Annotated in this window: 55 protein-coding genes and 1 other RNA gene (1 of these 56 cut by a window edge); 26 read left to right on the top strand and 30 right to left on the bottom strand. The window is 65.1% G+C overall.

Going from position 1 to position 56169, the window contains the following annotated elements:
• A protein-coding gene (locus tag KMZ68_RS23090; RefSeq protein WP_215613431.1) for a sensor domain-containing diguanylate cyclase crosses the window boundary here: on the bottom strand, positions 1-789 show its 5' portion. It extends 699 nt beyond the left edge of the window; the window shows 789 of its 1488 coding nt (coding positions 1-789); its start codon is at positions 787-789; the stop codon falls past the left edge of the window.
• 160 nt (positions 790-949) lie between these two features.
• Here KMZ68_RS23090 and KMZ68_RS23085 point away from each other — a divergent pair, with 160 nt between their 5' ends.
• A complete protein-coding gene (locus tag KMZ68_RS23085) occupies positions 950-1219 on the top strand; it encodes a DUF7662 domain-containing protein (protein WP_215613430.1) in 270 nt (89 codons plus the stop codon).
• Positions 1220-2943: 1724 nt separating this feature from the next.
• Here the strand turns inward: KMZ68_RS23085 and KMZ68_RS23080 are convergent.
• Together KMZ68_RS23080 and KMZ68_RS23075 are read right to left on the bottom strand one after the other, a co-directional pair.
• Positions 2944-5820: an EAL domain-containing protein gene (locus KMZ68_RS23080; protein ID WP_215613429.1), complete on the bottom strand. Its 2877-nt coding sequence runs from the start codon at positions 5818-5820 to the stop codon at positions 2944-2946.
• 119 nt (positions 5821-5939) lie between these two features.
• Complete coding sequence (locus tag KMZ68_RS23075; RefSeq protein ID WP_215613428.1) at positions 5940-6941, bottom strand: NAD(P)H-quinone oxidoreductase; 1002 nt, start codon at positions 6939-6941, stop codon at positions 5940-5942.
• 105 nt (positions 6942-7046) lie between these two features.
• Here KMZ68_RS23075 and KMZ68_RS23070 point away from each other — a divergent pair, with 105 nt between their 5' ends.
• Both KMZ68_RS23070 and rcdA read left to right on the top strand, forming a co-directional pair.
• Positions 7047-7238 carry a DUF1192 domain-containing protein gene (locus KMZ68_RS23070; RefSeq protein ID WP_215613427.1) on the top strand — a complete coding sequence of 64 codons (192 nt, stop codon included), beginning with the start codon at positions 7047-7049 and terminating at the stop codon, positions 7236-7238.
• Between the two features lie 409 nt (positions 7239-7647).
• A complete protein-coding gene (gene rcdA, locus KMZ68_RS23065; protein ID WP_215613426.1) occupies positions 7648-8166 on the top strand; it encodes a protease adaptor protein RcdA in 519 nt (172 codons plus the stop codon).
• Positions 8167-8280: 114 nt separating this feature from the next.
• Here rcdA and rpmE read toward each other — a convergent pair whose 3' ends face one another.
• Positions 8281-8508 carry a 50S ribosomal protein L31 gene (gene rpmE, locus KMZ68_RS23060; protein WP_215603641.1) on the bottom strand — a complete coding sequence of 76 codons (228 nt, stop codon included), beginning with the start codon at positions 8506-8508 and terminating at the stop codon, positions 8281-8283.
• 201 nt (positions 8509-8709) lie between these two features.
• Between rpmE and KMZ68_RS23055 the strand changes: the two genes are divergently transcribed.
• Positions 8710-10569 (top strand): ABC transporter transmembrane domain-containing protein, encoded by a 1860-nt coding sequence (locus KMZ68_RS23055; protein ID WP_215613425.1) that lies wholly within the window; start codon positions 8710-8712, stop codon positions 10567-10569.
• 41 nt (positions 10570-10610) lie between these two features.
• On the opposite strand, the gene KMZ68_RS23050 is transcribed toward KMZ68_RS23055, so the two are convergent.
• The 3 genes from KMZ68_RS23050 to KMZ68_RS23040 all read right to left on the bottom strand — a co-directional run bounded on the left by KMZ68_RS23050 (position 10611) and on the right by KMZ68_RS23040 (position 13221).
• Positions 10611-11060 carry a GNAT family N-acetyltransferase gene (locus tag KMZ68_RS23050; protein ID WP_215616441.1) on the bottom strand — a complete coding sequence of 150 codons (450 nt, stop codon included), beginning with the start codon at positions 11058-11060 and terminating at the stop codon, positions 10611-10613.
• Positions 11061-11182: 122 nt separating this feature from the next.
• A complete protein-coding gene (locus KMZ68_RS23045; protein WP_215613424.1) occupies positions 11183-12214 on the bottom strand; it encodes a peptidoglycan -binding protein in 1032 nt (343 codons plus the stop codon).
• Between the two features lie 14 nt (positions 12215-12228).
• Positions 12229-13221 carry a flagellar motor protein MotA gene (locus KMZ68_RS23040; RefSeq protein WP_215613423.1) on the bottom strand — a complete coding sequence of 331 codons (993 nt, stop codon included), beginning with the start codon at positions 13219-13221 and terminating at the stop codon, positions 12229-12231.
• 411 nt (positions 13222-13632) lie between these two features.
• Here KMZ68_RS23040 and KMZ68_RS23035 point away from each other — a divergent pair, with 411 nt between their 5' ends.
• Both KMZ68_RS23035 and KMZ68_RS23030 read left to right on the top strand, forming a co-directional pair.
• Positions 13633-14826, top strand: a complete 1194-nt coding sequence (locus KMZ68_RS23035; protein WP_215613422.1) for an efflux RND transporter periplasmic adaptor subunit — start codon at positions 13633-13635, stop codon at positions 14824-14826.
• Between the two features lie 6 nt (positions 14827-14832).
• Complete coding sequence (locus KMZ68_RS23030) at positions 14833-17988, top strand: efflux RND transporter permease subunit (RefSeq protein ID WP_215613421.1); 3156 nt, start codon at positions 14833-14835, stop codon at positions 17986-17988.
• A gap of 96 nt (positions 17989-18084) precedes the next feature.
• On the opposite strand, the gene KMZ68_RS23025 is transcribed toward KMZ68_RS23030, so the two are convergent.
• The 8 genes from KMZ68_RS23025 to tkt form a co-directional block, all read right to left on the bottom strand.
• Positions 18085-18879, bottom strand: a complete 795-nt coding sequence (locus KMZ68_RS23025) for an inositol monophosphatase family protein (protein WP_215606835.1) — start codon at positions 18877-18879, stop codon at positions 18085-18087.
• 90 nt (positions 18880-18969) lie between these two features.
• Positions 18970-20055, bottom strand: a complete 1086-nt coding sequence (locus KMZ68_RS23020; protein WP_215613420.1) for a tetratricopeptide repeat protein — start codon at positions 20053-20055, stop codon at positions 18970-18972.
• Between the two features lie 8 nt (positions 20056-20063).
• On the bottom strand, positions 20064-20744 hold the full coding sequence (locus KMZ68_RS23015) for a thiamine phosphate synthase (protein ID WP_215613419.1): 681 nt from the start codon (positions 20742-20744) through the stop codon (positions 20064-20066).
• Positions 20745-20746: 2 nt separating this feature from the next.
• A complete protein-coding gene (locus KMZ68_RS23010; protein WP_215613418.1) occupies positions 20747-21802 on the bottom strand; it encodes a class I fructose-bisphosphate aldolase in 1056 nt (351 codons plus the stop codon).
• Between the two features lie 117 nt (positions 21803-21919).
• Positions 21920-22987, bottom strand: a complete 1068-nt coding sequence (gene fba / locus KMZ68_RS23005; protein ID WP_215603631.1) for a class II fructose-bisphosphate aldolase — start codon at positions 22985-22987, stop codon at positions 21920-21922.
• 43 nt (positions 22988-23030) lie between these two features.
• Positions 23031-24227, bottom strand: a complete 1197-nt coding sequence (locus KMZ68_RS23000; RefSeq protein WP_215613417.1) for a phosphoglycerate kinase — start codon at positions 24225-24227, stop codon at positions 23031-23033.
• A 122-nt stretch (positions 24228-24349) separates the two neighbouring features.
• The gene (gap, locus tag KMZ68_RS22995; RefSeq protein ID WP_215613416.1) at positions 24350-25357 is read right to left on the bottom strand and encodes a type I glyceraldehyde-3-phosphate dehydrogenase; all 1008 of its coding nucleotides are present in this window, start codon (positions 25355-25357) and stop codon (positions 24350-24352) included.
• A gap of 149 nt (positions 25358-25506) precedes the next feature.
• Positions 25507-27489, bottom strand: a complete 1983-nt coding sequence (gene tkt / locus KMZ68_RS22990; protein ID WP_215613415.1) for a transketolase — start codon at positions 27487-27489, stop codon at positions 25507-25509.
• A 286-nt stretch (positions 27490-27775) separates the two neighbouring features.
• On the opposite strand from tkt, the gene KMZ68_RS22985 reads away from it, so the two are divergent.
• The 5 genes from KMZ68_RS22985 to KMZ68_RS22965 all read left to right on the top strand — a co-directional run bounded on the left by KMZ68_RS22985 (position 27776) and on the right by KMZ68_RS22965 (position 30373).
• Positions 27776-28096 (top strand): DUF4164 domain-containing protein, encoded by a 321-nt coding sequence (locus KMZ68_RS22985; RefSeq protein WP_215603627.1) that lies wholly within the window; start codon positions 27776-27778, stop codon positions 28094-28096.
• Entirely contained in the window at positions 28093-28476 is a 384-nt protein-coding gene (locus tag KMZ68_RS22980) for a cell division protein ZapA (RefSeq protein ID WP_215603626.1), read from the top strand. The genes KMZ68_RS22985 and KMZ68_RS22980 overlap by 4 nt, the downstream gene beginning before the upstream one ends.
• Positions 28477-28618: 142 nt before the next feature.
• A non-coding RNA gene (gene ssrS, locus KMZ68_RS22975) (6S RNA) lies at positions 28619-28779 on the top strand.
• Between the two features lie 186 nt (positions 28780-28965).
• Positions 28966-29550 (top strand): 5-formyltetrahydrofolate cyclo-ligase, encoded by a 585-nt coding sequence (locus KMZ68_RS22970; protein WP_215613414.1) that lies wholly within the window; start codon positions 28966-28968, stop codon positions 29548-29550.
• 4 nt (positions 29551-29554) lie between these two features.
• A complete protein-coding gene (locus KMZ68_RS22965; RefSeq protein WP_215613413.1) occupies positions 29555-30373 on the top strand; it encodes a TIGR00282 family metallophosphoesterase in 819 nt (272 codons plus the stop codon).
• A gap of 1 nt (position 30374) precedes the next feature.
• Here KMZ68_RS22965 and KMZ68_RS22960 read toward each other — a convergent pair whose 3' ends face one another.
• On the bottom strand, positions 30375-32132 hold the full coding sequence (locus KMZ68_RS22960; protein WP_215613412.1) for a methyl-accepting chemotaxis protein: 1758 nt from the start codon (positions 32130-32132) through the stop codon (positions 30375-30377).
• Between the two features lie 201 nt (positions 32133-32333).
• Here KMZ68_RS22960 and KMZ68_RS22955 point away from each other — a divergent pair, with 201 nt between their 5' ends.
• From KMZ68_RS22955 to KMZ68_RS22910, 10 genes are all read left to right on the top strand, one after another.
• Positions 32334-33080 (top strand): YebC/PmpR family DNA-binding transcriptional regulator, encoded by a 747-nt coding sequence (locus tag KMZ68_RS22955; protein WP_215613411.1) that lies wholly within the window; start codon positions 32334-32336, stop codon positions 33078-33080.
• Positions 33081-33223: 143 nt separating this feature from the next.
• Positions 33224-33751, top strand: coding sequence for a crossover junction endodeoxyribonuclease RuvC (gene ruvC, locus KMZ68_RS22950; RefSeq protein ID WP_215613410.1), 528 nt, complete (start codon positions 33224-33226; stop codon positions 33749-33751).
• A complete protein-coding gene (ruvA, locus tag KMZ68_RS22945; protein ID WP_215613409.1) occupies positions 33748-34365 on the top strand; it encodes a Holliday junction branch migration protein RuvA in 618 nt (205 codons plus the stop codon). Before ruvC ends, ruvA begins: the two co-directional genes overlap by 4 nt.
• A 184-nt stretch (positions 34366-34549) precedes the next feature.
• Entirely contained in the window at positions 34550-35599 is a 1050-nt protein-coding gene (gene ruvB, locus KMZ68_RS22940; RefSeq protein WP_215613408.1) for a Holliday junction branch migration DNA helicase RuvB, read from the top strand.
• Between the two features lie 96 nt (positions 35600-35695).
• On the top strand, positions 35696-36613 hold the full coding sequence (locus tag KMZ68_RS22935) for a metallophosphoesterase (RefSeq protein ID WP_215613407.1): 918 nt from the start codon (positions 35696-35698) through the stop codon (positions 36611-36613).
• An 84-nt stretch (positions 36614-36697) separates the two neighbouring features.
• Positions 36698-36889, top strand: a complete 192-nt coding sequence (locus tag KMZ68_RS22930) for a type II toxin-antitoxin system VapB family antitoxin (RefSeq protein WP_215603616.1) — start codon at positions 36698-36700, stop codon at positions 36887-36889.
• Complete coding sequence (locus KMZ68_RS22925) at positions 36889-37260, top strand: type II toxin-antitoxin system VapC family toxin (protein WP_215613406.1); 372 nt, start codon at positions 36889-36891, stop codon at positions 37258-37260. Before KMZ68_RS22930 ends, KMZ68_RS22925 begins: the two co-directional genes overlap by 1 nt.
• A gap of 5 nt (positions 37261-37265) precedes the next feature.
• A complete protein-coding gene (gene ybgC, locus KMZ68_RS22920; RefSeq protein ID WP_215613405.1) occupies positions 37266-37715 on the top strand; it encodes a tol-pal system-associated acyl-CoA thioesterase in 450 nt (149 codons plus the stop codon).
• Between the two features lie 73 nt (positions 37716-37788).
• Positions 37789-38256 carry a nuclear transport factor 2 family protein gene (locus KMZ68_RS22915; protein ID WP_215613404.1) on the top strand — a complete coding sequence of 156 codons (468 nt, stop codon included), beginning with the start codon at positions 37789-37791 and terminating at the stop codon, positions 38254-38256.
• A gap of 8 nt (positions 38257-38264) precedes the next feature.
• A complete protein-coding gene (locus KMZ68_RS22910) occupies positions 38265-38831 on the top strand; it encodes a TetR/AcrR family transcriptional regulator (RefSeq protein WP_215613403.1) in 567 nt (188 codons plus the stop codon).
• 38 nt (positions 38832-38869) lie between these two features.
• Here the strand turns inward: KMZ68_RS22910 and KMZ68_RS22905 are convergent, their stop codons facing one another.
• Positions 38870-39514, bottom strand: coding sequence for a glutathione binding-like protein (locus tag KMZ68_RS22905; RefSeq protein WP_215613402.1), 645 nt, complete (start codon positions 39512-39514; stop codon positions 38870-38872).
• A 96-nt stretch (positions 39515-39610) separates the two neighbouring features.
• Between KMZ68_RS22905 and KMZ68_RS22900 the strand changes: the two genes are divergently transcribed.
• Complete coding sequence (locus KMZ68_RS22900; RefSeq protein WP_215613401.1) at positions 39611-40273, top strand: TetR/AcrR family transcriptional regulator; 663 nt, start codon at positions 39611-39613, stop codon at positions 40271-40273.
• 10 nt (positions 40274-40283) lie between these two features.
• Here the strand turns inward: KMZ68_RS22900 and KMZ68_RS22895 are convergent, their stop codons facing one another.
• The 13 genes from KMZ68_RS22895 to KMZ68_RS22835 form a co-directional block, all read right to left on the bottom strand.
• On the bottom strand, positions 40284-41597 hold the full coding sequence (locus tag KMZ68_RS22895; RefSeq protein WP_215613400.1) for a c-type cytochrome: 1314 nt from the start codon (positions 41595-41597) through the stop codon (positions 40284-40286).
• A gap of 81 nt (positions 41598-41678) precedes the next feature.
• A complete protein-coding gene (locus KMZ68_RS22890; protein ID WP_215613399.1) occupies positions 41679-42065 on the bottom strand; it encodes a gamma-butyrobetaine hydroxylase-like domain-containing protein in 387 nt (128 codons plus the stop codon).
• 9 nt (positions 42066-42074) lie between these two features.
• Positions 42075-42230: a hypothetical protein gene (locus tag KMZ68_RS22885; protein WP_215613398.1), complete on the bottom strand. Its 156-nt coding sequence runs from the start codon at positions 42228-42230 to the stop codon at positions 42075-42077.
• Between the two features lie 49 nt (positions 42231-42279).
• Positions 42280-43287 (bottom strand): formate dehydrogenase subunit gamma, encoded by a 1008-nt coding sequence (locus KMZ68_RS22880; RefSeq protein ID WP_215613397.1) that lies wholly within the window; start codon positions 43285-43287, stop codon positions 42280-42282.
• A 70-nt stretch (positions 43288-43357) separates the two neighbouring features.
• Positions 43358-43954 carry a formate dehydrogenase FDH3 subunit beta gene (fdh3B, locus tag KMZ68_RS22875; RefSeq protein WP_215613396.1) on the bottom strand — a complete coding sequence of 199 codons (597 nt, stop codon included), beginning with the start codon at positions 43952-43954 and terminating at the stop codon, positions 43358-43360.
• A gap of 14 nt (positions 43955-43968) precedes the next feature.
• Positions 43969-46935, bottom strand: coding sequence for a formate dehydrogenase subunit alpha (locus KMZ68_RS22870; protein WP_215613395.1), 2967 nt, complete (start codon positions 46933-46935; stop codon positions 43969-43971).
• 13 nt (positions 46936-46948) lie between these two features.
• Entirely contained in the window at positions 46949-47173 is a 225-nt protein-coding gene (locus KMZ68_RS22865) for a hypothetical protein (RefSeq protein WP_215613394.1), read from the bottom strand.
• A gap of 31 nt (positions 47174-47204) precedes the next feature.
• Positions 47205-48005, bottom strand: a complete 801-nt coding sequence (locus KMZ68_RS22860) for a molecular chaperone TorD family protein (protein ID WP_215613393.1) — start codon at positions 48003-48005, stop codon at positions 47205-47207.
• A 122-nt stretch (positions 48006-48127) separates the two neighbouring features.
• On the bottom strand, positions 48128-48817 hold the full coding sequence (locus tag KMZ68_RS22855; protein ID WP_215613392.1) for a DUF3306 domain-containing protein: 690 nt from the start codon (positions 48815-48817) through the stop codon (positions 48128-48130).
• A complete protein-coding gene (locus KMZ68_RS22850) occupies positions 48814-49332 on the bottom strand; it encodes a DUF3305 domain-containing protein (protein WP_249779456.1) in 519 nt (172 codons plus the stop codon). Before KMZ68_RS22850 ends, KMZ68_RS22855 begins: the two co-directional genes overlap by 4 nt.
• A gap of 25 nt (positions 49333-49357) precedes the next feature.
• The gene (locus KMZ68_RS22845) at positions 49358-50380 is read right to left on the bottom strand and encodes a DUF6352 family protein (RefSeq protein ID WP_215613391.1); all 1023 of its coding nucleotides are present in this window, start codon (positions 50378-50380) and stop codon (positions 49358-49360) included.
• Positions 50377-50952, bottom strand: a complete 576-nt coding sequence (locus KMZ68_RS22840) for a DUF6505 family protein (RefSeq protein WP_215613390.1) — start codon at positions 50950-50952, stop codon at positions 50377-50379. Before KMZ68_RS22840 ends, KMZ68_RS22845 begins: the two co-directional genes overlap by 4 nt.
• A 7-nt stretch (positions 50953-50959) precedes the next feature.
• Positions 50960-51715, bottom strand: a complete 756-nt coding sequence (locus KMZ68_RS22835) for a biotin/lipoate--protein ligase family protein (RefSeq protein WP_215613389.1) — start codon at positions 51713-51715, stop codon at positions 50960-50962.
• Positions 51716-51877: 162 nt separating this feature from the next.
• On the opposite strand from KMZ68_RS22835, the gene KMZ68_RS22830 reads away from it, so the two are divergent.
• The 4 genes from KMZ68_RS22830 (at position 51878) to KMZ68_RS22815 (ending at position 56082) form a co-directional block, all read left to right on the top strand.
• Positions 51878-53914 (top strand): 4Fe-4S binding protein, encoded by a 2037-nt coding sequence (locus KMZ68_RS22830; protein ID WP_215613388.1) that lies wholly within the window; start codon positions 51878-51880, stop codon positions 53912-53914.
• A gap of 10 nt (positions 53915-53924) precedes the next feature.
• A complete protein-coding gene (locus tag KMZ68_RS22825; RefSeq protein WP_249779455.1) occupies positions 53925-54776 on the top strand; it encodes an Mrp/NBP35 family ATP-binding protein in 852 nt (283 codons plus the stop codon).
• A gap of 115 nt (positions 54777-54891) precedes the next feature.
• Positions 54892-55365, top strand: a complete 474-nt coding sequence (locus KMZ68_RS22820) for a hypothetical protein (protein ID WP_249779454.1) — start codon at positions 54892-54894, stop codon at positions 55363-55365.
• A gap of 63 nt (positions 55366-55428) precedes the next feature.
• Positions 55429-56082, top strand: a complete 654-nt coding sequence (locus KMZ68_RS22815; RefSeq protein WP_215613387.1) for a glutathione S-transferase family protein — start codon at positions 55429-55431, stop codon at positions 56080-56082.
• Positions 56083-56169 lie beyond the last annotated feature (87 nt).

The following is a 56169-nucleotide window of genomic DNA, read 5'->3' as shown; positions in this document are numbered from 1 at the left end:
GTACAGCCGCGGTATGGAATCCACCGGTCCGGATCCCGAATACGATCCACCGGCCTGCAGGTTCGCCGGGTTCCATTTCGGCCGGTCTGCCAAATTCTTGCCGATGATGTCGAGGTCGAACGGCCTGCGCATGATGACGGTGCGGTCGCGGCGCAGCACGGTGATGGTGTCATCCGGGCCGAGGCGCAGCCGGTCGAACAGGTCGTGGAAGTAGCTGAAGCGGATCGAGCCTGCGACCACGCCGAGAAAGCCTCCATCGGCGTCGGTGATACGCCGGCTCAGCACGATCGAGTAGGCGCTGCGATGCAGCATCGGCCGGCTGATGAACAGGCCGGCGTCGGGGCGATCGCGATGAATCCGGAAGTACTCTTCGTCGCTGCGATCTTCCGGTAACGGATCCATCGTCGAGGCGTCGACGGTCAGCCGCCCTCCGGCATCGAATACCTGGATCGCGCCGAAATGCCTGGCGGTCGCGGCATGATCGAACAGGATCAAGTGCCGGATCGGCTTGCTGACCTGTTCGATCTCCGGGGCCACCATGTTGCTCGCAACGGCGCGCAGCGACAGGTCGTAAAGCTCGATGTTGCGGCTGATGTCGGCCTCGATACCGGAAGCCAGGTTATCGAGCGACTGGCGCGCCAGTTCTTCCTCGCCGCGGCGCATGTCGAGCATGACGCTGGCGCAGATCGCGGAGAAGCCGATCACCGTCACCACGGTTGACAGGATCAGCAACTTCGCCGAAGGCCGCCAGGGCCGGCTGGCCATGTCCTTGCGCCGTCCGAATGGCATTGGTTCGCTCCCGGAAACTGAGGGATGCGCCTAAAGTCGTTGCTGCCGGCTTAAGTGGCGACAACGATACATTAATGAGTTAACGATTCGTTGCCCCGGACCGCGCGAACGCGTTGCAAATGCAGCAAGGTCGCGGGCGACCGGACCACCGAGGACCCAAGTGAACGATTACGACGCCCTGCGCGATTACCTGAAGAAGCAGACCCTGCCCGAATTCGTGCTCAGCTTCGAGCAGATCGAGGAGATCATCGACGCCGCATTGCCGCGCGCGGCGCACCGCGCGTCGTGGTGGGAAACCCTGCGCAGCCCGCAGGAAAAGATGCCGCAGCGCGAGGCCTGCCTCGCCGGCGGCTACATCGCGACCCGGCAGGCGGACGGCAAGAGCGTGAAGTTCAGGAAGATGAAGGCTCCGGACAAGCCCGTCCGGTAATTGAAGGTCATTCCAGCGAAAGGTGGCGGCATCAGACATGGCCGTCACACGCGGGCTTGACCCGCGTGTCCATCGATCTTCGCAAGGAACTTTCCCGAAGCGGATGGATTGCCGGGTCAAGCCCGGCAATGACGGTGATGACGAAAATGATAGCGAGAAATAGCTCGCCGGTTCGAGCCGCACTTCCTTCAGAAACCGCATCGCGGGCGTCCGCGATCCGCAGGTTTATTGGACGGCCGCTTTGGTGCGCATGACGGACCCAAGCCGGAAATTGAGCGAGGTCCGAAAAGTGCCGAAGAGCGACGTCACTACTCATTGTACGCCACGCCAGATTAGCCCCGGAGCACGGTCCCAATGGCAAGTGAATTTGAGACAGCCTCATTGCCCGATCTGCTCATTCGCGCGAATCACATTTTGTCGTCACCGTTGAACCTTCGCGAACGTCTCGGGACCCATACCAGTGGGCTTGGGTGGATAGTGAGGACTTCACAGCGCCATCGAGTTTCGAGCTTGAAATGGCGATCCAACATAGGAGCGGAGGATGCCAAGAGTCATTCGCCCTGATGGTCATCAGCTTGTACATAGCGCTTGGGCATTGTCGGCCCTGATCGGAATAATGGTTGCGTGCCTGCTCGGCTTCATCGCCAGTTACCCGAGGGCGGCGTCATGGGTATCCAATGCGGCACCGGCTGAATTTGCAGGTGCGGTGTCCCCGGGATCCGAACCGATTCTTCTGACAAGGAAACCTGTCAGATACGAAGCCGTGATCAACAATTGGAAGCGCTACCGGTCGTCTGCAACTAGACCTGATGAAATCGCAGCATCAATCACGACCGAGGCGCCGATGAGCGGAAGTCGCTGAAGGCCGCTACCAGGTCCGCTCCGGGTCATTTTCGCACTTCGGTGCGATCCGAAACGATGTCCGCTTGACGACCACGAACGGACGTGCCGCAGGTCAGAAACAACTCCCGAAAAGTGCCCGAGGCGGCCGCGGCGCGCCGTGAAATTCCCGGTATTCTGACCCGACGGGCAAATCACCGGTTTTGCTGTCCAGCCCGCTTTGCAAAAATATTTCGCTGGTCCCGTCGGGCAAATCAGTGATTTGAATCCGCCCGTCTCACCCGGCAAGAGGGGCGTATCGCGATCGTCACGAACGCGGGATGGGATGCGGTGGACGTGACAGCGTCAGGCGTGAAACGTGATTGCAGGGCGGGCTTTGCCTGTGAGCGGTCAACGATACGCAGGCGGCGGCGCTGAAGCGTACGGCAAAACCATGTGGTCCCGACACCCGTTGCTGGTGCCAAGTTGGGCGGAGGCGAAGTCAACTCAACCGAGCTTGACCAGCCTTAATCCGCCAACGACGGTGGCAAGACGAATTCGTCGCCGGGGAGAGCGTGGCATAAGCCGTAAAGCCATTGCGCAGGGAAGGCCGGATTGCCTCCGCTGAACCTGTATGCTCGTGTGCGTTCTTCTATGTGCATCTTTGCACACGAGACCGCGGGTGCAGCGCGCACCCGGCTTTCCCTGCACCCTCCTTTTTGAGGGTACGGAAGGAACCAACCGCAAACCTCGGTCGCTTCGCGGCGCGAGATCGCGAATTCATACTCAGTCGTCATCGTCCGCGAATGCGGACGATCCAGTATTCCAGAGGCGTCAGTAATAGAATCGAAAGGCTGCGGCGTACTGGATACCCCGCTTTCGCGGGGTATGACGGGCAGGAGGGATCAACTCGCCGCTTCGAGCCGCTCTTCCGTCAACAGCCGCATTGCGGCGTCGGCGTCCATCGGCTCGCCGAAGGCGAAGCCCTGCGCGTATTCGCAGCCCAATTGATAGAGTTCGACCGCATCGGAATCGGTCTCGGCGCCTTCGGCGACCACGTCCATGCCGAGGTCGTGGGCGAGCGCGATGATTGATTTCAGGATCACCGGGCGGGTGCCGCGGCTGGTGGTGCGGACGAAGGACTGGTCGATCTTGATGGTGTCGAACGGAAAGCGCTGCAGATAGGCCAGCGACGAATGGCCGGTGCCGAAATCGTCGAGCGACAGTCCGGTGCCGAGCTCGCGGATCCGCGTCAGCATTTGCGCGGCGTGTTCCGGGTTTTCCATGACCAGCGATTCCGTCAATTCCAGCTTCAGCGTGCCGCGCGCCACCGAGGAGCGCGACAGCACGGTGCGGATGTCGTGGATCAAATCGTGTCGCAGCAATTGCCGCGAGGAGACGTTGACAGAGGCAAAGATCGGCTCGCGCGAACGCATCGCGCGCTGCCAGATCGCGAGCTGCTTCGCGGTCTGGTCGAGCACGAACATGCCGAGATCGACGATCAGGCCGATCTCTTCGGCGATCGAGATGAATTCCACCGGCGACATCCGGCCGAGCTTGGGATGGTCCCAGCGCGCCAGCGCCTCGAAGCCGGCGATCGAGCGATCTTCCAGCCGCACGATCGGCTGGTAGAGAATGGTGATTTCCTCGCGCTCGATGGCGCGGCGCAATTCGCTTTCCAGCGTCAGCCGGTCGGTCTTGCGGGCGCGCATCGCCGGCTTGTAGACGTCGATGCGGTCGCCGCCGATCCGCTTGGAGTGATACATCGCCAGCTCGGCGTCCTTGATGATCTCGTCGGACAGCTGGGTCTGCGGATCGGACAGCGCGAGCCCGATCGAGGCGGTGAGGAAGATCTCGCGGTCGTTGAAGGCGATCGGCGCCCGGATGGTCTTGCGGATGGTCTCGGCGAACGCGGTGATGCGCGCCGGGTCCTGCTCCGACATCAGGATCAGGCCGAACTGGTCGCCGGCGAGCCGCGCCAGCGTGTCCTGCGGTTTCAGGATACGGGTCAGCCGCCGCGCCAGCGTCAGCAGGATGGAATCGCCGACCGCGATGCCGACGGAATCGTTGACCTGCTTGAAGCGATCGAGGTCGATCACCATTAGCGTCGGCCGCAGGTTCGGCATGGTCTTGGCGAAATTGGCCACCGCGCCGAGGCGGTCCATGAAGAGCTGGCGGTTCGGCAGGCCGGTGAGGTTATCGTGCACGGAATCGTGCAGCAGGCGTTCCTCGGCGTTCTTGCTCTCGGTGACGTCGGTCAGGGTGCCGACCACCCGCGAGACTTCGCCGTCGGAGCCGACCACCGGGCGCGCCTTCAGCGCGAACCACATGAAATGGCCGTCCGGCGTGCGCAGCCGGAAATCCTGCACCAGCCGGCCGCGGCGCTGGTCGAGCACGCTGTCGAGCGCGGCGCGGAAGCGATCCTGGTCGAGCGGATGCAGCACCTCGAGCCATTTCGCGGCGGGGCCTTCCAGCGTGCCGCGTTTCAGGCCCAGCAGGGCTTCGGTCTCCGGGCTGGTGAACACCTTGTCGGCCGAGACGTCCCAGTCCCAGATCAGGTCGCCCGATCCGGTCAGCGCCAGCGCCCGGCGCTCGACGTCGGAGACCACGCCGGTGGTAGCACCCCCGCCGGCGAAGGCGTGCTGCATGACAGTAAATCCGATCAGCATCACGATCAGCACGAGGCCGCCGAGCAGCGCGGGCCCGACGATGTCGTTGGTGACGGAGCCCGCCACCGTCATGCCGGCCGCGATCACCCACACCACCAGCAGAAACCAGGTCGGAATCAGCAGCACCGCGCGGTCGAAGCCGTGGGTCGAGAGATAAACGATCAGCGCGAAGCCTGCGAAGGCGATCAAGACCAGCGACATCCGCGCGATGCCGGAGGCGACCGCGGGATCGAACAGCGCCAGCGCGACGAGGGAGCCGAGAAAGACCAGCCAGCCGACGGTGATGTGGGAGTAGCGCACATGCCAGCGGCTGAGGTTGAGGTAGGCGAACAGGAACACCAAGAGCGTCGCCGCCAGGATCGCTTCGCCCGCCGCGCGCCATACCCGCTCGGCGTTGTTCGACATGTCGAGCACCTTGCCCCAGAAGCCGAAGTCGACGCCGATATAGACCAGCACCGCCCATGCCAGCGCCGCGGCGGCGGGGAACATGATGCTGCCCTTGACCACGAACAGGATGGTCAGCACCAGCGCCAGCAGGCCGGAAATGCCGATCACGATGCCCTGGTACAGCGTGAACGAATTGACCTTGTCCTTGTAGGCCTCGGGCTCCCACAGATAGAGCTGCGGCAGCTTGTCGGTGCGCAACTCCGCGACGAAGGTGATGACGGCGCCGGGATCGAGCGTGATGCGGAAGATATCGGCGGTCGCGCTCTCCTGGCGCTCGGGGCGGTCGCCGGTCGACGGCGTGATGGTGGCGATGCGCGACAGTCCGAGATCGGGCCACAGCAGGCCCGACGACACGATGCGATAATGCGGTGCGACGATCAGGCGGTCGAGCTGGTCGTCGGTGTTGTTGGCGAGCGCGAACACCACCCAGTTCTGGCCGCCTTCGCGGGCGCGGACCTCGACGCGGCGGATGATGCCGTCGGTGCCCGGAGCGGTGGAAACCTGGATGCGGTCGGTGTCGCTGCGCTGATGATCGAGCACCGCGGTGAGATCGATCGCGGGCGCGTCACTGCGGACGCCGACGGCGTCGATGGCGCGCGCCGGCGGCGCGGCGGCAACAATCATGAGGCCCAGCGCGAGGGGCGCAAGGCACCTGATCAGACGCAATGTCAGTTCTCCGCGGTCAACTGGCTTTCCGGGCCAAGCGAAAGCACCGGCGTTGCGGGATAAATGACATGAAAGCGAGGGAAATCAAAGGGTTTCCGGCCGCGTATCGCTCGCGAGCGTTAAACCGCCAACACAATTTTGCCAATATGTGCGCTGGTCTCCATGCGCCGGTGTGCGTCGGCGGCCTTTTCAAGCGGGAAAGTGCTGTCCATCAGGGGTTTGACGCGCCCCTCGCGCAGCAGCGGCATCACCTTGGCCTCGATAGCGGCCACCATCGCCGCCTTGTCCGCATTACTACGGGGACGCAGCGTCGATCCGGTGTGATGCAGGCGCTTCACCATCAGCTTGGAAAAATTAACGTTTGCCTTGGGCTGTCCGCTCAGGAACGCAATCTGGACGATGCGGCCGTCGACCGCGGCGGCGTCGTAATTGCGGTCGATGTAGTCGCCGCCGACCATGTCGAGGATGACATTGGCGCCGGCGCCTGATGTCGCGGCCTTCACCACGGCGACGAAGTCCTCGGTCTTGTAGTTGATCGCCTTGTCGGCGCCGAGCTTGAGGCAGGCGTCGGCCTTGTCCTTCGATCCGACGGTGACGATCACTTTGGATCCGAACGCCTTGGCGAGCTGGATCGCCAGGGTGCCGATGCCGGAGGAGCCGCCATGGATCAACAGCGTCTCGCCCGGCTGCAATCCGCCGCGTTCGAACACATTGTGCCAGACAGTCATGAGGGTTTCGGGGAGGGCGCCGGCTTCCTGCATCGACAGCGCCGGCGGCACCGTCATCGCCTGGCCGTCTTGCGCGATGCAATATTGCGCGTAGCCGCCGCCGGCCACCAGCGACATCACCTTGTCGCCGATCTTGTGCCGGCTCGCGCCGGCGCCGAGCGCCACCACTTCGCCCGCGATTTCGAGACCCGGCAGATCGCTGGCGCCGGGCGGCGGCGGATAGGCCCCCGAACGCTGCGCGACGTCGGGCCGGTTGACGCCGGCGGCCAGAACCTTGACCAGGATTTCGCCCGGACCGGGCACCGGAACGCTGCGGGTCTCGGGCAACAGCACCTCGGGGCCGCCGGGCTTGCTGATGCCGATCACGGTCATTTGCGCGGGCAGCTTTTCCATGGTTTTTCCTTGCGAAATGCGGGAAATTTGAAAGAGGCACCTGATTAGCCAGCCGCGCTCCGGCTGGCAACCGCCTCCCTGAATGTTGAGCACCGGGTAGAACGCATGGCCATCGAGGACGACGACAGACCGAGAAAGAAAGTCAGCCACGAGATCGGGCAGGAGCTGTCGCTGCTGTCGGTCGAGGAACTCACCGAGCGTATCGCGCTGATGACTTCCGAGATCGAGCGGCTGCAGGCGGCGATGACCAAGAAGCGCGCGTCGAAGGATGCGGCCAACAGCTTCTTCAAGTCGTAGAGAGTGGACGCGGTGCAGCTTCCCTCGTCCGCTTGCGGGTCGCTCGCGGGGGGAGGAGGCACCATGCATCCGTCCCCGCCACTCGGCCAATGGCCGACATGGCAAAGGAACCCTGAACAAAATCGTTCGTTTACGATCGATTAAGCTTTCTCAGATATGACTCGCACTGTCCTTGTTTGGACACCGAGTGGCTCCTGTCCACTCTGTTTGACGCCTCCCTGTTATCAACTTCAAAAGCCGCCGGAAACGGCGGCTCTTTTTTGGCGTCTCGGTACCTCACTGGAAACCATAAAAGCGCTTGCGGCTGGACTCTCGCCCGGCGGGGCGTAATGATTTGTTCATCATAAGCCGGCGGCTGGTTCCAAGCGTTCCAGCGCGGCAGAGTAATCAGTTGCGTGAGGCGTTAACCATGTCAGACCGTTCGCAAGGCGAATCCGCGCTCGTTCAGTTCAGCGAGAGACTGACCAATTCTGCGGCGTTCGGCACCCTGTTCCGCGAAGGCATGGACCTGGTCGAGGAGACCGCCGCCTATCTCGACGGCGCCGGCCGTGCCGAGGCCAAGGCGCTCGATCGTGCCGTCAGCCTCATCTATGCCACCGAAAGCATGCGGCTGACCACCCGCCTGATGCAGCTGGCGTCGTGGCTGTTGCTGCACCGCGCGGTCAAGGAAGGCGAGATGACGCTGTCCCAGGCCAACCGCGAAAAGACCAAGGTCAAGCTCTCTGCCGCCGATCCCGGCCCGGACGACATGATCGAAAAACTGCCGGTGGCATTGCAGGATCTGATCACCCGCTCGATGACGCTGCAGAGCAAGGTCCGCCGCCTCGATATCACCATCCATACGCCGGCCGTGGAACGCGCCGCGATCGGCAATCCGCTGGTGCCGCAGCTCAACCGCCTGAAGGCGGCGTTCGAGCAAACGCGTTAATTTCCCTTTCTCGGGTCCTGCGTCCTCTCGCAAGAGTGGGAGCGCAACGAAAAACGCCCCGGCGCGAGCCGGGGCGTTTTCGTGTCTGCTTCAAGCCGGAAGGCCCGAGAGCCCTCAATCCTTCTTGAGGAAGCCCGAAAATTTCTTCTGGAACCGGGATACGCGGCCGCCGCGGTCGAGCATCTGCTGGGCGCCGCCGATCCAGGCCGGGTGCGACTTGGAGTCGATATCGAGGTTCAGCTTGTCGCCTTCCTTGCCCCAGGTGGAACGCGTCTGGTACTCGGTACCGTCGGTCATGACGACCGTAATCATATGATAATCCGGATGAATTTCGGCTTTCATGGCAATTCCTTCGGCGCGCCGGCGCCTGTCTTTCGAATGGCTGTGGGACGGATTTGGGCCGCTCTATAACGCAGCAAAGCCCCTAAAACAAGCCAAGTACCGCCCCAAAAAAGCAGGATCCTGCATTAGTATCTTCCCGGATTTGCCAGCGTCGGCGGGCGGGCCTATCTGGGGGCTGGCAAAGCGATTGGTCCGGATCTCATGAGCGCAGTGGAACGGCTTGAACAGCGGCGTGGCGAGACGCCGCCACCGCGCGATTTGGCGGCCGGTGAGGTCCCCTCCATCGAGGCAGAGCTGACGGAGCTGCCGGCCAAGAGCCGGGCGCGGCTGCGCCCGCTGTTGGCGCTGGCGCCCTATGTGGCGCGCTACCGCGGCCGCGCCACTCTCGCCTTCATCGCGCTGACCATTGCGGCGATCACCACCCTGCTGGTGCCGATTGCGGTGCGGCGGATGATCGACTTCGGCTTCACGCCCGAAGGCATCGCCATGATCAACTCCTATTTCAGCGTGATGATCGCGGTGGTCGCGGTGCTGGCCGGCGCCAGCGCGGCGCGGTTCTACCTGGTTATGACCATCGGCGAGCGCATCGTCGCCGATCTCAGGCGCGACGTGTTCGCCCATCTGATTTCGCTGTCGCCGGCCTTCTTCGATTCCTCGCGCAGCGGCGAACTGATCTCGCGGCTGACCGCCGACACCACCCAGATCAAGTCCGCCGTCGGCGCATCGGTATCGATCGCGCTGCGCAACCTGATGCTGTTCATCGGCGCCACCACGATGATGGTGATCACGAGTCCCCGGCTGTCGGGCCTGGTGCTGCTGGCGATCCCGGTGATCGTGATTCCGCTGGTGGCGTTCGGGCGCTGGGTGCGGCGGTTGTCGCGCAACGCCCAGGATACGCTGGCGGATGCGACGGCGTACGCCTCCGAACTGGTTGGCGCGATCAGGACCGTGCAGGCCTATACCAGCGAGCGGCTGGCCAATGCGCGGTTCGGCGGCGAGGTCGAACAGGCCTATGAAGCGGCGCGCAGTTCGACGCGGGCCCGCGCGGTGCTCACCGCCGTCATCATCTTCATCGTGTTTTCCAGCGTGGTGGCGATCCTCTGGATCGGATCGCATGACGTGCTGACCGGCTCGATCAGCCCCGGCCGGCTCGGCCAGTTCGTGCTGTATGCGGCGTTCGCCGCCGCCGGCCTCGGCCAGCTCAGCGAAGTCTGGGGCGAGTTGTCGGCAGCGTCGGGCGCCTCGGAACGCCTGTTCGAAATCCTCCGCGTCAAATCGGCGATCGCAGCACCGGCATTGCCGCTGGCTCTCCCGGCGCCGGCGCGCGGCGACGTCGGTTTCGAGAATGTCCGCTTCGCCTATCCGACCCGGCCGGATGCGCTCGCCGTCGACGGCGTCTCGCTCACCGTGCGCGCCGGCGAGAAGGTTGCGATCGTCGGCCCCTCGGGGGCGGGCAAGAGCACGTTGTTCCACCTGCTGCTGCGGTTCTACGATCCGGCGACCGGAACCATCTCGTTCGACGGCGTGCCGGTCAACGCGGCCGATCCGCAGCGATTGCGGGAGCGCATCGCACTGGTGCCGCAGGAGTCCGTGGTGTTCGCCGCCAGCGCGCGCGAAAACATCCGCTTCGGCCGGCCCGACGCGTCAGATGCGGAAGTCGAGCACGCCGCCGGGCTCGCTCACGCCACCGAATTCATCCGCCGGCTGCCCGGCGGCTTCGAGGCGCAGCTCGGCGAACGCGGCGTGACGCTGTCGGGCGGCCAGCGCCAGCGCATCGCGATCGCGCGCGCCATCCTGCGCGATGCGCCGCTGTTGCTGCTCGATGAAGCGACCTCCTCGCTCGATGCGGAATCCGAAACCCTGGTGCAGACCGCGCTGGAAGAGTTGATGCGCCACCGCACCACGCTGGTGATCGCCCATCGCCTCGCCACCGTGTTGTCCTGCGACCGGATCATGGTGATGGACCAGGGCAAGATCGTCGAGCAGGGCACCCACGCCGAACTGGTCGCCGCGGGCGGGCTCTACGCCCGGCTGGCGCGGCTGCAGTTCGAGGGCGTGTAGACTCTTTCCCTCTCCCACAAGGGGAGAAGGGAAGAAGGGCACTACGGCTTCCACGCCATCTTCAGCACCAATCGCTTCGACGCCGGATTGACGTCCTCGCCGGCGTGGACAAATCCGTTGCGCTCGTAGAAGCGGATCGCGCGGGCATTGTCCGCATTGACCTTCAACGTGACCCCATCGGGCGATCGTCGCTTCGCCTCATCGACCAGCATGGTGGCAAGCTTCGATCCCCAATGAGCGGGGGCGACCACCAGCTGGTCGAGATAGCCTGACGAATCAATGGTAACGAAGCCGACCATCGCGCCGGCCTGTTCCGCGACGATGATGGCGGCCTTCGGCACCAGCTCGTTGCGCCAGCGCTCACGCCACCAGGCGACGCGCGCGTCAAAGTCGATCGAGGGATAGGCGATCCGCCAGGTCTCGAGCCACAGCGCGATGGCGGCGTCCTCGTCCTCGGCGCGATAGGGACGAAGCTGAAAGGCGCTGTCCATCAAGCAAAGACCGTCATGCCCGGCCTTGTGCCGGGCATCCATCTGCTTCGCCAGAATCTTTTTCGATGGATTGCCGGGTCAAACCCGGCAATGACGCAGTGTTTGCCTGGCGACTTCACCCCTCAGCGTTCCGTCAGCTTCAGCTCGATGCGGCGGTTGCGCCGGTAGGCGTCTTCGGTGGCGGCGGTGTCGAGCGGCTGGAATTCCGCAAATCCCGCCGCGACCAGACGCTGCGCCGGCACACCGAGCGAGATCAGATACTGCACCACCGAGATCGCGCGCGCCGACGACAATTCCCAGTTCGACTTGAACACGGGGCTGTTCAAAATCGGCCGCACGTCGGTGTGGCCGTCGACCCGTAGCACCCAGGCGATCTCGGCCGGAATCTGCTTGTCCAGTTCAATCAGCGCGGTCGCCAGCTTGTCGAGTTCGGCGCGGCCCTCGGGCAGCAGCAAGGCCTGTCCGGTGTCGAAGAACACTTCCGACTGAAACACGAAGCGGTCGCCGACGATGCGGATGTCGGGCCGGTTGCCGAGAATGGCGCGCAGGCGGCCGAAGAATTCCGAACGGTAGCGCGACAGTTCCTGCACCCGCTGCGCCAGCGCCACGTTCAGCCGCTGCCCGAGATCGGCGATCCGGCCTTGCGATTCCTTGTCGCGCTTTTCGGAAGCCTCCAGCGCTTCCTCCAGCGCCGCGAGCTGGCGGCGCAGCGCGCTGATCTGCTGGTTCAGCACCTCGATCTGCGCCAATGCGCGCGACGACACCTGCTTTTCGGAATCCAGCGCCTTGTTGAGTTCGCTGGCGCGGCCGGCGGCGTCGCTGCCGGCGCCGGCGAGGCCGTCATAGAGGCCCTTGATGCGGTCGCGCTCGCTCTCGGCCGACGCCAGCCCAGCGCGCAGCTGCGAGAGCTGATCGTCGAGATTGAGCTTGCCGAGCTTTTCCAGCGACAGCATTTCGCTGAGCTGCGCCAGCTTGACGTTGAGCTGCTCCAGCGCCTTGTCCTTGCCGGTGACTTCCTGCGACAGGAAGAACTGCACCACCAGGAACACCGACAGCAGGAACACGATCGAAAGCACCAGCGTCGACAGCGCGTCGACGAAGCCCGGCCAGTAGTTGAATCCGGATTCGTTGCGGCGGGCACGGGCGAGGGCCATTCAGAATTCTCCGGTCAGTTCTTCTCGGGTTGGCGCGCGATCCGTTCCAGCAGTTTCTTGATCTCGCGGTTCTGCTCGCCCTGGCCGTCGGCCCATTCGCGGATCATCTGCTGCTCGGTTCGCATATGCGTGACCAGGCCCTGAATGGCTTCGGCGAGATTGGCCATCGCCGCGGTGGTGCCGCGGCTGGCGCCGCCTTCTTCCAGGGTCAGCCGCAATCGCTCGACGGCGGCCTGGAGTTCGCCGCCCGGGCCCGTGCCGCCCTCGCGCGAATATTCGCGCACCGTGGAGGCCAGCCAGTCCTCGAGGTCGGTATAGAAGCGGTTCTGCGCCTGGCTCGACTGCAGATCGAGAAAGCCCAGGATCAGCGAACCCGCCAGTCCGAACAGCGACGACGAAAACGAGATGCCCATGCCGCCGAGCGGCGCGGCCAAGCCCTCCTTGAGGGTGTCGAACAGGGAGCCGGCGTCGCCGCCGACCTTGAGGCCGTCGATCACCTTGCCGACCGAGCCGACGGTCTCGATCAGGCCCCAGAAGGTGCCGAGCAGCCCGAGGAACACCAACAGGCCGGTCATGTAGCGGGAGATGTCGCGGGCCTCGTCGAGCCGGGTGGCGATCGAATCCAGGAGATGCCGCATGGTCTGCTGTGTGATCGTCATCCGCCCGGTGCGCTCGCCGCCGAGGATCGCGGCCATCGGCGCCAGCAGCGTGGGGTGCTGCCGCTCGACCGCGAGACCGGGATCGGAAATGCGGAAACTGTTGACCCAGGCGACCTCCGGATAGAGCCGGATCACCTGCCGGAACGACAGGATGATGCCGATCAGGAGCACCGCGCCGATCAGGGCATTGAGGCCGGGATTGGCGAAAAACGCTGTCACGATCTGCTTGTAGAGCACGACCAGCAGCAGCGTGCACAGCACCAGGAACACCAGCATCCGCACCAGGAAGATCCGGGGCGAGGATAATTTGTTCAGTTCGATCTCCATCGCGGAGCGGGCAGAGGGCATTTGTCGGTGTCATCCGTTGCGAGGAACCGCTTTTTCGGGGACCAATATGGCACAGCGGGACGGAGAAAAAAGCTCAGATACGCCCCGGACGGTCGCTCCCCGATTTCTCGCTGCGCCCAACAATCTTGCCGATTGCTGCCTCTCTGAGCAACCAAACGGCGGGTTCGTAGTCACCGGCCGGACGGGCATTTTTGGAACCCGAAATCACACCGATTCACGATCGGGTGACCGCGGCAAAACCAGCGTTTATTCAACGATATAGCGTAGTGTGACATTGCGCCGCCACCAAGCGTATTGCATCGCAGCAGAGCTCACCTAATCTCATTTCGACAACAATGCGGAATCATTGCGATGCCGCGAGTGTGCGGGACTGCAATCCGAGCCGAACTCAAACTTGGGGCGACCCTTTTCATGACTGGACTTCGCGCGCAATCGGCAGGCATCGTGCTGATGTTGGCTGCGATGGCGCCGCTGCTCGGCGGATGCGACCAGCCGACATCTGCGGTCGCGGCGGCACAAACCTTCGAGCCCGACGTCAGCATCGTCACCATCAAACCGCAGTCGCGCGCGCTGGTGCGCGAACTGCCGGGGCGTGTCGCACCGACCAGGGTTTCCGATGTCCGCCCGCGCGTTTCCGGCATCGTCATCGAGCGCACATTCAGTCAGGGCGGCGAGGTCAAGGCCGGCGATCCGCTGTACCGGATCGATCCGCGGCCGTTCGAGGTCGAGGTGCAGTCCAGCGAAGCTGCTTTGGCGAAGGCGATCGCAGCATTCGAGCAGGCGTCCCAGCAGGCGCGCCGAATTGCTTTGCTGACCAGCCAGCACGCCACCTCGGAAGCGGAAAATGAAAAAGCCAACGGAGCCATGCGTCAGGCGGAGGCCGAAGTCGAGGGGCGCAAGGCGGAAGTCGCGCGCGCCAGGCTCAATCTGAGTTACGCCACGATCCGCGCCCCGATCGACGGGGTGGTCGGCGCGGCGCTGGTCAGCGAAGGCGCTCTCGTCGTGCAGAACGAGACCAACCTCGCGACCATTCAACAGCTCGATCCGATTTACGCCGACTTCACCCAATCGGTCGCCGAGCTCAATCATCTCAGGCGTTCGCTCGAACGCGGCGAACTCGACCGCATTGCGCCAGATGCGGCCAGGGTCCGCCTCGTGCTCGACGACGGCGCGGTCTATGCGGCGCCCGGCAAGCTCCTGTTCTCGGACGCCAAGGTCGACGCCCATACCGGGCAGGTGACGTTGCGCGGCGAGTTTCCCAATCCGAGGCGCGAACTGCTGCCGGGCATGTATGTACGCGTCCTGATCGAGCAGGGCATCGACACCGACGCCATCGCGGTGCCGCAGCAGGCGATCCAGCGCAACGGCGGCGGCGGCAGCGAAGTGTTCGTGGTCAAGGACGACAACCGCGTCGCGGTTCAATCCGTACGCACCGGATCGGTGCAGGATGGCCAATGGTTCGTGATCGAAGGGCTGAAGGCCGGCGACAAGGTGGTGGTCGAGGGTTTCCAGAAGTTCGCCGCCGGCGACAAGGTCAGGCCGCAGTCCTGGACCGAGGCGGATGCGTCGGCCGAATTGAGGCGGACCAAGCACGTGCAGCGGTGACGGCCGATGCCGAGCTTCTTCATTGACAGGCCGATCTTCGCCTGGGTCGTTGCGCTGTTCATCTGCCTGATCGGTGCGATCGCAATCCCGCTGCTTGCGGTGGCGCAGTATCCGATCATTGCGCCGCCTTCGATCGCAATCTCGACCAGCTATCCAGGCGCCTCGCCGGAAAACCTCTACAACAGCGTGACGCGGCTGATCGAGGAGGAGTTGAACGGCGCCAACGGCATCCTGAACTTCGAATCCACCAGCGACTCGCTGGGACAGGTCGATATCATCGCCAATTTCGTGCCGGGCACCGACACCGGCATGGCCTCGGTCGAAGTGCAGAACCGCATCAAGCGCGTCGAAGCGCGGCTGCCGCGCGCCGTCATCCAGCAGGGTATCCTGGTCGAGGAAGCCTCCAGCGCGGTGCTGCAGATCATCACGCTGCGTTCGACCGACGGCAGTCTCGACGAAGTCGGGCTCGGCGACTTCATGATCCGCAACATCCTCGGCGAAATCCGGCGCATTCCCGGCGTCGGCCGCGCCACGCTTTATTCCACCGAGCGCAGCTTGCGAATCTGGATCGATCCCGCCAGGCTCGTCGGCTATGGCCTGACGGCGGATGACGTGACCAGGGCGATCAGCGCCCAGAACGCGCAGGTCGCCTCCGGCAGCGTCGGCGCCGAGCCGAGTACGCCGGAGCAGAAGATCTCGGCGCTGGTTCTGGTCAAGGGGCAGCTCTCCTCGCCCGACGAATTCGGGGCGATCATCCTGCGCGCCAATCCGGACGGTTCGACCGTCCGCCTGCGCGACGTCGCCCGGATCGAGATCGGCGGCATGGGCTATCAGTTCACCACCCGTCTCAACGGCCGGCCGACCGCGGGCCTGTCGGTGCTGCTGTCGCCGACCGGCAATGCGCTGGCTACCGCAAGCGCGGTCGAAGCCAAGATGAAGGAATTGTCGCGGTTCTTCCCCGCCAACATCGCCTACGACATTCCCTACAACATCACCCCGGTGGTGAAGGCATCGATCGAGAAGGTGTTGTCGACGCTGGTCGAGGCGGTGCTGCTGGTGTTCGTCGTGATGTTCCTGTTCCTGCAGAACATCCGCTACACCATCATTCCGACCATCGTGGTGCCGGTGGCGCTGCTCGGCACCTGTGCGACACTGCTGGCCGCGGGCTATTCGATCAACATGCTGACGATGTTCGGCATGGTGCTGGCGGTCGGCATCCTGGTCGACGACGCCATCGTGGTGGTCGAGAACGTCGAGCGCATCATGTCGGAGGAAGGGTTGCCGCCGAAGGAAGCCACCCGCAAGGCGATGTCGCAGATCACGGGCGCCATCATCGGCATCACGCTGGTGCTGATCGCCGTGTTCGTGCCGATGGCGTTCTTTCCGGGATCGGTCGGCGTGATCTACCGGCAGTTCTCGGTCACCATGGTCGCCGCCATCGCGTTTTCGGCGCTGCTGGCGATGTCGCTGACGCCCGCGCTGTGCGCGACGCTGCTGAAGCCGGTCGAGGCCGGGCATGTGTTTGCCCGCAAGGGCGTGTTCGGCTGGTTCAACCGCAACCTCGACAACGTCAGGGAACGCTATGCCGGCACGGTGGGCTGGTCGCTGAAGCGCACCGGGCGGCTGATGCTGATCTACGTCGCATTGCTGCTCGGACTGAGCTGGGCCTTCATTCGCCTTCCCGGCGGCTTTCTCCCGGTCGACGATCAGGGTTTCATCACCACCGACGTGCAGACGCCGTCGGACTCCTCGTTCGCGCGCACCGAGGCGGCGGTCGAAAAGGTCGAGAAATACCTGGCGCAGCGCGCAGGCGTCGACACCGTGACGTTCCTCACCGGCTTCAGTTTTCTCGGCCAGGGCATCAACACCGCCCAGGCCTTCATCACCCTGAAGGACTGGTCGGAACGCGGGCCGAAGGATTCGGCGGCCGTCATTGTCGCCGACATCAACCGCGATTTGTCGTCGATCCGCGACGCCAGGATTTCCGCGCTGCAGCCGCCGCCGATAGACAACCTCGGCAATTCCTCGGGGTTCAGCTTCCGCCTGCAGGATCGCGGGCAGAAGGGCTATCCGGCACTGGTCGCCGCCGCCGACCGGCTGATCGCGGAAGCCAATGCGAGCCGGGTCCTGCAAAAGGTCTATGTCGAAGGCCTGCCGCCGGGACCGCAGGTCAATCTGATGATCGACCGCGAGAAGGCGGGCGCGTTCGGCGTCACCTTCGAGGACATCAACAACACGATCTCGACCAATCTCGGCTCGAACTACATCAACGACTTCCCGAACCGCGGCCGGATGCAGCGGGTGATCGTGCAGGCCGATCGCGGCAGCCGCATGAACGCCGACGATATTCTCAACTACAACGTCAAGAACAGCCGCGGCCAGCTGGTGCCGTTTTCCGCCTTTGCTTCGGTGGAATGGTCGAAGGGGCCGACGCAGATCGCCGGCTTTAATTACTACCCCGCGGTGCGCATCAGCGGCGAGGCGAGGCCGGGATTTACCTCGGGCGATGCCATCGCCGAGATGGAACGGCTCGCGGGCAAGCTGCCGCGCGGCTTCGGCTATGAATGGACCGGACAATCGCTGCAGGAAAAACTGTCGGGCTCGCAGGCGCCGTTCCTGCTGGCGCTGTCGGCGCTGGTGGTTTTCCTGTGTCTCGCCGCGCTCTATGAAAGCTGGACCATCCCGCTGGCGGTGCTGCTGACAGTGCCGCTCGGCATCTGCGGCGCGGTGCTGGCGGCGACAATGCGCGGCCTGCCGAACGACGTCTACTTTACGGTCGGCCTGATCACCATCATCGGGCTGGCCGCGAAAGACGCCATCCTGATCATCGAATTCGCCAGGGATTTGCGCGCCCAGGGCAAGCCGCTGATCGAGGCGACGGTGGAAGCCTGCAGCCTTCGCTTCCGCCCGATCCTGATGACCGGCCTTGCCTTCGTCTGCGGCGTGCTGCCGATGGTGATCGCGACCGGCGCCGGCGGCGCCAGCCAGCAGGCGCTCGGCACCAGCGTGATGGGCGGCATGATCGCCGTGGTGGTGCTGGCGCTCTTGATGGTGCCGGTGTTCTTCGTGGTGGTGCAGCGGGTGCTGGCGGGGGATCGGGAGAAGGTGGAAGAGGCGGTGGCGGTGGAGCCGCAGGGAGCGCCTGCGAAGCCCGTCCAATAGCCCGTCATTGCCGGGCTGACCCGGCAATCCATCTTGCCAAATCGTTTTGTGAAGATTGATGGATGCCCGGATCAAGTCCGGGCATGACGAATGAATTCACTTCCCCAGCGGCTTCAAAATCTTCACCAGCTCCGCGTGGATGTATTCGTTGCCGCAGACCACGTTGCCTGATTTCAGCGCGTCGTCATTGCCTTCGATGCCGGAGACGGTGCCGCCGGCCTCGCGGACGATGATCTGGCCGGCTGCCATGTCCCAGGGCTGCAGGTTGCGTTCCCAATAGCCGTCGAGGCGGCCGGCGGCGACGAAGGCCATGTCGAGCGAGGCGGCGCCGAACCGGCGTAGGCCGGCCACCCGGTTCTGGATTTCGGTCATTTCCCGGCGCGACAGCTCGTGGTCGCCGCGTCCGATATGCGGCAGCCCGCAGGCGATCACGCAGTCGCCGAGCTGGCGGCGGCCGGCGACGCGCAGCCGCTGGTCGTTGAGAAAGGCGCCCTTGCCGCGCTCTGCGGTATAGAGCTCGTCATTGGCGGGATTGTAGATCACGCCGGCGATCAGCGTGCCCTCGCGCTGCAGGCCGATCGAAATCGCAAATTGCGGAATGCCGTGCAGGAAGTTGGTGGTGCCGTCGAGCGGGTCGACGATCCAGGTATGGGTCTTGTCGTCGCCGATCCGGACGCCGCCTTCCTCGCCGATGAAGCCGTAGCCCGGCCGCGCCTTGGTGAGATCGGCGAGCAGCATTTCCTCGGCGCGCTTGTCGGCCAGCGAGACGAAATTGGCCGGCCCCTTCAGCGACACCTGAAGGTTCTCGATCTCGCCGAGGTCGCGCTTGAGGCTGCGGCCGGCGCGGCGCGCGGCCTTGACCATGACGTTCATAAGGGCTGATTGCAGCATGATCCCGGCTTGTACTGTTGAGAGAAACGGCCCGATGCCATCATCGGCTTCGGACTGGGTGCCCTGCGGTTGGGGTGGCGTCAAGGCGGTTCATTTGGTGCCGAGCCATTTGCGGGCGGCCTCCTGGGCCTTGGTGCGGTCCTCGGGGCTGAGGGCGGCCAGCGCCTCGTCGAGCGTGGGGTCGCCTTTGCCCGAGGTTTTCGCAACAATGTGCCATTTCAGGCCCTCGATCTTGTCGACAGGCGCGCCCTGGCCGCTCACCAGCACGCGCGCGAGGCGGTTTTGCGCGATCGGGCTGTTCTGCCTGGCCGCCTTGCGCAGCAGCGCCACCGCGGCGGCCTCGTTCTTCGGGGTGCCGGTGCCGTTGTAGAGCGCGATGGCGTATTCGACCTCGGCGTCGACATTGCCGGCCAGCGACGCCGCCTGCAGCAGCCGAACCGCCTTATCAATGTCTTTGGCGACGCCGGTGCCTTCCTTGTAGAAGGTGGCGAGCGCGTATTGCGCCTCCGGATTGCCGGCGTCGGCGGCGACGCGGAGCAGTTCGGCGGCGCGCCGGACGTCCTGCGGCAGCGTCTGCCCGTCGAGATAGAGCAGGGCAAGATTGTAGGCTGCCTTGGGGTTGCCGAGCTTGGCCGAGGACGCCAGCAGTTTCACCGCCTCCTCGCGGTTGACGGGGCCGCCGCGCCCGGCCAGTCGCAGCATGGCGAGTGCGAACATGCCCTCGCGGTCGCCGCCGTCGGCGGCGCGCTTGTACCACTCGGCCGCCTTCGCATAGTCGCGCTTGACGCCCATCGCATTGGCGTAGAGCTCGCCGAGCATGGTCATCGCCTTGGGATCGCCGTTGAACTGCGCGCGGTTGCTCGCAAGATCGAAGGCGGTCTTGTATTGCCCGCGCTGATAGGCGCCGTAGACCAGGTCGACGTTGGGATCCTCGAAGACGGGGGCGGGAGTGACGGTCGCAGTCGGCGCAGGCGTTGCCGTGGGCTTCGGCGTTGCGGCCGGAGCGGGCTTCCTGGCGGCGACCGGCGGCTTCGGCTTATCCTTGGGTTTTTCTTGCGGCTTGCTCTGCGCCGGCGGCGTCGCAACGGCCGGCGGCGTCAGCGAGATCTGCGCCACCGCGCCGGCCGGCCACAGCAGGCAGCTTGCGAGAATCGATACGGGACGCAGGATCTTCATCTCCGGCGTTATCCCTGCTCGGCCTTGGCTTTTCCGGACGCCGCGGCATGCGCCTGCCGGATGGCTTGCTCCGCATCCATCAAAGCCGCCGCCGGGCCGCGCCTGTCGTTCCAGATGAAATCGCCGACCAGCACGAAATCCGCACCCGCGGCGGCGAATTCATGGGCTTCCTCGCGCGAGGCGGCATAGCCGACGCAGGGCGGCTCGAACAGTTCTGCCCACCATTCCAGCCGCTCGGCGATCGCCTCGGCCGAGGGCCTGAGTCCCGCGGCATCGGGTTCGCCGAACAGCACGTAATCCGCGCCGGCCTCGCCCGCCGCCATCGAATCGTGCCGGGTCGAGAGCCCGCCGACGCCGGCGATGCGGTCGGGCTTCAGCGACGGCAGCGCCTCTTCCATGGCCGCGATGCCGGTCAGATGCGCGCCATCGGCGCCGGCGCGGGCCACCAGCTCGACATGGCCGTCGAGCAGCAACGCCGCTCCGCTGCCCTGGATCGCAGGCGCCAGCGCCTTGACCCGCGAAATCATGGTGCGCTGGTCGGTCGGCTTGAGCCGCACCAGCACCGCCGCGACATCCGCCTTGGCCAGCAGCCCCGGCAGGCTTGCGATCAGCGCCGACGGATCGTCTACCTCGGGCGTCGCGAGATAGAGACGCGGCACGGGGCGCGGCGGAACGGGTTTAGTGGCCAAATCTATGCCGCCTTCTTTTCCAGATCAGCCTTCCATTCGCCCCTGCTCGCGAGCGAATTCATACGCGCGCGATGGATGAAGGCGCGCTGGCCCGCGGCGACGTTATCCGCCTTGCCCGACCAGGCTTTCTGCGGCGCGGCCTGCAGCGCACGGCCGTACGAGAAGGTAAGATGCCACGGCAGGCCACCAATGCGGTTCATGGCGCTCAAATGCGCGGTCGCGGCCTCGTCGGACTGCCCGCCGGAAAGAAAGGCGATGCCGGGCACTGCCGCCGGTACGCAAGCTTTCAACAGCCGGATGGTTTTTTCCGCTACCTCCTGAACCGAAGCTTGCTTTGCGCATTTCTTGCCCGCGATCGCCATATTGGGTTTCAGGATCATGCCCTCCAGCTCGACGCGCTGGACTCGCAATTCCCGGAACGTCTCGTCGAGCACGCGCTGCGTCACTTCATAACAGCGATCGATGTCGTGATCGCCGTCCATCAGGACTTCCGGCTCGACGATAGGAACGATCTGGGCGGCCTGGCAAAGTGCGGCGTAACGCGCGAGCGCATGGGCGTTGACGTGGATCGCCGTCATGGTCGGAATGCCCCGGCCATTAGTGCCCGGGCCGTTAGTGCCCGGGCCGATATCGATCACCGCGCGCCATTTGGCAAAGCGCGCGCCGCATTCATAATATTTCTTCAGCCTCTCGGCCAGCTTGTCGAGGCCCGCCGTGACCAATTCGCCCGGACAGCCCGGCAGGGCCTGGGTGCCTTCATCGACCTTGATGCCGGGGATCGCCCCGGATTGCTCGATCAGCCTGATCAGCGGGGTGCCGTCTCTGGCCTCCTGCCAGATCGTCTCGTCATAGAGAATGACGCCGGAGATGTACTGGCTCATCGCCTCCTGCGAACGGAACAGCATTTCGCGATAGTCGCGGCGGGACTGCTCGGTCGACTCGACCTGGATGGCGTCGAACCGCTTCTTGATGGTGCCGGACGATTCGTCGGCGGCGAGTATTCCCTTGCCTGGCGTCACCATCGCCAGCGCAACCTTGTTGAGATCGGCGAGATTCATCGGTACCTCCTCCCGAACGCAATGTTCCCGAACGCAATGTGTTGCGGGCCAAAATAGACCGTTCTCGGGCAAAACCCAAGAAGACGCGCGGCGCGGGAGAATACCGCCGGAAGCCGGTTACGCGACTTTCGGATCGAGCTCGCCCTTGATGTAGCGCTTCGCCATCTCCGCCGTCGTCAGCACCTTCTTGATCTTGCCGGCCTGGCCCGCGGTGTTGAATTCCTGCAGGCGCTGCTTGCAGAGCTTCGCCATCGCTTCCATCGCCGGCTTGAGATATTTGCGCGGATCGAATTCTTCCGGATTGTCCTTCAGCACTTTCCGGATCTGGCCGGTCATCGCCATCCGGTTGTCGGTGTCGATGTTGATCTTGCGGACGCCGTTCTTGATGCCGCGCTGGATCTCGGCGACCGGCACGCCCCAGGTCGGCTTCATCTTGCCGCCATTGGCGTTGATGATGTCCTGCAGCTCCTGCGGCACCGAGGACGAGCCGTGCATCACCAGATGCATGTTCGGCAGCTTGCGGTGGATTTCCTCGATCACGTTCATGGCGAGGATATTGCCGTCCGGCTTGCGGGTGAACTTGTAGGCGCCGTGCGAGGTGCCCATCGCGATCGCCAGCGCGTCGACCTTGGTCTCCTTGACAAACTTCACGGCCTCGTCTGGATTGGTCAAAAGCTGGTCGTGGGAGAGCTTGCCTTCGGCGCCGTGGCCGTCTTCCTTGTCGCCCATGCCGGTCTCGAGCGAGCCGAGCACGCCGAGTTCGCCTTCCACCGAAATGCCGCCGAGATGGGCCATGTCGGTGACGGTCTTGGTGACGCCGACATTGTAGTCCCAGTCGCCGGGGCTCTTGCCGTCGGCCTTCAGCGAGCCGTCCATCATCACCGAGGTGAAGCCGGCCTGGATCGCGGTCATGCAGGTGGCGGGCTCGTTGCCGTGATCGAGATGCACGCAGACCGGAATCTGCGGATAGATTTCGGTGACCGCGTCCATCATGTGCTTGAGCATCACGTCGTTGGCGTAGGACCGCGCGCCGCGCGAGGCCTGGATGATCACAGGGGCATCGAGACTGGAGGCTGCCTCCATGATCGCGAGCGCCTGCTCCATATTGTTGATGTTGAAGGCCGGCACGCCGTAGTCGTGTTCCGCCGCGTGATCGAGCAATTGACGCAACGTGATGCGAGCCATGTATCCTGTTCTCCGCGTTGGGGCCTGGAAGGCCCGTCCCAGTCTAACGTATCTTCAAAACCTCGACGCCCGGCAATGGTTTCCCTTCCATCCATTCGAGAAACGCGCCGCCTGCGGTCGAAACATAGGTGAAATCGCCGGCCACGCCGGCCTGGTTCAGCGCCGCCACCGTGTCGCCGCCGCCGGCGACCGAGATCAGCTTCTTGGCCCTGGTCCGCTCCGCCGCGTGCCTGGCCGCCACCATGGTGCCGCGGTCGAACGGGGTCATCTCGAACGCCCCGAGCGGGCCGTTCCAGACCAGCGTCGCGGCGTCGTCGATCGCGGCATGGATCCGCGCGGTCGACTGCGGGCCGACGTCGAGGATCATGCCGTCGGCGGGAATCGAGTCGAGACCGTAGGCCTGCGCCGGCGCATTGGCCGCGAAGTGATAGGCGACGACGGCGTCGACGGGCAGGATGATCGCGCAATTGGCGGCTTCCGCCTTCTCGATGATCCGCAGCGCGGTCGCCGCCAGCTCCTTCTCCGCCAGCGACTTGCCGATGCCGACGCCCTGCGCATGCAGGAAGGTGTTGGCCATACCGCCGCCGATCACCAGCGCGTCGACCTTGCTGACGAGGTTTTCCAGGAGGTCGATCTTGGTGGAGACCTTGGCGCCGCCGATGATCGCAATCACGGGCTTGGTCGGCGCTTCCAGCGCTTTGCCGAGCGCGTCGAGTTCGGCCTGCATGGTGCGTCCGGCATAGGCCGGCAGCTTGTGGCCGAGGCCTTCGGTGGAGGCGTGCGCGCGGTGCGCTGCCGAAAAGGCGTCGTTGACCCAGATGTCGCCGAGTCTTGCGAGTTCGGCTACGAATGCGGGATCGTTCTTCTCTTCTTCTTTGTGGAAGCGGGTATTCTCCAGGCAAAGAATGTCGCCGCCCTTCATCGCGCCAACCGCCTTTTCGGCGGCCTCGCCAACGCAATCCTCGGCGAAGCCGACCGGCTTCCGGATGACGTGGGAAAGTGCCGATGCGACCGGCTTCAGCGAATCCTTGGCGTCGCGGCCCTTCGGCCGGCCGAAATGCGCGAGCAGCACGACCTTGCCGCCCTTGCCGGAGATCTCGGTGATGGTCGGCGCGATCCGCTCGAGCCGTGTGGCGTCGGTGACGCGGCCGTCTTCCATCGGCACGTTGAGATCGACGCGCAGCAGCACGCGCTTGCCCTTCACGTCGACGTCATCGAGGGTGCGGAATGTTTTTGTCATCGAGCGTCTCGTGTGGCCATCCTTCGAGACGCCTCGCTGCGCTCGGCTCCTCAGGATGAGGTTCCCTCATGGTGAGGAGCGCGCCTCTCGGCGCGCGTCTCGAACCATGAGCATCATAAGAGTTACAGCTTCTTCCCCATCGCCACGGCGGTGTCGGCCATGCGGTTCGAGAACCCCCACTCATTATCGTACCACGCCATCACCCGCACCAGCGTGCCGTTCTGCACCTTGGTCTGGTCCATGTGGAACGTCGCGGAATGCGGGTCGTGGTTGAAGTCGATCGAGACATTGGGCGCGGTGGTGTAGCCAAGGATACCCTTGAGCTGCTGCTCGCTCGCGCGCTTCATCGCCTCGTTGATCTCTTCCTTGGTGGTCTTGCGTTGCGCGACGATCTTGAGATCGATCACCGAGACGTTCGGGACGGGGACGCGGACCGAGACGCCGTCGAGCTTGCCGTTCAGTTCCGGCAACACCAGGCCGATCGCTTTCGCGGCGCCCGTCGAGGTCGGGATCATCGACATCGCCGCGGCGCGGCCGCGATAGAGATCCTTGTGCAGGGTGTCGAGCGTCGGCTGGTCGCCGGTATAGGCGTGGATCGTGGTCATGAATCCGGTCTCGATGCCGACGGTGTCGTGCAGCACCTTGGCGACGGGCGCGAGGCAATTGGTGGTGCAGGAGCCGTTGGAGACGACCAGGTGGTCCTTGGTCAGCGTGTCGTGGTTGACGCCGTAGACGACGGTCGCGTCGGCGTTATCGGCTGGCGCCGAGACCAGCACGCGCTGGGCGCCGGCGGTCAGGTGCGCGGAGGCCTTGTCTTTGGCGGTGAAGATGCCGGTGCATTCCAGCGCGATGTCGACGCCGAGTTCCTTCCAGGGCAGCTTGGACGGATCGCGCTCGGCGGAGACCCTGATCTTGCCGTCGCCGAGGCTGATCGAGTCGCCGTCCACGGTCACGGTGCCTGGGAAACGGCCATGCACGGAATCGAAGCGCAACAGATGGGCGTTGGTCTCGACCGGGCCGAGATCGTTGATGCCGACGACCTCAATATCCTTACGGCCCGACTCGGCGATGGCGCGCAGCACGTTGCGGCCGATGCGGCCAAACCCGTTGATCGCGACCCGGATTGTCATGCTCGTTTCTCCTCTGATAGCTGGTTCCAACCCCGCGGCGCATGTCCACGGAGGTTGTTACGGCGGATCGCCCGGTTCGGCCGGGCGAGAACGGTCAAGATGACGGTTTCCTAGTCCTTTTTCCGGGCAAGCTCAACCGTGAACGACCCTCACGCCAGGCGCTTCAGGGCAGCGTTAACCGCAGCCTCGGCGGTAATTCCGAAGTGCTTGTAAAGCTCCTTGGCGGGCGCGCTGGCGCCGAAGCCGTGCATGCCGATAAATTCACCATCGTGCCCGATCACGGCATCCCAGCCGAACCGGACCGCGGCCTCGATCGCGATCTTGACCGGCGCATTGCCGATCACCGCCTTTTGGCGGTCCGCCGGTTGCGCCAGCAGCAATTCGAGCGAGGGCACCGACACCACCCGCGACGCGATGCCGCGCTCGGCCAGCTGCTTCTGCGCCGCAGTCGCAATCTCGACCTCAGAACCGGAGGCGAACAGCGAGACCTTGGCCTCGCCCTGGGCGGCAATCAGTTCGTAGGCGCCGTGGCTGCAGGGATTCTCTGATGGCGTCGAGTTGCGCAATTGCGGCAGGTTCTGGCGGGTCAGCGCCAGCACAGTCGGGCCGTCGGTGCGGTTCAGCGCCAGTTCCCAGCACTCCGCCACCTCGATCGCGTCGCAGGGCCGGAACACGCGCATATTGGGAATGGCGCGCAGCGCGGCGAGATGCTCGACCGGCTGGTGCGTCGGTCCGTCTTCGCCGAGGCCGATGGAATCATGGGTCATCACGTAGACGACCCCGGCCCCCATCAGCGCCGCAAGCCGCATCGCCGGACGGGCATAGTCGGTGAATACCAGGAACGTGGCGCCGTTCGGCGCGAAACCGCCATGCAGGAAGATGCCGTTCATAGCGGATGCCATGCCGTGCTCGCGGATGCCGTAATGGATGAAGCGGCCCTTCGGCGTCTTGGCGGAGAAGGCGACCGCGGATTTCGCCTTGTTGTTGTTGGAGCCGGTGAGGTCGGCGGAGCCTGCCAGGAATTCCATCGGCATCGCCGCTGCGATCGCCTCGATCGCAGCCTCCGATGATTTGCGGGTGGCGGCCGTCAGGGGCGTCTCGATCAGCGCCTTCTTGTGGGCCTTCAGCGCCTTGGCCAGCGAAGCCGGCCGCTCGTGCCGCATACGGCGTTCGAACTCGGCGCGCTTGCGGTTGCCGAGCTGCGCGAACTGCGCTTCCCAATCCTTGCGCGCGGCGCTGCTGCGGCTGCCGGCCTGGCGCCAGGCCTTCAGCACGTCCTCCGGCACCGAGAACGGATCGAGCGAAATGCCGAGTTTTTCCTTGGCGGCCTTCAGTTCATCGGCGCCGAGCGCTTCGCCATGGACCTTCGCGGTGCCGGCCTTGTTCGGCGCACCAAAGCCGATCGTGGTCTTGCAGGCGATCAGCGACGGCTTGTTGGACTTCTGCGCCCGCGCGATCGCCGCGGCAATCGCCTTGGGATCGTGGCCGTCGATGCGCTCGGCGGCCCAGCCGGCCGACTTGAACCGCTTCACCTGGTCGACCGAGTCGGCGATCGAAGTCGGGCCGTCGATCGAAATGCCGTTGTCGTCGTATAGCACGATCAGCTTGTTGAGCTTCCAGTGGCCGGCCATCGCGATCGCTTCCTGCGATACGCCCTCCATCAGGTCGCCGTCGGAGGCGAGCACATAGGTGTGATGGCTGACGATCTTCTTGCCGAATTCGGCGGCCAGCATCTTTTCCGCCAGCGCCATGCCGACCGAGGTCGCGATGCCCTGGCCGAGCGGGCCGGTCGTGGTCTCGACGCCCCTGGTGTGGAAGTTTTCCGGGTGTCCCGGCGTCAGCGATCCCAGCTGACGGAAATTCCTGATCTGGTCGAGCGTCATGTCCTTGTCGCCGGTCAGGTACAGCAGCGCATACAGCAGCATCGAGCCGTGCCCGGCCGACAGCACGAAGCGGTCGCGGTCCGGCCATTTCGGGTCGGCGGCGTCGTATTTCAGGAACTGTGTGAACAGCACGGTGGCGATGTCGGCGGCGCCCATGGGCAGGCCGGGATGGCCGGATTTCGCCTTCTCGACGGCGTCCATTGCGAGCCCACGGATCGCATTGGCCATACGGGAATGAACCTGCGTCATGTTGAAAATCCGCTTGAAATGAGGTGCTTGGTGGCGATCCGCAACCTGTGCGAATGCCGCGGTTAGTGCCGGAAGGCAACGGGAAGTCAGGGGCTGGATAGCATCTCGGTTCCCCGAGTCCAAGGCGAGGAAGGGCGCTTCCGGTGCGAAAAGTTGCTTAGCGGTGCATAGCTTCTAAGCGGCGTTGCGCTGGCCTCGCTTGCCACGTAAATTTCTCCCCTTAAACGCTTGCCGGATCGCGGATTTTGCGCCCCGGCCGGCTCATGAAAGGTCCGCGCAGTCTGTCATGAGCGATCGTCCTGCCAATGGCGCCGGCCACGCCGAGCCGGTCTTCGCCGATATCGACGCCGCGACGCGGCGGCTGATGTCGGCGCTCGATGCGTTGGAGAGTGCGGTCGAGCGCCGGCGCGAAGCCGATCGTGACGAGAACGAGTTGGCGGCCCGGATTCAGGCGCTCGGCGCCGACCGGTCGCGGCTTGCCGACGAACTCGACGGATCGCTGGTGAAGTCGCGCCGGCTGGAGCGCGCCAATCGCGAGATCGCCGACCGGCTGGATGCGGCGATCAGCACCATCCGCACGGTACTCGATCCCGGAGAAGACGGATGAGCCATATCAACGTCACCATCAACGGCCGGCAATACCGGATGGCTTGCGAGGAAGGCCAGGAGGTGCGGCTTCTGAAGCTCGCCGAGAGCCTGGAATCGCGGATCCAGAGCCTGCGCGGCAAGTTCGGCGAGATCGGCGACGCGCGCCTGACCGTGATGGCGGCGCTGACTGTATGCGACGAATTGCTCGACTCCGGCCAGCGCATCCGCAATCTCGAGGAAGAACTCGTCGCCTTGCGCGACGTCCGCGTCGCCGCGGCCGATCGCGCCAAGGCGACGCAGATCGCGGTGGCCAATGCGCTGAACTCCGCGGCCGAACGCATCGAGAAGACCACCCAGGTCCTCAACCGCACCATCGGCGGCGGCGTCGCGATTGGGTAATTCCGTCATTGCTTCGCTTGCGCTCGCAATGGCGTTGAGAGGCAGGTGCCGAACCTTGGAATCGGCCGCGGGGGTGGCGATTGGTTGACCAAAGCCCCCGTTAGCGCTGGCGGTTTGGTCCCGTCGTGTCTACATTGGCAGGGCGAAGCTGTGTCGCGCGTCAGGAGCCATATATCCCCGGGGCCTTATCGATCCTTAAGGGAACTGTCCCTGGCCGGGTCCGTGGATCCGGTCACATGGTGCCCACCTACTTTCGTAGGGAACTCCGGGATCGAGTGCTTCAACGGCCATCGCGGCTTCGCACTTTTGTTTTTGCCGTCGAGTTATTTCAGTAGGTCCCGTCGACTCCTCCCGTCATGCCCCGCGCAAGCGGGGTATCCAGTACGCCGCGGCTTCGCGGTTCCTTCGCAGGCGTTCTGGAATGCTGGATCGCCCGCTTTGGCGGGTGATGACAGCGAGGCGGACGGTTACGGCGAAGCATAGCGCTGGATGCCAACTTTGCCGACCGAGCGATCGAAGGCCGATCTCCGCACCGCAGCTCTCGCCAGGCGCGACGCGCTCAGCGACAAGAAGCGCGACGCCGCGGCAAAGGCCGTCGCCAAACGCGGGCTGCCGATCGAGATCGCGCCCGGCACGATCGTCTCGGGCTATTCGCCGATCCGCGGCGAGATCGATCCCGCTCCCCTGATGCGGAAGCTGGCCGCAGAGGGAGTGCTGCTGGCGCTGCCGGCGATCGTCGCGCGCGGCAAGTCGCTGGCCTTTCGCGCCTGGTCTCCCGACGACCGGCTGATGCTCGGACCGCTCGGCATCCCCGAGCCGTCGCCCGCCGCCGCCGAAGTCGTTCCCGATATCATGCTGGTGCCGCTGGCCGCATTCGACCGGCTGGGACATCGCATCGGCTATGGCGGCGGATATTACGACTACACCCTGGCGCATTTGCGCAAGGCGAAAGCCATCACGGCCATCGGCCTCGCCTTTGCCGCGCAGGAAATCGAGGCCGTGCCTGCGTTGTCGCACGACGAGGCGCTGGATTATGTGCTAACGGAAACGCGAGTGTTCGATTTCCGGAGCTAACAACTTGCGTATTCTTTTCGTCGGGGACGTGGTCGGCAGGGCCGGGCGCACCGCCATCTCAGAGCATCTGCCAGGCATGATCCGCGACTGGGCGCTCGATCTCGTCGTCGTCAATGGCGAGAACGCCGCCGGCGGCTTCGGCATCACCGAGTCGATCTACCAGGAATTCATCGACGCCGGCGCCGATGCGGTCACGCTCGGCAACCACGCGTGGGATCAGCGCGAGGCGCTGGTGTTCATCGAGCGGGCGCCGCGACTGGTTCGTCCGGCGAATTTTCCGAAAGGCACGCCGGGCCGCGGCGCCGCGCTGGTCGACACCAAGAACGGCCAGCGCGCGCTGGTCGTCAACGCCATCGGCCGCGTCTTCATGACGCCGTTCGACGACCCGTTCGCCGTCATCGGCCGTGAACTCGAGGCCTGTCCGCTGCGCGAGGCGGCGGACGCCATCGTGGTCGATTTCCATTGCGAGGCGTCGAGCGAAAAGCAGGGCATCGGCTTCTTCTGCGACGGCCGCGCCAGTCTCGTGGTCGGCACCCACACCCATGTGCCGACCGCTGATCACCAAATCCTTTCCGGCGGCACCGCCTACATGACCGATGCCGGCATGACCGGCGATTACGATTCGATCATCGGCATGCAGAAGGAAGAGCCGCTGCGGCGTTTTACGACGGGCATTCCCTCGGGCCGTTTCGAACCGGCGGCGGGTGCTGCGACATTCAGCGGCGTCGCGGTCGAGACCGACGACGAGACCGGGCTGGCGCTCAAGATCGCGCCGGTGCGAAAAGGCGGAAGGCTGGAGCCGACGCTGCCGGGGTTTTGGTAGGTCAGAGCTTGTACGCCGTCCTGAATCCGCCCCAGTGGCGGCCGTTGACGCGGATCGGCACGTCGATCTCGCGCATCATGATGGTCTTGCCGTTGCCCATGTCGCGCGCATAGCTCTGGATCAGGTAGGCGCGCAGATTGCGGCCGGCGGCGAGGCCTGCGGGATCGTTGAAGATGCGGCGGTTGCGGCTGTTGGCGGTGTTCCAGGCGACGTCGCCGGGACGCTGCGGATGCGAGTAGAGCTTGTTGTGCACCGGCAGGTAGCCGTTGCGGTCGATCATCACGCAGAACGCCATGCGTGGGTCCTTGGTGAGGAACGCCTCCTGGAACGGCGGCAGCGCGCGATCGGCCCAGTCCAGGATCCGGGTGCGGTGCTGCACCGGATTGCTGCCGGGGATTTCGACGTAGTTCTCGTCGAACATGTCGTCCATCGAGATGGCGCCGCTCCTGACGCCGTCCTCGAAAATCCTGGTCAGCGCGCGGCCGGCTTCGATGGCGCTGGTAACGGCTTCGGTGTTTTCGTCCTGGATCGACCAGAGCTTGTCTTCGATCTGTTCGACCAATGCGGCATCGGGCCGCTCGAATCGCGCCTGCACGCCGGCCTTCGACCGTTCGCCGGTGCGGATCCTGCAGGCGCCGATACCGTGTATCGTGGCGTCGAGGGTTTCATTCAGCGGTAGCCTCTCGGCCTCCGGTCCGCCGATCAGGATGCCTTCCCGGGCGATCTCGTAGACCGAGGCGGCGACCGGGCCGCGCGCACTCCGGAGGTCTATTGGGAGATTGCACGGCAGTCGCAGGCTCGCGTGCTGGTCCTTGCGCTCGTCCTGGCGCAGCAACACCGCGCAGCGCGACTTGAGCTTCTGCGCGAACATGGTGACGGCCTTGCCGGCGCTGGCGACACGTTCGCCATGGGTCTCGGCTTCCTTGGTGGCGCTGTCGATTTCGGCGGCGCTGTCGCCGACCGCGACGATGAAGTTCGACGCGGTGGCGGCGTTGTCGGACATCGCGCTGGTGGTTTCATTCTGCTCCGCCACTGCGCCGGTGACGTTCTCGAACACCGGGCGGATCGCCTCGATCGCAAGCGAGATGCGGTGCACCGCATCGACCGAGCCCGCGGCATCCTTCTGCAGCGCGTCGATCTTCTTCGAGATTTCCTCGGTGGCGTTCTGGGTCTGCACCGCCAGCGCCTTGACCTCGGTGGCGACGACCGCGAAACCGCGTCCGGCGGTGCCCGCCCGTGCCGCCTCGATGGTGGAGTTGAGCGCCAAGAGCGTGGTCTGCCGGGCGATCTGCGCGATCAGATTGACGACATTGCCGATCGCGGCCGAGGACTCCCTCAGGCGGTCGACATTGAGGCTGGCTTCGCGGGCGGCTTCGCCGGCCTGGTCGGCCAGCTTGCTGGCGTCGCGCACCTGGGACCCGATGCCTTGTGCCGAATGGGTGAACTGGTCGGCGGCCTGCGAGAAGGTGGTAGCGGTGGATTGCGCGGCGCTGGTGCGCCCGGTCAGGGCGTCGGTGCGCTGGCGGATGGTGGAAAGCGTGGCCGCCGTGGCTTCGGCGCCGCCGGCGACCGAATTGGCCGCGCGCTCGAGCTGGCGGATCATCGCGCCCAGTTCGAGTTCGAGCAGTTCGAGGATTTCCCTGGCCGAATCGCTATCCGAATTACCGGGCGCAGCGGCCGCAACGGCGGGGGGCGCCACCGCCGGAGCGACCGCGGGCGCGGCCGGTTCGGGCCGTTTTCGAAACAAACCGAATGCCATGAGCGTCTCTCGGAACGAGAAAGGAGAGCGGCATCCTCGCACTTGGGCGTGAAATCATGGTTAATATCTGCCTCTTAAGCGGGCAGCAGCCACTACCGCCATACCGAAAATCCCTGCAAATCTTTGATTTTGGAAGGTTAGCGGCCTATAACGCCGCGCCTTCCACCCATTCCTCCCGGACGAATCGCCGAAAGAGACCGCATGGCCGGACATTCCCAATTCAAGAACATCATGCACCGCAAGGGCCGGCAGGACGCCCAGAAATCGAAGCTGTTCTCTAAGCTGGCGCGGGAAATCACCGTCGCCGCCAAGATGGGCGCGCCCGATCCCAGCATGAACGCCCGGCTGCGCGCCGCGATCATCTCCGCCCGCCAGGAGAACATGTCGAAGGACTCGATCGAACGCGCAGTGAAGAAGGCGACCGGCACCGAGAGCGAGAATTACGACGAGATCCGCTACGAGGGCTACGGTCCGGGCGGCGTCGCCGTGATCGTCGAGGCGCTGACCGACAACCGCAACCGCGCGGCGTCGGACATCCGCTCCTTCTTCACCAAGTCCGGCGGCAATCTCGGAGAAACCGGCTCGGTCTCCTTCATGTTCGACCGCACCGGCATCATCGAATACGACGCCAAGGTCGCCTCCGACGATGCGATGCTGGAAGCGGCGATCGAGGCCGGCGCCGATGACGTGATCTCGAGCGAGAGCGGCCATGAGGTCTACGCCTCGCAGGAAACCTTCCGTGACGTCGCCAAGGCGCTGGAGGCGAAATTCGGCGAAGCCCGCAAGGCGGCGCTGACCTGGAAGCCGCAGAACACCGTGGCGGTGGACGACGAGACCGGCGAGAAGCTGTTGAAGCTGATCGACCTCCTGAACGAGCACGACGACGTGCAGAACGTCTACGCCAATTTCGAGGTTTCCGACGCGCTGATGGCTAAGATGGGTGGGTAGGAGTCCATCCCTCCGGAATTCCTTTCCTGCCTGATGGATGTGCGGGTCATGCCCGCGCATGACCGCATGGAATGCGGCGCATTCCCGGGGTACGGCGTTCCGTTTCTGTTTCGCCCGAAACGCTCCGGCGGTATCACTACCCCATGACATCTCAGCCGATTCGCCATCCCGTCCGCATCATGGGCATCGATCCGGGCCTGCGCCGCACCGGCTGGGGCGTGATCGAGATCGACGGCAACCGGCTCGCCTTCGTCGGCTGCGGTTCGGTGGAACCATCCGACAGCCTGCCGCTGGCGAGCCGGCTGCTGGCGATTCACGAGGGCCTTGCCGCCGTGCTCGGCGACCTGAAGCCGGCCGAAGCCGCGGTCGAACAGACCTTCGTCAACAAGGACGGCGTCGCCACCCTGAAACTCGGGCAGGCGCGCGGGGTCGCGATGCTGGCGCCGGCGATGTTCGGAATTTCGGTTGCGGAATACGCGCCCAACCAGGTGAAGAAAACCGTGGTCGGCGCCGGCCATGCCGACAAGAACCAGATCCTGGCGATGCTGAAAATCCTGCTGCCGAAGGCCGAGCCGAAATCGGCCGACGCCGCCGACGCGCTGGCGATCGCGATTACGCACGCGCATCATCGCGGCAGCGCGGCGCTGCGGCTGAAGGTGGTCGGGATATGATAGGCAAACTGAAAGGGCTGATCGATTCCTACGGCGAGGATTATGTGATCCTCGACGTCGGCGGCGTCGGCTATCAGGTGCATTGCTCGTCGCGCACGCTGCAGGCGCTGCCCTCGCCGGGCGATGCCGCGGTGCTGTCGATCGAGACCTATGTGCGCGAGGATCAGATCAGATTGTTCGGCTTCCGCAGCGACATCGAGCGCGAATGGTTTCGGCTGCTGCAGACCGTGCAGGGCGTCGGCGCCAAGGTGGCGCTGGCGGTGCTCTCGACCTTGCCGCCGGCGGATCTCGCCAATGCCATTGCGCTGCGCGACAAGGCCGCGGTGACGCGCACCCCGGGCGTCGGCCCCAAGGTCGCCGAGCGCATCGTCACCGAACTGAAGGACAAGGCGCCCAGCTTCGCCAATGTCGATCCGGCGCTGGTGCATCTGTCCGGCGCGATCGACGATCACCGCGCGCCGCGCCCGGTCACCGACGCGATCTCGGCCTTGGTCAATCTCGGCTACGGCCAGCCGCAGGCGGCGGCCGCCATCGCCTCGGCCTCGCGCAGCGCCGGCGAAAATGCCGAGACCGCGCAGCTCATCCGGCTGGGGCTGAAGGAGTTGGCGAAGTGAAGACTCCAGACACGAGCGCTGGCGCACCTCTTACCTCGCCCCGCTTGCGGGGAGAGGTCGGATTGCGCGTAAGCGCAATCCGGGTGAGGGGGACTCCCCGCGAGCGAGTATGTGGAGAATCCCCCTCACCCCACCCTCTCCCCGCAAGCGGGGCGAGGGAGAATAACCAGTGTGGTTCCATCACATGACCACGCCCTCCCGCATCGTCACCCCCGAGCGCCGCAGCGACGATGTCGGCGATACTGCGCTGCGCCCGCAGCTGTTGTCTGAATTCGTCGGCCAGGCGCAGGCGCGAAAGAACCTCTCGATCTTCATCGAGGCCGCGCGCAAGCGCGGCGAGGCGCTCGACCACGTGCTGTTCGTAGGTCCCCCCGGCCTCGGCAAGACCACGCTGGCGCAGATCGTGGCGCGCGAACTCGGCGTCGGCTTCCGCGCCACCTCGGGACCTGTCATCGCCAAGGCCGGCGATCTCGCCGCGCTTCTGACCAATCTCGAAGAGCGCGACGTGCTGTTCATCGACGAGATCCACCGCCTCAGCCCCGCGGTCGAGGAAGTGCTCTATCCCGCGATGGAGGACTTCCAACTCGACCTCATCATCGGCGAGGGCCCGGCGGCGCGCTCGGTCAAGATCGAACTGGCCAAATTCACGCTGGTCGGCGCCACCACGCGCGCGGGCCTGTTGACCAATCCGCTGCGCGACCGCTTCGGCATTCCGGTGCGGCTGAATTTCTACACCGTGGAAGAACTGGAGAAGATCGTCACCCGCGGCGCCCGCGTGCTCAAGATCGGCATGACGCCCGACGGCGCCAACGAGATCGCGCGGCGCGCCCGCGGCACCCCGCGCATCGCCGGACGGCTGCTGCGCCGGGTGCGCGATTTCGCCTCCGCCGCCGACGCCGCGTCGATCGACCGCAGCATCGCCGACAACGCGCTGAGCGCGCTCGAAGTCGATGCCGCCGGCCTCGATGCGATGGACCGGCGTTATCTCACCACCATCGCGATGAATTACGGCGGCGGGCCGGTCGGCGTCGAAACCATGGCGGCGGCGCTGTCGGAACCGCGCGACGCCATCGAGGACATCATCGAGCCGTTCCTGATCCAGTGCGGCTACCTGCAGCGCACCCCGCGCGGCCGGCTGTTGACTTCGCACGCTTTCAAACATCTCGGCCTCGCCGAGCCCGCGCGCGATCCGGCGCAGTTCGGATTGTTCGGCAGCCCCGACGGCGACGACTGATACGCGCCACTGGTTATCTGCTGACGATCTGCACAAACGGACCCGAATTCGGCTGCAATGCGCCACCAGCATGACGGTGCATCACGGTTGAGCCTCATGATTTCCCGACGTCATTTCCTGCGCTTTCTGGCCGGGCTCGGCGCTACCGGCGTATCCACCGTCGCCTATGGATTTGGCGAGCCCGCGCTGCGGCTTCGCGTCGCGCGCTACAATATAACGCCGCCGCAATGGCCCGCCGATTTCCGGCTCAGGATCGCCGTCATCACCGACCTCCACGCCTGCGATCCCTGGATGTCGCTGGCGCGCATCGAGGCGATCGTGGAACGCACCAATGCGCTGCGCGCCGATGTCATCGTGCTGCTCGGCGACTACGTCGCCGGACATCGCCATGTGACGCGCACCATTCCGGCCGGCGAATGGGCGCCGGTGCTCGGCGGATTGAAGGCGCCGCTCGGCGTCCATGCGGTCCTCGGTAACCACGACTGGTGGGACGACAGGACGGTGCAGCGCGAGGGCCAGGGGGTGACCATGGCCCGCCGCGCGCTCGAAGCCGCCGGCCTTCCGGTTTACGAAAACGATGTGGTGCGGCTGACCAAGGCCGGCCGGCCGTTCTGGCTGGCCGGGCTCGGCGATCAACTGGCGTACCTTCCGGCGCGCCGGTTCAGGCCGGTCAAGCGCATCGGCGTCGATGATCTCGCCGCGACGCTTGGCAAGGTGACCGACGCCGCGCCGGTCATCCTGCTGGCCCATGAACCCGACGTTGCGGTACGGGTCCCGGCGCGGGTCGCGCTGCAGCTCTCGGGCCATACCCATGGCGGCCAGGTGCGCCTGTTCGGCTGGTCGCCGGTGATACCGTCGCATTACGGCAAGAGGTTCGCCTATGGCCACACCCGGACCCAATGCGACGTCGTCGTCTCCGGCGGCCTCGGCTGCAGCATCATGCCGTTCCGCATCGGCGTCCCGCCGGAAATCGCGCTGGTGACGCTCGGCGGCTCGGCTCCAGCCGTTTCCTGACTCGCGGAACGCTCCCGCCGGCTGCTTCAGGCATAGAAATGCGCATCAAATGATGATATATCTGATGCGCAAGGAGCCGATCACATGAGAACCACCATCGCGATTGATGACGAATTGTTCGCCAAGGCGCAGGAATTTGCTGGAGTCACCGAGAAATCAGCGGTCATCAGGGAAGCCTTGAAGGCGTTTGTCGAGCGCGAAGCTGCGCGGCGGCTCGCCCGCATGGGAGGGACGCAACCGGAAGCAAAGGCTCCGCCGCGTCGACGCTTCAAGTGATGGTACTTGCCGATACGTCGATCTGGATAGATCATTTTCGTCGTGGGGATTTTCAATTATCCGAGCTGCTTGAGCGTGGCGATATCGTCATACATCCGTTCATCGTTGGGGAATTGTTACTGGGACACGTGCCCAGGATCGCCGAGATGCTCGATGATTTGAACGTTCTTCCAAGAGCAATCGTGGCGAGCGCCGAGGAAGTCTTGAAATTCATTTCCGATCGAAAGCTGCCCGGATCGGGTATCGGATATGTCGATGCACATTTGCTCGCCGCTGCCGCGCTCACGCCGGAAACGAGCGTCTGGACGCGCGACAAGCGTCTGCTGGCTGCGGCTCAAGCGCTGTCGCTTGCCACCAAATTCCCGGAGTAGCGCCGATGACCTCCCTTGACGGCGAGATACGCGACGGCCGCCATCACATGCAGATCCGCGTCTATTACGAGGACACGGATTTTTCCGGCATCGTCTATCACGCCAATTACCTGCGCTTCATGGAGCGCGGACGCACCAATCATCTGCGGTTGATGGGCGCCGAGCAGCACGCGCTGTTTGCGGAAGCGCAAGCCGAAACGCCGGGCTTCGCCTTCGTGGTGCGTTCGATGCAGATCGATTATCTGAGGCCCGCGCGGATGGATGACGTGCTCGACGTCGTGACCTGGCCGGTCGCGGTGAAGGGCGCCTCGATCACGCTGGCGCAGGAGGTGCGCCGCGGCGAGCACGTGCTGGTCAAGGCGGAGGTGCGCGTCGCCTTCATCAGCGAGGGCAGGGCGAAGCCGATCCCGAAAGCGCTGCGGGCCCTGATGAAGGCCGATCTGATCGAAACCTGACTCTCACCCACGCTTGACTCCTCTGTACCGATCGGTACAGTTCCGGCTCGTATTCAGAGCTGGAGATGCCCCGATGTCGCGTCCGCCGTTGCCGCCGTTCACGCAGGAGACCGCCGCCCAGAAGGCCCGCATGGCGGAGGATGCCTGGAATTCCCGCGACCCCGAGCGCGTGGCGCTGGCCTATACCGAGGACAGCGTGTGGCGCAATCGTGCGGAATTCCTTCAGGGCCGCCCGGCGATCGTTGCATTTCTCACGCGCAAATGGGCGAAGGAGCGTGAGTATCGCCTGATCAAGGATCTCTGGGCGTTCGATCGAAATCGCATCGCGGTGCGTTTCCAGTACGAATGGCATGACGATGCCGGGCAGTGGCACCGCTCCTACGGCAACGAGCAATGGGAGTTCGACGACAAGGGCCTGATGCGGCGGCGCGAGGCCAGCATCAACGATCACCCGATTGCCGAACAGGACCGGCGCTTTCTGTGGACCGCGCCGGGACCGCGCCCGGCCGATGTCGCCGGATTGAGCGAGAGTCCGTTCTGACCCGGCCAATGGCAAAACCGGTTTCCGAGCGCGCCGATCTGCTGCCGCTGCTGGCGGAGGTGTTTCGCGCGCACGGTTACGAAGGCGCGACGCTGGCGCTGCTCGGCGAAGCCACCGGCCTCGGCAAGGGCAGTCTCTATCATTTCTTTCCGGGCGGGAAGGCGCAGATGGCCGCCGAAGTGCTGGCCGAGATCGATCGCTGGTTCGAGGTCAATATCTTCGCACCGCTGCGCGAGTCCGACGATCCCGCCCGCGCCGTTGCCACCATGATAGGGGCTGTCGACAGCTATTTCCGCTCCGGTCAACGCGTCTGCCTGGTCGGCGTCATTGCCCTCGGGGCGTCGCGGGACATGTTCGCGGTTCAGGTGCAGGGCTATTTCAGCCGGTGGCACGATGCGCTGGCGCGCGTGCTTGGGCGTTCGGGCTTGAGCGCGCGGGTGGCGCGGCAGCGATCGACGGATGCGCTGGTCACTATTCAGGGCGCGCTGGTGCTGGCGCGGGCGCTGGGCGATTCCAGGATCTTTGGACAGACGATGGCCAACCTGACAGCGCGGCTGCTGGCCAGACCGGAGTGACGCCCGCGTGGTCGCGGGCGTCAGACCGCATCGTCCGGTTACGCCGCCGCCTTGTGGCGGGCGAGTTCGGCCTGATACAGCGTGAACTCCTCGGCGACCGCGCGTGCGATGCTCGGGCGCGCGCGCAGCCGCTCGTAATAGGACTTCACGTTCGGCCATTTCGAAAGCTCGATCGGCGGCGTCGCCATGGTCCAGTTGATGATCGTGACCAGATAGGCGTCGGCGACGCTGAAATGGTCGAGCAGGAATTCGCGGCCCTTCAGATAGTTGTCGAGATAGTCGAGCCGCGACAGGCCCTTGCCGAGCACGTGGGTCTTCATCTCGGGCGGCGCGGTCTTGTCGAGCAACGGCACGAACAGGCCCTTGTGCAGTTCGGTGCCGATGAAGCAGAGCCATTGATGCAGCCGGCTGCGGTCGATGCCGGGACCGGTCGAGATGCCGGCCTGCGGAAAGCGGTCCGCGACATATTGCAGGATGGCCGCGTTCTCGGTCAGCACCAGCCCGTCATCGGTGCGCAGCGTCGGCACCAGTCCGAGCGGGTTGACCTGCCGGAAATCGGAGCCGTCGTTCTGCACGATCTTGGTCTTCGGATCGACCTCGAGATAATTGGCCTCGGCGCCGGCTTCGTACAGCGCGATGCGGGTAGCCAGCGAGCAGGCCAGCGGCGAGAAATACAGGTCCATGGGGTGCCTCCTTGGCATCGGTCCAGCTTCCCGAACCGGGGTTGATTTTTATACTGTTCCGCATAATATAAACCGGGTCAAGGAATTTCTTGCGAAATGGTACAAAAAAATACAAAGCCGCCGCCGTCCGCCACATCGGAGGCGGTTGCGCCGAAGCGGCGCGGCCGGCCGCGCGCCTACCAGCCCGAAGTGGCGCTCGGCAAGGCGCTCGACCTGTTTCGCAAGGACGGTTTCGCCGCCACTTCGCTCGACGACCTCAGTGCTGCCACCGGCATGAACCGGCCGAGCCTCTATGGCGCGTTCGGCGACAAGCGCGAGCTCTACATCAAGAGCTACCAGCGCTACCGCGCCGACGCCCGCGCGGCGATGATCGATATCTTCAAGGACGAATTGCCGATCCGTAAAAGGCTGGAGCGCATCTTTGCGGTGGCGCTCGACATCTATCTTTCCGGCGATAGCGGACCGCGCGGCTGTTTCACTGTCATGACCGCGGCGTCGGAGGCGGTGTCCGATCCCGATATCCGCGCCATGGTGCTGGAAGGATTTGCCGAACTCGACAAGTCGTTCGCCGCCTGCTTCCGCCTCGCCAGGGACAAAGGCGAGCTGCCGCCGTCAGCCGATCCGCAAGCGCTGGCGCAGATCGCCTCCGCGACCATCCACACCATCGCGATCCGGGCGCGGGCGCGTGTGCCGCGCAAGCAGCTCGAGGCGATCGTGAAGGGCGCGATCGATGTGATGGTCGGGCCGGCGCCGGGCTAGAGCGAATGGGCTACTTCCTGGTCGCGCGCTCGAGGAATTGCACCAGCGCTGCGCGGTCTGCTTCCGAGCCGATGCGCTGCTCGGGCATCTTGGTTCCCGGCGTATAGGCCGCAGGCCCGACCTCGAACAACTTCGCGACTGTCTCCGGGGTCCAGACGATATCGAGGCGTTTGAGGGCTTCGGAAAAATGATAGCCCGGCGTGGTGGCGATCCGTCGGCCGAACAGGCCGGCCAAGGTCGGGCCGGCGCGGTTGGCCTGCTCGGCGCCGAGCGTATGGCAGGCGACGCAGGCGCGGAAGATCTCGGCGCCACGGTCGCCGGCATAGGCGGCGAGCGGATCGCCCGCCGCCTCCACCAGAAGCGAATCGACCGGCTCTCCCGTTGCCGCGTTCCAGCGCCGGACGATGTTGTCGGCGCCGCCGGTCAGCAAGGTGCGGCTGTCGGGCAGAAACGCCACCGACCAGACCGGCAGTCCCGGGCCGACCAGTGTGCGCGCCAGCTCGCGCGTCTTGCGATCGATCATCGCCACCGATCCGCCGATACCGGCTGCGGCCAGCAGCGCGCCATCCGGCGAGATCGCAAGCGAGATCACCGGCCGCGGACCGGCGGCGGCTGCGCCGGCACGCGCGCCATTGCCGGTCAGGAAATAGACCCTGCCATCGGCGCCGCCGGCCGCGATCTCGCCGTCGCCGCCGATGGCAACGGCGTTGAGCGGGCTCGGCATCGCGACCACGGTGGGCGCGGCCGGACCCGACAGCGGCCAGATCCGGACGCTCTGATCGTAGCCGACGCTGACCAGCGTGCGGCCGTCCGGGGCAAACGCCACGCCGTTGACGTTCTGGGCATGCCCTTCCAGCACGCGCGCCGCGCCGCCGGTGAGCGGCCACAGCCGCACGGTCTGATCCCATGACGCCGAGGCCAGCATGGTTTCGTCCGGCGAAGCCGCCAGCGACGCGATCGGTGCGCTATGGCCTTCCAGCACGGCGTCGGGCTCGGTCTTGCCGGGAGTCCAGATCGCGATACGGCCGTCGGCGCCCCCGGTCGCCGCGCGCCCATCCCGGAGCAGCACCACGGCGTTGACGGCGTCGGCATGGAAACGCAGCACCTGGTCGGCCGCATTGCGCGTCAGCGACCAGCGGATCGCGGTCGAATCGAAGCTGCCGGTAACGGCGGTCTGTCCGTCAGGCGAAATCGCCAGCGCCCGCACCGCCCCGCCATGGCCGCGCAACTGCGCGAAGGCCTTCGTCGCCACCAGCGGCACCAGGGCCAGCAAGGCAGCGCAGGCGAGGGACGCGAAACGGCATTGCGGGCGAGGGCGGAACATTCGCAATATCAGTCCGTTCAGGCGGATCGAGCTTAGTGATAACGCGCGGGCGCGCAACGGAAGCGGGCGTCACGCCCGTCTCTAGCGCATGCCCGGCCGGTCGCGGTCGAGGCCCTTGGCCTGGAGATCGTCGAGGTAGTCCTGAAAGCGCCGCTCGGCGTTGGCACCGAGATCGCGCAGAAAAGCCCAGGAGTAGATGCCGGTCGAATGCATATCGTCGAACCCCAGTCTGACCGCGTAATTGCCGACGGCATCGACGGAGAGGATCGTCACGTTGCGCTTGCCGCCGACCGTCTTGCGTTCGGCTTCGGAATGACCCTGCACTTCGGCGGACGGGCTGGTGACGCGGAGCAGTTCGGCTGGAAGGTCGAACGACTGGCCGTCGTCAAAGGTGACATGCAGGGTTCGGCGGTCCTTGGCGAGCCGGATTTCGACCGGCCACGCCGGCGCGGCGTCTGGCGGGCTCAATGGACTTAATCAACCCGGCCCGACCAGGTTGTGGCCGGGATCGCCGACCCTCGCGCCGCTGGTCGTGAAGGCGACGGAGCTCGGCTGCTGGACGCCGCTGAGAAATGCCGCCATCCCGACGGCGACGACCGCCGCGAACACCAAGGCCGTAAGAAAGACTTTCATGACACTTACCCCAAGAACTGCCTAAAGCATTGAATTTGACCGGGCCGGCTCATTCAGCCGGCACGGCTGACGGGGCGGTTCCCGCGCGGCCCTTGGCCTGCTCTTCCTCGACCCAGAGCGAGTGATGCTCCTTGGCCCAGTTGAGATCGACCTCGCCGGTTCCCATCGCATCGAACGCGCCTTCCATCCCGATCGAGCCGATGTAGATGTGAGCCATCATGACGGCGATGAACAGCATGGCGATCACGGCATGGATCACGGTCCAGAACTGCAGCGCCGTGACGTTGGCCGGAAGATAGGGAAACAGCAGGAACCAGCCGGACACCGACATCAGCGCGCCGCCGATGACCACGATCCAGAAGATGCCCTTCTGGCCGGCGTTGAAGCGCTCGGAAGGAGGGTGTCGACCTTTGGTCAGGAGGCCGCCGCCCTGCTTCATCCACTCCAGGTCGACCTTGCCGGGGATATTATCCTTGATCCAGATCAGGAACATGATTGCGACGCCGATCATGAACGGGAACGCCAGGTAGTTATGGGCCAGTTTGGCGTAGGCCGACATGGCCGCGAAAGCGTCCGCGCCGAACAGCGGCAGGATGAGCATGCGGCCGAAACTGACGTTGAGGCCCGACAGCGCCAGAATGATGAAGCAGCTCGCCGTCAGCCAATGGGTGAAACGTTCGAAACTGGCGAAGCGCAGGATCGTCGTTCCCGAGAAACCATGGTCGATGCGAATCTTGCCGCGCACCATCATGAAGATCACCAGCACGGCCAGCATCCCGACGATGGCGACGCCGCCGATGATTGGCAGCTTGCTGCGGTGGAAATCGCGCCAGTCGCGTCCGGCGGGCTGGATCAGGTTGGCGGCCATCGCATCCGGAATGGTGATCCGGCCGGTGATCTTGTCGCCCTCCTTCAGAGCGTTCAGGAGCTTGTCTTCGTGGACGGCCTCGGCGGTGGGCTTGAAGGACAACTGCGCCGCGGCGGGCTGCGCCGCGAACACTATCAGCAGCGCGAACGCGGCACAGAGGGCTTTGAGAGTTGAAAGTGAGCCTGGCATTTGCACAACGCCTTTCGGTTGTTCGGGTTACGCGAGCGCCGCCACTGAGAGGGGGCGGCGCCAATTGGCATCAGCCGGTCGGCGAATCGGCGTAGGCGGTCTTCCAGCCCCACATGCCCGAGCCGTAACCGCGCTTCATCACGCGTTCCTTGTAGATTTCGGCGATGATCGCGCCGTCGCCGGCAAGCAGCGCCTTGGTCGAGCACATCTCGGCGCAAATCGGCAGCTTGCCTTCGGCGAGACGGTTGGCGCCGTATTTGGCGTATTCGGCCGGCGTCGAGTCCGCCTCCGGTCCGCCGGCGCAATAGGTGCACTTGTCCATCTTGCCGCGCGATCCGAAATTTCCGACCTTCGGGTATTGCGGCGCGCCGAACGGACAGGCGTAGAAGCAGTAGCCGCAGCCGATGCAGAGATCCTTGGAGTGCAGCACCACGCCGTCGGCGGTGGTGTAGAAGCACGACACCGGGCAGACCGCGGCGCAGGGCGCATCGGTGCAATGCATGCAGGCCATCGACACCGAGCGTTCGCCGGGCTTGCCGTCATTGATGGTGACGACGCGGCGGCGATTGATGCCCCACGGCACCTCATGTTCGTTCTTGCAGGCCGTCACGCAGGCGTTGCACTCGATGCAACGGTCGGCATCACAAAGAAATTTGACGCGAGCCATGATTTATTCTCCTCTCACGCCGATTGAATCTGGCACAGGGTCACCTTGCCCTCGTGCATGCCGGTGACCGGATCGTAGCCGTAGGTCGTGATCGTGTTCACGCTTTCGCCGAGCACGATCGGATCGTTGCCATTCGGATACTTGCCGCGCTGGTCGACGCCCTGGAACCAGCCGGAGAAGTGGAACGGCATGAACGCCACGCCCTTGCCGACACGGTCGGTGACCAGCGCCTTGACCCGCGCCTTCGAGCTGTTTTCCGGGCCGAAGACCCAGACCCAACCGCCGTCCTTGATGCCGCGATCGGCGGCGTCCGCCGTGTTGACCTCGACGAACATGTCCTGCTGCAATTCGGCGAGCCATTTGTTCGACCGGGTTTCCTCGCCGCCGCCTTCGTATTCGACCAGACGTCCCGAGGTCAGGATGATCGGGAATTGCTTGGCAAGACCCTTGTCCACCGCGGCCTTCTGAATCGAGAAGCCGAGATTGGCGACGCGGAACTGGCGGCCGTCCGGGCGCGTCGGATATTTGGCGACCAGTTCGGGACGCGGGGTGTAGATCGGTTCGCGATGCACCGGCACCGGATCGGGCAGGTTCCACGCCACCGCGCGGGCCTTGCCGTTGCCATAGGCCATCACGCCATGCTCCAGCGTGACGCGAATGATGCCGCCCGACAAATCGACCGCCCAGCCGACGCCGTCGGGATTGTTGCCGCCGATTTTGTTGATGGTGGCGAGTTCGGCCTCGGTGAGGTCCTTGTCCCAGCCGAGCTTCTTGAGCACGCCATAGGTGAATTCGGGATAACCGTCGGTCAGCTCCGAACCCTTGCTGTAGGAGCCCTCTGCCAGCAGATTGACCTTCTTCACCGAACCGTCCGGCTGCTTCTCGTCATACACCACGCCGAACCGCGCGCGGAACGTGCCGCCGCCGTCCTTGGCGTGAAGGTTGGTGTTGTAGAGGGTGTGCGTGCCGGGATGCTTGATCGCGGGCGTACCCCAGCACGGCCACGGCAGGCCGTAATAGTCGCCGCCGATCTCGGGCTCGTCGGTCTTGGCGCGCAAGGTCACCAGGTCGAACTTGCCCTGGTTCTTCATATGCGTTTTCAGCCGCTCCGGCGACTGGCCGGAATAGCCGGTCGAGAATCCGCCGCGGTTGATTTCGCGCAGCAGGTCCTCCGGAACGGGGCGATTGTTCTCGACCTTGATGTTCTTGAACATCGCGTCGGCAAAGCCGAGCTTCACCGAAAGCCGGTAGATGATCTCGTAATCGTCCTTCGATTCGAAGATCGGCTTGACGATCTGCTCGCCCCACTGCAGCGAACGGTTGGAAGCCGTGCGTGAGCCCGAGGTCTCGAACTGGGTGCAGGCCGGCAGCAGATAGGTGCCGTTCTTGCGCTCGGAGATCGCGGCGAAGGTGGTGGGATGCGGATCGGCGACCACAAGCAGTTCGAGCTTCTCGAGGCCCTTCACCATTTCGGTCATGCGCGGCACGGTATTGCCGCCATGCCCCATGATGATCATGGCCTTCAGGCTGTCGCGCTGGTCGACGTCGTCGGGATTGGCGAGCGTCGCATCGAACCAGCGGGTCGACGGGATGCCCGGCAGCTCCATGTTCTGCTTGCGGGTGCGGGCCGGACGGCCCGCCTTGGCCGGCACTTCGTCGAAGCGCGACTGCAGGTAATCGTACCCGACTTCCCAGACCCGCGCCCAGTGCTTCCAGGCGCCCTCGACCAGGCCGTAATAGAGCGGCAGCGTCGTGATATCGAGACCGAGATCGGTCGCGCCCTGCACGTTGCAATGGCCGCGGAAGATGTTGGCGCCGCCGCCGAACACGCCGACATTGCCGGTCGCCAGCAACAGGTCGCAATAGGCGCGGACGTTGGCGGTGCCGACGGTGTGCTGGGTGCCGCCCATGCACCAGATGAAGGTCGAGGGCCGCTGCTTGGCGAAGGTCTCGGCGACCTTCTTCAGCTCATCGCCGGGAATGCCGGTCACGCGCTCGACCTCTTCCGGCGTCCACTTCGCGACTTCGGCGCGGATCTGGTCCATGCCGTAGACGCGCTGCGCGATGAACTGCTTGTCTTCCCAGCCGTTGTTGAAGATGTGGTGCAGCATGCCCCAGATCACCGCGATGTCGGTGCCGCTGCGGAACCTGACATATTCGGTGGCGTGGGCGGCGGTGCGGGTGAAGCGCGGGTCGAGCACGAACACGTTGGCGCGGTTGAGCTCCTTGCCGGAGAGGATGTGCTGCAGGGACACCGGATGCGCTTCGGCGGCATTCGATCCCATGAAGATGACGGTCTTCGAGTTTCGGATGTCGTTGTAGGAGTTGGTCATCGCGCCGTAGCCCCAGGTATTGGCGACGCCGGCGACGGTGGTCGAATGGCAGATGCGGGCCTGGTGATCGACGGAGTTGGTGCCCCAGAACGCCGCGAACTTGCGGTACAGATAGGCGCCTTCATTGGAGAACTTCGCCGAGCCGAGCAGATAGACGGAATCGGCGCCGGACTTGGCCCGGATCTCCATCATCTTGTCGCCGATCTCGTTGATGGCCAGGTCCCACGACACCTTCTGCCACTCGCCGTTGACCAGCTTCATCGGGTATTTCAGGCGGCGGTCGCCGTGCACGAGCTCGCGCACCGCCGCGCCCTTGGCGCAATGCGAGCCGCGATTGATCGGGCTGTCCCAGGCCGGCTCCTGGCCGACCCAGACGCCGTTCTGGACTTCGGCAATCACCGTGCAGCCGACCGAGCAATGCGTGCAGATGTTCTTCTTGAGTTCGGTCGGTGCGCCCATGATCTGCGGACCGGCCTGCGCCTTGCGCACCGAGCCGAGCGGTATCAGGCCGATCGCGGCGCCGGCGCCAGCGGCGAGGCCCGACCGGCGCAGGAAGGTGCGGCGGTCGAGAACTCCCGAAGCCAGGCCTGCGGCGACACCCTGCAAACGCGCCCTGTTTGCGGATCCATCTCTTCGCTTGATCAACATGTGCGTGGTCCCATCAATAGCGGTTGACGCGGTAGTAGTTCTTGACGTGATCGGTTTCCTTGTAGCGGGCCTTGACGCGCTCGGCCTGCGACTCGTCCGCCGCGGCCTGTTCGCTCGAAAGCGGCACCACTGCTGCGGCTGCGACCGCCGATCCGCCCATCAGGAAGAAGCGGCGCCGGTCCACGGCTTGCGCCTTGCCTTGGCCCGCGGGCGCCTTGCTGTCGGATGGCTTGCTCATAGCGATCTCCTCCTTCGGCTTGCCTTCGCCGTCACTCGGACAGCGTGAAGGCCTCGGATTCCAGTTCCATGAAGATACGGCCGACACGGCCGACGGCACGGTAGAAGCGGGCTGACTGCGACATTTCGATGTCGGCGAACATCCGCGCCGCCCACGGCTTGAGATGGCGCTCGAAGAAGCGCGGCTGTTCGCTGAAGTCGGCCTCGAACTCGCCGCGCGCCAGTCCCGACATCACTTCGAGCAGGATCGCGATGTGATCTTCCGGCTCCCGCGAGATGCCTGCGCGCTCGATCCCGAGCGCATCCAGATCCTCGCGCACCCGCGCCAGCGGGCGCTCGTGCAGGAAGCCGGTCAGATAATAGGAGGCATAGGGCAGCAGTTCGCCGCGGCCGAGCCCGACGAACAGGTCGAAGAATTCCTTGCTGACGGCGCGATCGTCGGTCGCCGCCGCAAGGCTTGCGAGTTCGATATGCGCCATGCCGAGTTCGGACGCGTCGCCCTTCAGCGTCGCGACACGCTTCAGCGTGTCTGCGTCCGGCGCCTTGCCGAGCAGCAACGACAACAGGCCGTATTCGGCGGCCCGCAGCTGATCGATTTCGTCTACTTCGGATTTCACTTGGGATTTCGATGTCACCTGATCCTCGGATGGTCCGTAGAGATCGGGGCGAAGGATGTAGCGATGCACCCGGGTCAGCGCCTCGACGGCGAGAACCCGTTCCGCGGGAATCCGGGACCACGCGGAAACCGAGGGCTGCGCAATACCGATGCCTCGCGCCAGCGACGCGACACCACCTGCTGCCCTGATTGCTTGTTCCAGACCGGCGTCACGCATGGTGCAACCGATTTCTCCCCCCGCCCATCGTGCCTCTTAATCGGGCATACACTTTGGAATTGGAATTATTCCAATTCGAAATCTGTAACATAGGCTTTGCCTATGTCGGCAAAAACTTTTGTCTAAACAATCGGTTTTGCCGTGCCATGGCGTCGCACCGGTTGTTGCGGTGCAGCAAAGTTGCTCGCTTCGGCTTCCGGCGTTCGCCCGGTTTCCTTATCCCCGTCGTCGGAAGAACTTACCGGAGCCACTTCATCGCCCAACCTTAACGTCTCGGTCGGCAGATCCGGCCCCGTTTGTTGCGTTGCATAATGCTCGGGAGATGGCGCGGGGCCGCTCGCCGCCGCATGGCCCGACTCGGCGGCCGGTATCGATGGGGCGGCTGCCGGCTCGCCGTTGCCCATGATCTGCGAAACCAACCGCGCGACGTCCATGCCCGCGCCGAGTTCGCCCGAGCCCGGCACGCCGTCCGGCGTATTCCAGTCATAGGCGTATTCGAGCGCGGGATTGACGTAGTTACGGATCGCGGGGTCCAGCGCCCAGGATTTCCGCAGCGCCGCATTGCGCAGATGTTCGGGGACGCCCTTGCTCAGAAAACCGGTGATGTCGGTCGTTCCGGTCATGTCCTCGAGCTTGGGCAGGCTGGAGAGATCGAATTCCGGCGCGGCATCTTTTTCAGCGACCGGCTCCGGCGGCTGTCGGGCGTCGGCGGCCGGCGCGTCCGGTTTCGGCTCCGGCAGCCTGGCTTCCTGCTTGCGCTGCGACCACCGCGCCAGAAAGCCCTTGTCGTCGCCTTGGTCGGAACCGCTCATGTGCGGCGCTTTCCTTCATCCGGAATGCCGTCCGGCATGCCCCGGCGGTCGTCCGGCGCGCGATCCCGCTTGCGCTTGTGAAAGGCGCGTTCGACGTGGAACTCATCGACAAAGGCGGCGATCCATGCGGCGATCTCCAGCGGCATCGGAACGGTGCCGATCACGTCGCAGCCGCTCTCGAACATCGCTTCGCCTTCGGTCGGGTCGGCCGTGACCTTGGTCAGTTCGAGTTCGGATCCGCCGTCCTGGCGCCGCAGCGCGACCCAGATGCGCGGCTCGCCGTCGGCGAGATTGTCGCGATAATTGGCGGTGTCCGAACTGAACAGCTCGATGCAGGCCGGGCCCGCGTAATAAATCGTGGCGTCGGGCTCGCTGGACAGCACGGTCCACGGCGCGGCGGCCGGCACCTCGTCGAGGATCATCGCCGGCGACCACAGATGATCGATCCAGGGATTGTCGACTGGCCGGCGGCGCAGCACCACACCGACTTCGCGGAACGCCTCGGTCATCGCCATGGTCGATCCTCCGTCCTGCGGCCGGTCATGCCACATTTGCCGCCGCCGCCAGCGGCAGCCCGGCGACCAGATTCTGCGGCTTCAGGCGCACCACCTTGTCCGCGCCCATTGCCAGGATGAGATAGACCGGCTTGTTGCCGACCCGCTCGTCCACCAGCCGAATGTCCTCGATCTGAAGGCGCATCAAGGCGACGATGCGCTCGGCGGCATGGCCATCCAGCGCAGCGCCGTTCCACAGGGCGTTGCCGATGCGCGTGCCTTCGCTGTCCAGCCCGATGAACCAGCGCCAGTCGCGGTCCTCGATCGAGGCCACGGTCTCGACCTTGACGGCAATGCCGAGCAGATGGGCGATCCAGCGTTCGATCACCCGGCACAGCCCGGCGCGCGCCTTCGGATTGCCGCCGATGTTCATCGCCATCGCATGGGCGTCCGAACGCGACCAGTAGGTCCAGGCGTTGTCGTCGTCCATCACGTCCATCTCGCCGAACGCCGGTTGCGGCGCCAGCATGGCGGTGAGCGGCGACGCATGGATGTCGGCTTGCGCGTGTTGCTGCGCCTCGACGACCTCGGCATCGGCCAACAGCAGCGTGCCCTCGTGCACGCTGGCGAGCTGGCTGCGGTAGAACAATTCGGCCGCGCGCAGCATGTAGGGATCGTCGCAACCCTCGAGCGCGTTGCGCAATATCAGATGGCAGAGCTGGGACAGGAAGATCGGCGGCAGGTCGCCGGCGCCCTTGCGCGCCAGCGCCACATACACCGCCTCCAGCGACGGCGCTGCGATCAGCCGATCGCGAAAATTCATCATGAAGGTCCAGTTCTCGCGCGCGTCGGCGTCGGCGAGCGCGGCGATATCGGCATTCGTGACCGGGCGCAGCGGATCGGACAGCAGGCTTGCATGCAGATCGCGTTCGGCGTCGCAGGCATCATCCGGCGGCATCAGTTCGGGCCGCGCCAGATAGGCCATAATCAGTTCGGGCGTCGCCACGAGCCCGCCGTGATCGCCGCGGCGGGTCAGGTGATGGCCCGAGGCGACCCAGAACTCTCTCATCTGCGATCCCTCGTCATGCGGTCTGTCCCGATCATTCCCTTGAGGTCGACCTGTTCGGCAGGTTCGTCGTCGCCTTCCACCTCGTGAAAGGTAAAGGCGCTGGCATGGCTGTGCAAGGAATCGGCACCCGCTGCCGTCTCGCGCGGCCGCAGCGTGCGAAAGCGCTCGCGGATTTCACCGTCCTCGACGCTGCGCTGCACGCCGAGCAGGGTTTGCGGAGCGTGATCGCACAGCGAGGCCGCGAACGCGACCTCTTCCTCGGCGGCAAGCCGCGCGGCCTCCAGATCCGGCGCGCCGAATTTCTCCAGCAGCTGCCCCGCGAGGCGCTCGACCATTGCCTGGCGCTCGGCTTCGCTCGCCTCGGTCACGATCGCAAGCGTCGACCAGCCGAGGCTGTCGATGCCGAGGAACCCCGAACGCAGCGCCACGCGCTGCTTCTGGCCGAGCGTCGCCGGGTCCCGGTTCCAGAACGCGAATGCGCCGGAGACCGCCCATTCGCCCGGTTCCGCCGCCCGCTCGAACACGAACGTATCCGACGGGTCGAGCCTGATGGTTCGCGGCAGCTTCAACATCTCCGCCTCATCCGAATTTCGGACCGCGCGCCTGGCGATCATACCAATCGGCTCGCGCCAGCGCATCCACGAAGCTGTTCCGGTCGGGAGGCCCGCTGCCGGCAGGCAGGCTGACCAGGAGATCGCCGTTGGCGTCGATCGCGCGGCGCTCGCCAGCCTTGCGCTTCGGCAGCCGCTCCAGATAGTCCCGCGCGATCGCCTCGAAGCCGCGCTCGTTCCAGCGGTCGAACGCGGTCATCAGATGACGGGCGAAGCTCTCGATGATCGCGTCGGTGTCGACCATCTCGAAGCCCTCGCTCAACAGTGAAACGCCGGATGCGGCCTGCACCTCCTCGACATGGGCCATGTCGGCCGCGCGCAGGATGACGCCGAACACCAGCCAGCCCGGGATATCGTCCTCGGCGCAATCCGCAGGGATGCCGAGCCGCGCGCCGCCCAACAGCCCGCCATCGAACCGGATCGCGTCGGGCCAGTCGAAACTCACCTCCCGTTCCGGCGGGCAGTGGGCAGCGATGGCGTCCGCCACCGCATTCATACCGGCAAAGAACGCCCGGCGCGCCGATACCAGCGGTTTGTCGGGTTCGAGCACCACGGCGAATTCGACCAGGTCGTAGCGCCGCACCCAGACCAGCGTTCCCGCGCCGGCCTCCGGCGCAATCGCGCATCCGTGAGCGAACGCGTCGCCGAGTTCGCGCAGTGCGACCAAAGTATAGCCGGGCGGCAGATCGAGTGTCTGCTTTACCTCGGCAGGACGCGACATCATCGGAAACTCATCCTTAACGGCTTTGCATTCGGCTAGTGTATGCTATCCCGGTCAAGGCGGTGATGCGAGCGCTCTCGACCTTGCAGAAATTCACTTCAGCAGGTACCGCGGAACCGTAGAGCGAGGCAACCGCGCGGGCGCGCCGGTTCAGGACAAGTCATAATGAGTGAGGCATCGTCCCATCTCCTGATCTGCAGCTGCGAGAAGACCATGCCGCTCGACGCGGCGGCAATTGGCCGCGGCTGCGGCGGCAGGATCACGCAGGCGAACCAGCTCTGCGGCCTCGAACTCGACCGCTTCAGGCAAGCGCTTGCCGACGGCGCGCCGGTTACTGTCGCCTGCACCCAGGAAGCGCCGCTGTTTCGCGAAGTCGCGGAAAGTTTACCGCAGGCGCAACTCACCTTCGTCAACATCCGTGAAACCGGCGGCTGGTCGAAGGACGCCGCTGCGGCCGGCCCGAAGGCCGCGGCGCTGATCGCGGCGGCGGGCGAGGACATGCCGCCGATCTCGCTGGTGACGCTGGAGAGCAGCGGCGTCGCGCTGATCTATGGCCGCGACGAGGTCGCCATCGAGGCCGCCCAGCGGCTCGCTGACCGTCTCGACATCACCGTGCTGCTGACCAAACCCGGCGACGTGACGCCGCGCCGGACCAACGAGTTCCCGGTGTTCAAGGGTACCATCCGCAACGCCCGTGGATATCTCGGCGCCTTCGAGCTCAATATCGACGATTATGCGCAGCCTTTGCCGTCGTCGCGCACCAGGCTCGTGTTCGGACCATCGCGCGACGGTGCCACCTCGGCCTGCGACCTGGTCCTCGACCTTTCCGGCGGCGCGCCGCTGTTTCCCGCGCATGAATTGCGTCCCGGATACCTGCGCGCCGATCCGCGCGACCGCGCCGCGGTCGAGCGCGCGATCGCTGATGCCGGCGGCCTGGTCGGCACCTTCGACAAGCCGCGCTTCGTTCATTTCGAAGCGTCGCTCTGCGCCCATTCGCGCTCCGGCATCACCGGCTGCACGCGCTGTCTCGATCTCTGCCCGACCGGCGCGATCACGCCCGATGGCAATTCCGTCGCCATCGACGCCAATGTCTGCGCCGGCTGCGGCTCCTGTGCCTCCGCTTGCCCGACCGGCGCGGCATCCTATTCGCTGCCCGGCGCGGATGCGCTGATGCGGCGGCTGCGCACGCTGCTGCAGACCTATCGCAAGGCCGGCGGCAGCGACGCCATCGTGCTGTTCCACGACGGCGAGCACGGCGAAGACATCATCGACGCGCTGGCGCGGTTCGGCGCCGGACTGCCGGCCAACGTGCTTCCGGTCCGCCTCAACGAAGTGACGCAGCTCGGACCGGAGAATATCGCCGCTGTCTTTGCCTATGGCGGCAGCGGTGTCGCCGTGGTGACGCGCGCCAGACCCAAGCACGACATTGCGGCGCTGCGCCGCGCGGTCGAGACATCGGACGCCGTCATATCGGCGCTCGGCTTCGGCGCCGGCCTGGTGCGTATCCTCGAAACCGACGATCCCGACCAGTTGCGCAGCCTTCTCGATGCGGCGCCAGCCGGCGTCGCGACGCAGAAGCCCGTCGGCTTCGTTCCGCGCGGCGCCAAGCGCGGCGTGATCGAGACCATTTTCCGCGAACTGCATCTGGCAGCACCGGCGCCGGTCGACGTCGTGCCGCTGCAAGCGGGCGCGCCGTTTGGCGGCGTGAATCTCAATGTCGAGGGCTGCACGCTCTGCCATGCCTGCGTCACCGCCTGCCCAACCCACGCGCTGTCCGACAATCCCGATCGCGCCATGCTGCGCTTCACCGAAAGCCTCTGCGTGCAATGCGGGCTGTGCGAATCGACCTGTCCCGAGAAGGTCATCACGCTGGAGCCGCGGCTCGATTTCAAGGCCTGGAACGCGCCGCTGACCGTGCTGAAGGAAGAAGAGCCCTTCAACTGCATCGCCTGTGGCAAGCCGTTCGGCACCAAGAGCTCGATCGACCGCGTGCTCGCCAAGCTCGGCGACAAGCACTGGATGTTCCAGGGCGCCAATGCCAGGCGGCTCGACGTCATCAAGATGTGCGCTGATTGCCGGGTCGAAGCCGTGGTCAACGAGAGTTTCGATCCGCATGCGGCGCCGCAGCGCCCGCCGGTCATGACCACGGAAGATTATTTGCGCGCGCGCGATGCCAAGAAGGGCGATCCGCTGGATTCGTAAGGGATAGATCGTGTCCGCCACTCCGCCCACCATGCAGGCCCGCGCGACCTCGAAGGCCGCAGGCATTCCCGGCGTCAAGCACGTCATCGCGGTCGCGTCAGGGAAGGGCGGCGTCGGCAAGTCGACCACTTCCTGTAACCTCGCGCTCGGCTTTGCCGCGATGGGACTGAAGGCCGGCATCCTCGACGCCGACATCTACGGTCCGTCGCAACCGAAACTGTTCGGCCTGCGCGGCAAGCCGCGCCAGATCGGCCCGCGCATGCTGGAGCCGATGGAGCGGTTCGGCGTCAAGGTGATGTCGATCGGCTTTCTGGTCGAGGAGGACAACGCCATGATCTGGCGCGGAGCGATGGTGATCTCGGCGATCACGCAGATGCTGCGCGAAGTGGCGTGGGGCGACCTCGACGTCCTGGTCGTCGACCTGCCGCCCGGCACCGGCGATGCGCAACTCACCATCGCGCAGCAGGTGCCGCTATCGGGCGCGGTGATCGTCTCGACGCCGCAGGACATCGCGCTGATCGACGCCCGGCGCGGCATCGCGATGTTCCAGAAGGTGAACATCCCGATCCTGGGCGTGATCGAGAACATGTCGAGCTTCTGCTGCCCGACCTGCAACCATGTGACGCCGATCTTCGGCCATGGCGGCGCGCGGCTCGAGGCCGAACGCCGCGGCATCCCCTATCTCGGCGAGATCCCGCTCGACATCAAGATCCGCGAGACCTCCGACGAGGGCCGCCCCGTCGTCGCGACCGAGCCCGACGGCGTCCATGCCAGGCACTTCGTCGAGATCGCCCGCACCATCTGGTCGGCGATCTCGACCGGCGCGGCGAGCCGTCCGGCGCCGCGCATCGTCATCGAGTAGCCGCCAGCCTGCGGCGTTCGGGGCCGATGGCTTAGGCAAAAAAAGTTCCCGAGCCGTGTCGGTTTCTGACGATACCGTTCGTCATGGTGCAGTGGTTTCAGAACAGGAGCTCAGAGTGTCCACCGAACAATTGAAGGGTACCACCTTAGGCGATCGCGGGATCGTCGCCACGCCGACGCGCCGGCGGTGGCGCAGCGCGGCGGCAATCCTGCTGGGCTTCGTCGCGGTGGTCGTGCTCTCGCTCGGCACCGATCAGGTGCTGCATGTGCTCGAGGTTTATCCGCCGTGGGGCCAACCGATGAACGATACAGGGCTGCTGCTTTTGGCGCTGTCGTACCGGATCGTCTACACCGTGGCCGGCGGCTACATCGCTGCATCGCTCGCGCCTGGTGCGCCGATGCGTCATGCCGTCATCCTGGGACTGATCGGGCTCGTCCCCGGGACGGCCGGTCTCGTTGCCGCCGCCAGTACGGAGCTCGGTCCGCTCTGGTACCCGGTCGCGCTCGACCTCAGCGGCTTGCCTTGCTGCTGGCTTGGCGGGGTCCTGCATCGCGCGACCGGACGACAGGATGGCTTCACAGGCCGCTAAAGCGTGATGAGTTTGGGTTGAAGCGGCGAGACCGGATGATTTTGACCAGGGAGGAGCCTCACGGTGACCATCACCATTACTGCCTTTGAGCGGTCACCCGATGGCGGCAGGGGGCTGGCGCGTGATACGCGCGTTCGCTGGGCGCTTGAGGAAGTCGGCCAACCCTACCAGGTTCGCCTTGTTTCGTTTCGTGCGATGAAGGAACCCGCGCATCTGGCGCTTCATCCTTTCGGCCAGATTCCGACCTACGAGGAAGGCGATCTCGCCTTGTTCGAGACAGGGTCGATCGTGTTCCATATAGCCGGGCGCCATGCGGGCCTGCTGCCGGACGATGCCGATGCGCGGGCGCGCGCGATCACATGGATGTTTGCCGCGCTCAGCACGGTGGAGCCGGCGATCCTTGAACTCGCAACTGCCAGGTTTCTGGAAGGCGATAAGCCCTGGAGCAAGGAGCGCCTGCCGCTGGTCGAGGATCGCGTCCGCGACCGGTTGAAGCAACTTTCCGCTCGCCTTGGCGATGCCGACTGGCTCGATGGCGGGTTCAGCGCGGGCGACCTGATGATGGTGTCGGTGCTGCTCAGGTTGAAATCATCGGGCATCCTGGACGGATATCCGAACCTCTCCGCCTATGTCGCCAGCGGCGAAGCGCGGCCCGCCTACAAGCGGGCTTTCGACGCTCAATTGGCGGTTAACACCGGCAAGCTGCCGACCGGCTGATGGACGACGAGAGATCAAGCGCCAGGGCAATTTCCACTTCTATCGCGTCATCCTTGGAGATGCATCGCAAGGCGATGCTCTTCACTC

Source organism: Bradyrhizobium sediminis (assembly GCF_018736105.1).
Taxonomy (GTDB): domain Bacteria; phylum Pseudomonadota; class Alphaproteobacteria; order Rhizobiales; family Xanthobacteraceae; genus Bradyrhizobium.
The sequence above is the reverse complement of the archived record's forward strand: the minus strand, read 5'-3'. Positions and strand labels throughout refer to the sequence as shown.

Excerpts from the sequence above, each read along its gene's own strand:
- KMZ68_RS23075 (WP_215613428.1), bottom strand. The coding sequence starts at position 6,941 with ATGGAAAAGCTGCCCGCGCAAATGACCGTGATCGGCATCAGCAAGCCC.
- KMZ68_RS23070 (WP_215613427.1), top strand. The coding sequence starts at position 7,047 with ATGGCCATCGAGGACGACGACAGACCGAGAAAGAAAGTCAGCCACGAG.
- rcdA (WP_215613426.1), top strand. The coding sequence starts at position 7,648 with ATGTCAGACCGTTCGCAAGGCGAATCCGCGCTCGTTCAGTTCAGCGAG.
- rpmE (WP_215603641.1), bottom strand. The coding sequence starts at position 8,508 with ATGAAAGCCGAAATTCATCCGGATTATCATATGATTACGGTCGTCATG.
- KMZ68_RS23055 (WP_215613425.1), top strand. The coding sequence starts at position 8,710 with ATGAGCGCAGTGGAACGGCTTGAACAGCGGCGTGGCGAGACGCCGCCA.
- KMZ68_RS23050 (WP_215616441.1), bottom strand. The coding sequence starts at position 11,060 with ATGGACAGCGCCTTTCAGCTTCGTCCCTATCGCGCCGAGGACGAGGAC.
- KMZ68_RS23045 (WP_215613424.1), bottom strand. The coding sequence starts at position 12,214 with ATGGCCCTCGCCCGTGCCCGCCGCAACGAATCCGGATTCAACTACTGG.
- KMZ68_RS23040 (WP_215613423.1), bottom strand. The coding sequence starts at position 13,221 with ATGCCCTCTGCCCGCTCCGCGATGGAGATCGAACTGAACAAATTATCC.
- KMZ68_RS23035 (WP_215613422.1), top strand. The coding sequence starts at position 13,633 with ATGACTGGACTTCGCGCGCAATCGGCAGGCATCGTGCTGATGTTGGCT.
- KMZ68_RS23030 (WP_215613421.1), top strand. The coding sequence starts at position 14,833 with ATGCCGAGCTTCTTCATTGACAGGCCGATCTTCGCCTGGGTCGTTGCG.
- KMZ68_RS23025 (WP_215606835.1), bottom strand. The coding sequence starts at position 18,879 with ATGCTGCAATCAGCCCTTATGAACGTCATGGTCAAGGCCGCGCGCCGC.
- KMZ68_RS23020 (WP_215613420.1), bottom strand. The coding sequence starts at position 20,055 with ATGAAGATCCTGCGTCCCGTATCGATTCTCGCAAGCTGCCTGCTGTGG.
- KMZ68_RS23010 (WP_215613418.1), bottom strand. The coding sequence starts at position 21,802 with ATGAATCTCGCCGATCTCAACAAGGTTGCGCTGGCGATGGTGACGCCA.
- fba (WP_215603631.1), bottom strand. The coding sequence starts at position 22,987 with ATGGCTCGCATCACGTTGCGTCAATTGCTCGATCACGCGGCGGAACAC.
- KMZ68_RS23000 (WP_215613417.1), bottom strand. The coding sequence starts at position 24,227 with ATGACAAAAACATTCCGCACCCTCGATGACGTCGACGTGAAGGGCAAG.
- gap (WP_215613416.1), bottom strand. The coding sequence starts at position 25,357 with ATGACAATCCGGGTCGCGATCAACGGGTTTGGCCGCATCGGCCGCAAC.
- tkt (WP_215613415.1), bottom strand. The coding sequence starts at position 27,489 with ATGACGCAGGTTCATTCCCGTATGGCCAATGCGATCCGTGGGCTCGCA.
- KMZ68_RS22985 (WP_215603627.1), top strand. The coding sequence starts at position 27,776 with ATGAGCGATCGTCCTGCCAATGGCGCCGGCCACGCCGAGCCGGTCTTC.
- KMZ68_RS22980 (WP_215603626.1), top strand. The coding sequence starts at position 28,093 with ATGAGCCATATCAACGTCACCATCAACGGCCGGCAATACCGGATGGCT.
- KMZ68_RS22970 (WP_215613414.1), top strand. The coding sequence starts at position 28,966 with ATGCCAACTTTGCCGACCGAGCGATCGAAGGCCGATCTCCGCACCGCA.
- KMZ68_RS22960 (WP_215613412.1), bottom strand. The coding sequence starts at position 32,132 with ATGGCATTCGGTTTGTTTCGAAAACGGCCCGAACCGGCCGCGCCCGCG.
- KMZ68_RS22955 (WP_215613411.1), top strand. The coding sequence starts at position 32,334 with ATGGCCGGACATTCCCAATTCAAGAACATCATGCACCGCAAGGGCCGG.
- ruvC (WP_215613410.1), top strand. The coding sequence starts at position 33,224 with ATGACATCTCAGCCGATTCGCCATCCCGTCCGCATCATGGGCATCGAT.
- ruvA (WP_215613409.1), top strand. The coding sequence starts at position 33,748 with ATGATAGGCAAACTGAAAGGGCTGATCGATTCCTACGGCGAGGATTAT.
- ruvB (WP_215613408.1), top strand. The coding sequence starts at position 34,550 with ATGACCACGCCCTCCCGCATCGTCACCCCCGAGCGCCGCAGCGACGAT.
- KMZ68_RS22935 (WP_215613407.1), top strand. The coding sequence starts at position 35,696 with ATGATTTCCCGACGTCATTTCCTGCGCTTTCTGGCCGGGCTCGGCGCT.
- KMZ68_RS22930 (WP_215603616.1), top strand. The coding sequence starts at position 36,698 with ATGAGAACCACCATCGCGATTGATGACGAATTGTTCGCCAAGGCGCAG.
- KMZ68_RS22925 (WP_215613406.1), top strand. The coding sequence starts at position 36,889 with ATGGTACTTGCCGATACGTCGATCTGGATAGATCATTTTCGTCGTGGG.
- ybgC (WP_215613405.1), top strand. The coding sequence starts at position 37,266 with ATGACCTCCCTTGACGGCGAGATACGCGACGGCCGCCATCACATGCAG.
- KMZ68_RS22915 (WP_215613404.1), top strand. The coding sequence starts at position 37,789 with ATGTCGCGTCCGCCGTTGCCGCCGTTCACGCAGGAGACCGCCGCCCAG.
- KMZ68_RS22910 (WP_215613403.1), top strand. The coding sequence starts at position 38,265 with ATGGCAAAACCGGTTTCCGAGCGCGCCGATCTGCTGCCGCTGCTGGCG.
- KMZ68_RS22905 (WP_215613402.1), bottom strand. The coding sequence starts at position 39,514 with ATGGACCTGTATTTCTCGCCGCTGGCCTGCTCGCTGGCTACCCGCATC.
- KMZ68_RS22900 (WP_215613401.1), top strand. The coding sequence starts at position 39,611 with ATGGTACAAAAAAATACAAAGCCGCCGCCGTCCGCCACATCGGAGGCG.
- KMZ68_RS22895 (WP_215613400.1), bottom strand. The coding sequence starts at position 41,597 with ATGTTCCGCCCTCGCCCGCAATGCCGTTTCGCGTCCCTCGCCTGCGCT.
- KMZ68_RS22885 (WP_215613398.1), bottom strand. The coding sequence starts at position 42,230 with ATGAAAGTCTTTCTTACGGCCTTGGTGTTCGCGGCGGTCGTCGCCGTC.
- KMZ68_RS22880 (WP_215613397.1), bottom strand. The coding sequence starts at position 43,287 with ATGCCAGGCTCACTTTCAACTCTCAAAGCCCTCTGTGCCGCGTTCGCG.
- fdh3B (WP_215613396.1), bottom strand. The coding sequence starts at position 43,954 with ATGGCTCGCGTCAAATTTCTTTGTGATGCCGACCGTTGCATCGAGTGC.
- KMZ68_RS22870 (WP_215613395.1), bottom strand. The coding sequence starts at position 46,935 with ATGTTGATCAAGCGAAGAGATGGATCCGCAAACAGGGCGCGTTTGCAG.
- KMZ68_RS22865 (WP_215613394.1), bottom strand. The coding sequence starts at position 47,173 with ATGAGCAAGCCATCCGACAGCAAGGCGCCCGCGGGCCAAGGCAAGGCG.
- KMZ68_RS22860 (WP_215613393.1), bottom strand. The coding sequence starts at position 48,005 with ATGCGTGACGCCGGTCTGGAACAAGCAATCAGGGCAGCAGGTGGTGTC.
- KMZ68_RS22855 (WP_215613392.1), bottom strand. The coding sequence starts at position 48,817 with ATGAGCGGTTCCGACCAAGGCGACGACAAGGGCTTTCTGGCGCGGTGG.
- KMZ68_RS22850 (WP_249779456.1), bottom strand. The coding sequence starts at position 49,332 with ATGGCGATGACCGAGGCGTTCCGCGAAGTCGGTGTGGTGCTGCGCCGC.
- KMZ68_RS22845 (WP_215613391.1), bottom strand. The coding sequence starts at position 50,380 with ATGAGAGAGTTCTGGGTCGCCTCGGGCCATCACCTGACCCGCCGCGGC.
- KMZ68_RS22840 (WP_215613390.1), bottom strand. The coding sequence starts at position 50,952 with ATGTTGAAGCTGCCGCGAACCATCAGGCTCGACCCGTCGGATACGTTC.
- KMZ68_RS22835 (WP_215613389.1), bottom strand. The coding sequence starts at position 51,715 with ATGATGTCGCGTCCTGCCGAGGTAAAGCAGACACTCGATCTGCCGCCC.
- KMZ68_RS22830 (WP_215613388.1), top strand. The coding sequence starts at position 51,878 with ATGAGTGAGGCATCGTCCCATCTCCTGATCTGCAGCTGCGAGAAGACC.